Source organism: Kitasatospora sp. NPDC088548 (assembly GCF_044753005.1).
GTDB lineage: Bacteria > Actinomycetota > Actinomycetes > Streptomycetales > Streptomycetaceae > Kitasatospora.
On the sequence record NZ_JBIVMI010000011.1, the window covers coordinates 179,366 to 232,134 of the forward strand.

General features: G+C 73.6%; 52 protein-coding genes (1 of these 52 cut by a window edge). 38 read left to right on the forward strand and 14 right to left on the reverse strand.

What is annotated here, in order from left to right:
* The 8 genes from ACIP82_RS16825 to ACIP82_RS16860 form a co-directional block, all read left to right on the forward strand.
* On the forward strand, positions 1-658 hold the 3' portion of the coding sequence (locus ACIP82_RS16825) for a glycosyltransferase (RefSeq protein WP_400653991.1). Its footprint begins 449 nt before the window's first position; only the last 658 of its 1,107 coding nucleotides appear in the window; the start codon falls outside the window, past its left edge; its stop codon occupies positions 656-658.
* A 334-nt stretch (positions 659-992) separates the two neighbouring features.
* The gene (locus ACIP82_RS16830) at positions 993-2,516 is read left to right on the forward strand and encodes an exopolysaccharide biosynthesis polyprenyl glycosylphosphotransferase (RefSeq protein WP_400653993.1); all 1,524 of its coding nucleotides are present in this window, start codon (positions 993-995) and stop codon (positions 2,514-2,516) included.
* 5 nt (positions 2,517-2,521) lie between these two features.
* A complete protein-coding gene (locus ACIP82_RS16835; RefSeq protein WP_400653995.1) occupies positions 2,522-3,892 on the forward strand; it encodes an O-antigen ligase family protein in 1,371 nt (456 codons plus the stop codon).
* Positions 3,889-5,631, forward strand: a complete 1,743-nt coding sequence (locus ACIP82_RS16840) for a lipid II flippase MurJ (RefSeq protein ID WP_363607958.1) — start codon at positions 3,889-3,891, stop codon at positions 5,629-5,631. The genes ACIP82_RS16835 and ACIP82_RS16840 overlap by 4 nt, the downstream gene beginning before the upstream one ends.
* Positions 5,621-6,550 carry a polysaccharide deacetylase family protein gene (locus tag ACIP82_RS16845; protein WP_400653997.1) on the forward strand — a complete coding sequence of 310 codons (930 nt, stop codon included), beginning with the start codon at positions 5,621-5,623 and terminating at the stop codon, positions 6,548-6,550. The genes ACIP82_RS16840 and ACIP82_RS16845 overlap by 11 nt, the downstream gene beginning before the upstream one ends.
* Entirely contained in the window at positions 6,547-7,662 is a 1,116-nt protein-coding gene (locus ACIP82_RS16850) for a glycosyltransferase (RefSeq protein ID WP_400653999.1), read from the forward strand. The genes ACIP82_RS16845 and ACIP82_RS16850 overlap by 4 nt, the downstream gene beginning before the upstream one ends.
* A 53-nt stretch (positions 7,663-7,715) precedes the next feature.
* Positions 7,716-8,471 carry a hypothetical protein gene (locus ACIP82_RS16855; RefSeq protein ID WP_400654001.1) on the forward strand — a complete coding sequence of 252 codons (756 nt, stop codon included), beginning with the start codon at positions 7,716-7,718 and terminating at the stop codon, positions 8,469-8,471.
* Positions 8,468-9,631 carry a GNAT family N-acetyltransferase gene (locus ACIP82_RS16860; protein ID WP_400654003.1) on the forward strand — a complete coding sequence of 388 codons (1,164 nt, stop codon included), beginning with the start codon at positions 8,468-8,470 and terminating at the stop codon, positions 9,629-9,631. Before ACIP82_RS16855 ends, ACIP82_RS16860 begins: the two co-directional genes overlap by 4 nt.
* Before the next feature lie 41 nt (positions 9,632-9,672).
* Here the strand turns inward: ACIP82_RS16860 and ACIP82_RS16865 are convergent, their stop codons facing one another.
* Positions 9,673-10,758 (reverse strand): glycosyl hydrolase, encoded by a 1,086-nt coding sequence (locus tag ACIP82_RS16865; protein WP_363607954.1) that lies wholly within the window; start codon positions 10,756-10,758, stop codon positions 9,673-9,675.
* Between the two features lie 353 nt (positions 10,759-11,111).
* On the opposite strand from ACIP82_RS16865, the gene ACIP82_RS16870 reads away from it, so the two are divergent.
* The 9 genes from ACIP82_RS16870 (at position 11,112) to ACIP82_RS16910 (ending at position 18,082) form a co-directional block, all read left to right on the forward strand.
* Positions 11,112-12,041 carry a hypothetical protein gene (locus ACIP82_RS16870; protein ID WP_363607953.1) on the forward strand — a complete coding sequence of 310 codons (930 nt, stop codon included), beginning with the start codon at positions 11,112-11,114 and terminating at the stop codon, positions 12,039-12,041.
* A gap of 233 nt (positions 12,042-12,274) precedes the next feature.
* A complete protein-coding gene (locus tag ACIP82_RS16875; protein ID WP_363607952.1) occupies positions 12,275-13,873 on the forward strand; it encodes an ABC-F family ATP-binding cassette domain-containing protein in 1,599 nt (532 codons plus the stop codon).
* 327 nt (positions 13,874-14,200) lie between these two features.
* Entirely contained in the window at positions 14,201-14,434 is a 234-nt protein-coding gene (locus ACIP82_RS16880) for a helix-turn-helix domain-containing protein (RefSeq protein ID WP_030059940.1), read from the forward strand.
* A 220-nt stretch (positions 14,435-14,654) separates the two neighbouring features.
* The gene (locus ACIP82_RS16885; RefSeq protein ID WP_400654006.1) at positions 14,655-15,461 is read left to right on the forward strand and encodes an enoyl-CoA hydratase/isomerase family protein; all 807 of its coding nucleotides are present in this window, start codon (positions 14,655-14,657) and stop codon (positions 15,459-15,461) included.
* Positions 15,462-15,628: 167 nt separating this feature from the next.
* The gene (locus ACIP82_RS16890; RefSeq protein ID WP_363607950.1) at positions 15,629-16,150 is read left to right on the forward strand and encodes an Asp23/Gls24 family envelope stress response protein; all 522 of its coding nucleotides are present in this window, start codon (positions 15,629-15,631) and stop codon (positions 16,148-16,150) included.
* A gap of 46 nt (positions 16,151-16,196) precedes the next feature.
* Entirely contained in the window at positions 16,197-16,388 is a 192-nt protein-coding gene (locus tag ACIP82_RS16895; RefSeq protein ID WP_196951007.1) for a hypothetical protein, read from the forward strand.
* Positions 16,388-16,735 carry a hypothetical protein gene (locus tag ACIP82_RS16900; RefSeq protein ID WP_363607949.1) on the forward strand — a complete coding sequence of 116 codons (348 nt, stop codon included), beginning with the start codon at positions 16,388-16,390 and terminating at the stop codon, positions 16,733-16,735. The genes ACIP82_RS16895 and ACIP82_RS16900 overlap by 1 nt, the downstream gene beginning before the upstream one ends.
* The gene (locus ACIP82_RS16905; protein WP_400654009.1) at positions 16,732-17,412 is read left to right on the forward strand and encodes a DUF6286 domain-containing protein; all 681 of its coding nucleotides are present in this window, start codon (positions 16,732-16,734) and stop codon (positions 17,410-17,412) included. Before ACIP82_RS16900 ends, ACIP82_RS16905 begins: the two co-directional genes overlap by 4 nt.
* A gap of 31 nt (positions 17,413-17,443) precedes the next feature.
* Positions 17,444-18,082, forward strand: a complete 639-nt coding sequence (locus ACIP82_RS16910) for an alkaline shock response membrane anchor protein AmaP (protein ID WP_363607947.1) — start codon at positions 17,444-17,446, stop codon at positions 18,080-18,082.
* 39 nt (positions 18,083-18,121) lie between these two features.
* Here the strand turns inward: ACIP82_RS16910 and ACIP82_RS16915 are convergent, their stop codons facing one another.
* A complete protein-coding gene (locus tag ACIP82_RS16915; protein WP_363607946.1) occupies positions 18,122-18,892 on the reverse strand; it encodes an SDR family oxidoreductase in 771 nt (256 codons plus the stop codon).
* A 169-nt stretch (positions 18,893-19,061) separates the two neighbouring features.
* Here ACIP82_RS16915 and ACIP82_RS16920 point away from each other — a divergent pair, with 169 nt between their 5' ends.
* Both ACIP82_RS16920 and trxA read left to right on the forward strand, forming a co-directional pair.
* Positions 19,062-19,484, forward strand: a complete 423-nt coding sequence (locus tag ACIP82_RS16920) for a MerR family transcriptional regulator (protein ID WP_363607945.1) — start codon at positions 19,062-19,064, stop codon at positions 19,482-19,484.
* A 3-nt stretch (positions 19,485-19,487) separates the two neighbouring features.
* Complete coding sequence (gene trxA, locus ACIP82_RS16925) at positions 19,488-19,820, forward strand: thioredoxin (protein ID WP_363607944.1); 333 nt, start codon at positions 19,488-19,490, stop codon at positions 19,818-19,820.
* Positions 19,821-19,846: 26 nt separating this feature from the next.
* Here the strand turns inward: trxA and ACIP82_RS16930 are convergent, their stop codons facing one another.
* Together ACIP82_RS16930 and ACIP82_RS16935 are read right to left on the reverse strand one after the other, a co-directional pair.
* Positions 19,847-20,647: an SURF1 family protein gene (locus tag ACIP82_RS16930; RefSeq protein ID WP_400654012.1), complete on the reverse strand. Its 801-nt coding sequence runs from the start codon at positions 20,645-20,647 to the stop codon at positions 19,847-19,849.
* Positions 20,648-20,678: 31 nt separating this feature from the next.
* The gene (locus tag ACIP82_RS16935) at positions 20,679-21,674 is read right to left on the reverse strand and encodes a DEDDh family exonuclease (protein WP_363607942.1); all 996 of its coding nucleotides are present in this window, start codon (positions 21,672-21,674) and stop codon (positions 20,679-20,681) included.
* A 157-nt stretch (positions 21,675-21,831) separates the two neighbouring features.
* Here ACIP82_RS16935 and ACIP82_RS16940 point away from each other — a divergent pair, with 157 nt between their 5' ends.
* The 4 genes from ACIP82_RS16940 (at position 21,832) to moaA (ending at position 26,145) form a co-directional block, all read left to right on the forward strand.
* Entirely contained in the window at positions 21,832-22,875 is a 1,044-nt protein-coding gene (locus ACIP82_RS16940; RefSeq protein WP_363607941.1) for a zinc-dependent alcohol dehydrogenase family protein, read from the forward strand.
* A gap of 238 nt (positions 22,876-23,113) precedes the next feature.
* Complete coding sequence (locus tag ACIP82_RS16945; RefSeq protein WP_400654014.1) at positions 23,114-23,470, forward strand: DUF485 domain-containing protein; 357 nt, start codon at positions 23,114-23,116, stop codon at positions 23,468-23,470.
* Positions 23,467-25,077: a cation acetate symporter gene (locus tag ACIP82_RS16950; RefSeq protein WP_363607939.1), complete on the forward strand. Its 1,611-nt coding sequence runs from the start codon at positions 23,467-23,469 to the stop codon at positions 25,075-25,077. The genes ACIP82_RS16945 and ACIP82_RS16950 overlap by 4 nt, the downstream gene beginning before the upstream one ends.
* Before the next feature lie 78 nt (positions 25,078-25,155).
* Positions 25,156-26,145, forward strand: coding sequence for a GTP 3',8-cyclase MoaA (moaA, locus tag ACIP82_RS16955; protein ID WP_363607938.1), 990 nt, complete (start codon positions 25,156-25,158; stop codon positions 26,143-26,145).
* A 17-nt stretch (positions 26,146-26,162) separates the two neighbouring features.
* Here moaA and ACIP82_RS16960 read toward each other — a convergent pair whose 3' ends face one another.
* From ACIP82_RS16960 to ACIP82_RS16985, 6 genes are all read right to left on the reverse strand, one after another.
* Positions 26,163-26,423 carry a hypothetical protein gene (locus tag ACIP82_RS16960; protein ID WP_363607937.1) on the reverse strand — a complete coding sequence of 87 codons (261 nt, stop codon included), beginning with the start codon at positions 26,421-26,423 and terminating at the stop codon, positions 26,163-26,165.
* Positions 26,424-26,731: 308 nt separating this feature from the next.
* A complete protein-coding gene (locus tag ACIP82_RS16965; protein WP_363607936.1) occupies positions 26,732-27,115 on the reverse strand; it encodes a DUF3099 domain-containing protein in 384 nt (127 codons plus the stop codon).
* A 3-nt stretch (positions 27,116-27,118) separates the two neighbouring features.
* Positions 27,119-27,766 carry an RNA 2'-phosphotransferase gene (locus tag ACIP82_RS16970; protein ID WP_363607935.1) on the reverse strand — a complete coding sequence of 216 codons (648 nt, stop codon included), beginning with the start codon at positions 27,764-27,766 and terminating at the stop codon, positions 27,119-27,121.
* 31 nt (positions 27,767-27,797) lie between these two features.
* Complete coding sequence (locus tag ACIP82_RS16975; RefSeq protein WP_363607934.1) at positions 27,798-29,195, reverse strand: metallopeptidase TldD-related protein; 1,398 nt, start codon at positions 29,193-29,195, stop codon at positions 27,798-27,800.
* Entirely contained in the window at positions 29,195-30,757 is a 1,563-nt protein-coding gene (locus ACIP82_RS16980; protein ID WP_400654018.1) for a TldD/PmbA family protein, read from the reverse strand. The genes ACIP82_RS16975 and ACIP82_RS16980 overlap by 1 nt, the downstream gene beginning before the upstream one ends.
* Positions 30,758-30,908: 151 nt before the next feature.
* Complete coding sequence (locus ACIP82_RS16985) at positions 30,909-32,054, reverse strand: MBL fold metallo-hydrolase (protein WP_363607932.1); 1,146 nt, start codon at positions 32,052-32,054, stop codon at positions 30,909-30,911.
* Between the two features lie 383 nt (positions 32,055-32,437).
* Between ACIP82_RS16985 and fabG the strand changes: the two genes are divergently transcribed.
* Positions 32,438-33,157 (forward strand): 3-oxoacyl-[acyl-carrier-protein] reductase, encoded by a 720-nt coding sequence (gene fabG / locus ACIP82_RS16990; RefSeq protein WP_363607931.1) that lies wholly within the window; start codon positions 32,438-32,440, stop codon positions 33,155-33,157.
* A 2-nt stretch (positions 33,158-33,159) separates the two neighbouring features.
* A complete protein-coding gene (gene fabI, locus ACIP82_RS16995; RefSeq protein WP_363607930.1) occupies positions 33,160-33,927 on the forward strand; it encodes an enoyl-ACP reductase FabI in 768 nt (255 codons plus the stop codon).
* A 169-nt stretch (positions 33,928-34,096) separates the two neighbouring features.
* On the opposite strand, the gene ACIP82_RS17000 is transcribed toward fabI, so the two are convergent.
* Positions 34,097-34,771, reverse strand: coding sequence for a FadR/GntR family transcriptional regulator (locus ACIP82_RS17000; RefSeq protein WP_363607929.1), 675 nt, complete (start codon positions 34,769-34,771; stop codon positions 34,097-34,099).
* Between the two features lie 131 nt (positions 34,772-34,902).
* Between ACIP82_RS17000 and ACIP82_RS17005 the strand changes: the two genes are divergently transcribed.
* The 3 genes from ACIP82_RS17005 to ACIP82_RS17015 all read left to right on the forward strand — a co-directional run bounded on the left by ACIP82_RS17005 (position 34,903) and on the right by ACIP82_RS17015 (position 37,060).
* Complete coding sequence (locus ACIP82_RS17005; protein WP_400654021.1) at positions 34,903-36,189, forward strand: MFS transporter; 1,287 nt, start codon at positions 34,903-34,905, stop codon at positions 36,187-36,189.
* 55 nt (positions 36,190-36,244) lie between these two features.
* Positions 36,245-36,367 carry an SGM_5486 family transporter-associated protein gene (locus tag ACIP82_RS17010; RefSeq protein ID WP_363607927.1) on the forward strand — a complete coding sequence of 41 codons (123 nt, stop codon included), beginning with the start codon at positions 36,245-36,247 and terminating at the stop codon, positions 36,365-36,367.
* A gap of 165 nt (positions 36,368-36,532) precedes the next feature.
* Complete coding sequence (locus ACIP82_RS17015; RefSeq protein WP_363607926.1) at positions 36,533-37,060, forward strand: histidine phosphatase family protein; 528 nt, start codon at positions 36,533-36,535, stop codon at positions 37,058-37,060.
* A 77-nt stretch (positions 37,061-37,137) separates the two neighbouring features.
* Here ACIP82_RS17015 and serB read toward each other — a convergent pair whose 3' ends face one another.
* Positions 37,138-38,400: a phosphoserine phosphatase SerB gene (gene serB, locus ACIP82_RS17020; RefSeq protein ID WP_363607925.1), complete on the reverse strand. Its 1,263-nt coding sequence runs from the start codon at positions 38,398-38,400 to the stop codon at positions 37,138-37,140.
* 288 nt (positions 38,401-38,688) lie between these two features.
* On the opposite strand from serB, the gene ACIP82_RS17025 reads away from it, so the two are divergent.
* The 3 genes from ACIP82_RS17025 to ACIP82_RS17035 all read left to right on the forward strand — a co-directional run bounded on the left by ACIP82_RS17025 (position 38,689) and on the right by ACIP82_RS17035 (position 43,298).
* A complete protein-coding gene (locus ACIP82_RS17025) occupies positions 38,689-41,244 on the forward strand; it encodes an FHA domain-containing protein (RefSeq protein WP_400654028.1) in 2,556 nt (851 codons plus the stop codon).
* A 307-nt stretch (positions 41,245-41,551) separates the two neighbouring features.
* Positions 41,552-42,649 (forward strand): GAF domain-containing sensor histidine kinase, encoded by a 1,098-nt coding sequence (locus ACIP82_RS17030; protein WP_400654051.1) that lies wholly within the window; start codon positions 41,552-41,554, stop codon positions 42,647-42,649.
* Positions 42,642-43,298, forward strand: coding sequence for a response regulator (locus ACIP82_RS17035; RefSeq protein ID WP_400654030.1), 657 nt, complete (start codon positions 42,642-42,644; stop codon positions 43,296-43,298). The genes ACIP82_RS17030 and ACIP82_RS17035 overlap by 8 nt, the downstream gene beginning before the upstream one ends.
* Positions 43,299-43,313: 15 nt before the next feature.
* Here ACIP82_RS17035 and ACIP82_RS17040 read toward each other — a convergent pair whose 3' ends face one another.
* On the reverse strand, positions 43,314-44,117 hold the full coding sequence (locus tag ACIP82_RS17040) for a hypothetical protein (RefSeq protein ID WP_363607922.1): 804 nt from the start codon (positions 44,115-44,117) through the stop codon (positions 43,314-43,316).
* Positions 44,118-44,264: 147 nt separating this feature from the next.
* Here ACIP82_RS17040 and ACIP82_RS17045 point away from each other — a divergent pair, with 147 nt between their 5' ends.
* From ACIP82_RS17045 to ACIP82_RS17070, 6 genes are all read left to right on the forward strand, one after another.
* The gene (locus tag ACIP82_RS17045; protein WP_363607921.1) at positions 44,265-45,056 is read left to right on the forward strand and encodes an ABC transporter ATP-binding protein; all 792 of its coding nucleotides are present in this window, start codon (positions 44,265-44,267) and stop codon (positions 45,054-45,056) included.
* Positions 45,057-45,206: 150 nt separating this feature from the next.
* Positions 45,207-45,629 (forward strand): NfeD family protein, encoded by a 423-nt coding sequence (locus tag ACIP82_RS17050; protein ID WP_363607920.1) that lies wholly within the window; start codon positions 45,207-45,209, stop codon positions 45,627-45,629.
* A gap of 10 nt (positions 45,630-45,639) precedes the next feature.
* Complete coding sequence (locus tag ACIP82_RS17055; protein ID WP_363607919.1) at positions 45,640-46,683, forward strand: SPFH domain-containing protein; 1,044 nt, start codon at positions 45,640-45,642, stop codon at positions 46,681-46,683.
* 192 nt (positions 46,684-46,875) lie between these two features.
* Complete coding sequence (locus tag ACIP82_RS17060; RefSeq protein WP_363607918.1) at positions 46,876-47,634, forward strand: sulfite exporter TauE/SafE family protein; 759 nt, start codon at positions 46,876-46,878, stop codon at positions 47,632-47,634.
* A 229-nt stretch (positions 47,635-47,863) separates the two neighbouring features.
* Complete coding sequence (locus tag ACIP82_RS17065) at positions 47,864-48,166, forward strand: 4a-hydroxytetrahydrobiopterin dehydratase (RefSeq protein ID WP_363607917.1); 303 nt, start codon at positions 47,864-47,866, stop codon at positions 48,164-48,166.
* A 126-nt stretch (positions 48,167-48,292) separates the two neighbouring features.
* Positions 48,293-50,140, forward strand: coding sequence for a PQQ-binding-like beta-propeller repeat protein (locus tag ACIP82_RS17070; protein WP_400654034.1), 1,848 nt, complete (start codon positions 48,293-48,295; stop codon positions 50,138-50,140).
* A 22-nt stretch (positions 50,141-50,162) separates the two neighbouring features.
* Here ACIP82_RS17070 and ACIP82_RS17075 read toward each other — a convergent pair whose 3' ends face one another.
* Positions 50,163-50,705, reverse strand: a complete 543-nt coding sequence (locus ACIP82_RS17075) for an HNH endonuclease (protein ID WP_363607915.1) — start codon at positions 50,703-50,705, stop codon at positions 50,163-50,165.
* 314 nt (positions 50,706-51,019) lie between these two features.
* Between ACIP82_RS17075 and tyrS the strand changes: the two genes are divergently transcribed.
* The gene (gene tyrS / locus ACIP82_RS17080) at positions 51,020-52,288 is read left to right on the forward strand and encodes a tyrosine--tRNA ligase (RefSeq protein ID WP_363608011.1); all 1,269 of its coding nucleotides are present in this window, start codon (positions 51,020-51,022) and stop codon (positions 52,286-52,288) included.
* The last annotated feature ends 481 nt before the right edge of the window (positions 52,289-52,769 follow it).

Sequence of the window (52,769 nt, forward strand, 5' to 3'; positions counted from 1 at the left end):
GGTGGACGTCCGCCACTACGCGCCCGCCGAGCGCCGGGCCGCCCGGATCGCGCTCGGGCTGGAGCTGGACGCTCCGCTGGCCGTCTGCGTGGGGCGGCTCTGCCGGCAGAAGGGCCAGGACGTGCTGCTCGCCGCCTGGCCCGAGGTGCTGCGCCGGGTGCCGCGGGCCCGCCTGGCGCTGGTCGGCGGCGGGCCGGACGAGACCCGGCTGGCCGACGCCGTCCGGGAGTCCGCCGGGCCGTCCCGGGTCCGGCTGGCCGGGGACGTGCCGGACCCGCGGCCGTGGCTGGCGGCGGCCGATCTGGTGGTGCTGCCGTCCCGCTGGGAGGGGATGGCGCTGGCCCCGCTGGAGGCGATGGCGGCCGGCCGCCCGGTGCTGCTGACCGATGTGCCGGGGGCCCGTGAATGCCTGCCGCCGGCCGAGCGGGAGCAGGCGGTGGTGCCGCCCGAGGAAGTGACCCCGCTCGCCACCCGAATGGCCGAAGCATTGTCCGATCCGATCGAGTGCGAACGCCGCGGCGCGCGGTTGCGCGAGCACGCCGTCGCCCGTCATGACGTGCGCTCGGTGGTCGAACAGGTGGATGCGCTCTATCGGGACCTGCTGGGTGCCGGTCCGGCGGCGGGGCGCCGCCACCCCCGTGTCCCAGAGCGGATCTGATCGTTTCACATGCCGTGAATGCCCCGCCGTTCAGGCGCTGTCGTATTCGCACCCTCAGCCGGATAAGGGCGAGGCGTCAAGTCGGAAATACCTATTAATGGGCGGCTGGAATGAAACGGCAAGGTAACTTCCGGCATTCAAGCCGACGTTCGGTATTGTCGGATTTCGCCTGCTTCATTTCGATTTCACATCGGAAATTCGTGAGGGAACCGAAAGCCGCCAGCGGCAGCAGGTGTTGTCAGGACCGCGCCCACCGGGCCGGGACGGCCGCCCCGGGCCAACCGGTGCCGGGACGCCGTCACCCCGGGCACACAGCAGGGGAGTTCGTGCGCTGATGACCATTGACCACGACAGCGTGCCGCGGGCCGGCCGGTCCCTGGCCGGCCCGCGCCGCCCCGCCATCGGGCTGCTCGACCGCCCGCCCCGGTCAACCCACACCCGCAGCGCACCCCCGGCCCGCCGCCACCGCAGGCCGATCCGCTCCCGCCTCGCCCTGCCCGCCGCACTGGCCACCGTCGACGCGCTCGCCCTGTGCACCGCCACCGGCACCGCCAACCGCGTCCTCGACCCGGCCGTCCGGGTCGAGCCACTGCTCGGCGTCGCCGCCCTGCTGCCACTGCTGCTCACGCTCAACCTGGCCGGCGGCCTCTACCGCCTCCGGCTCACCCTCTCCGTCCTCGACGAACTCCCCGCGCTGACCGTCCGGGCCGTGGTCGCCACCGCCTTCTCCGTCACCCTGGCCGGCTGCCTCGACGGCCGCTGGCCCGACTGCGGCCCCGCCACCCCCGCCCGGCTGACCGTCCTGCTCGGCACCCAGCTGCTGCTCGCGGTCTGCTGCCGCGCCCTGCTCTACCACCTGGTCCGCCGGATCCGCCGCAGCCGCCCCAGCCCCGTCCTGGTGCTCGGCGCCGGCCGGCTCGGCCGCCGGGTCGCCGCCGCCCTCAGCGAGCGCCTGGAGTACGGGATGCGCCCGGTCGGCTTCCTCGACCCCGACCCGCCGGTGCTGGCCGGCGGCACCGACCTGCCCGTGCTCGGCGGCCGCGAGGTGCTGGAGCGCGAGGTCCGCCGCCACCGCGTGCACCACGTGGTCGCCACCGCCGGCGCCGCCGACGAGGCCGAGACCGCCGCCGCCCTGCGCGACGCCGCCCGGCTCGGCTGCCAGGTCTGGCTGGTGCCCGCGCTGCGCGAGTACGGCGCGCTGGAGACCGGCCGGCCGGCCGGCGGCGACCACCTCTGGGGCTTCCCCTGCCTGCGGGTCGGCCGCCCGGCGATGCGCCGCCCCGGCTGGGCCGCCAAGCGCGCCCTGGACGTCGTCGCCGCCGCCCTCGGCCTGCTCCTCCTCGCCCCCGTCCTCACCCTGTGCGCGCTCGCGGTCCGCTTCGACACCGGCTCCGGCGTGCTCTTCCGCCAGCAGCGCACCGGGCTCGACGGCCGGGTCTTCACCGTCCTCAAGTTCCGCACCCTGCGCCCCAGCAACGAACACGAGTCGGCCACCCGCTGGAACATCTCCCAGGACCACCGGATGGGCGCCGTCGGCAAGGTGATGCGGCGCAGCTCCCTGGACGAGCTGCCGCAGCTGTGGAACGTCCTGCGCGGCGACATGAGCCTGGTCGGCCCGCGCCCCGAACGCCCCTACTTCGTCATGCGGTTCGGCCAGGTCCACCCCGAGTACGCGGACCGCCACCGCGTCCCGGTCGGCCTGACCGGCCTCGCCCAGGTCAACGGTCTGCGCGGGGACACCTCCATCGAGGACCGGGTCCGCTTCGACAACCGCTACATCGAGAGCTGGAGCCTCTGGCAGGACGTCAAGATCCTCTGCCGCACGGCCGCCCTCATGCTCCACCCGGACGGGAGCTGACCACCGTGGCCCTCACCCTCTCCGCCGCCCCCGGGCCCGCCCGGCTCTTACGCCGGGCGGGCGCGGTGCTCGCGGCCCGGCCCAGCCTGCTCGCCGCCGCCACCGTGCTGCTGGTCTGCGTCCCCACCGGGGAGAAGGACGTCACCGCCGCCGTCCACATCACCGCGGCCGACCTCGCCTCGCTGGCCCTGGTCGCGGTCACCGCCGTCCACCTGCTGCGCGGCCGGGCGCCCGTGCTCGGCCCGGCCGCCTGCGCGCTGTTCGGCGGGATCGTGTTCGCCGCCGCCGTCGCCACCGTCGGCTCGATCGACCCGGCCACCAGCCTCACCGGATTCGTCCGGCTCACCCAGGTGTTCGTCCTGGTGCCCGTCGGCATGCTGTGCGCCCTGCGCGACCGCACCGACCAGCGGCTGGTCCTCGGCTCCTTCGTCGCCGCCGCGCTGATCCAGGGCGCCGTCGGCGCCCACCAGTACCTCACCGGCACCGGCGCCTCCTACACCGGCCGGCCGATCCGGGCCGTCGGCACCTTCGGCGCGCTCGACATCATGGCGATGTCCACCGTGGTCGGTTTCGGCCTGCTCGCGGCCCTCGCCCTGGCTCTCGGCGAACGCGGCCCCGGCGGCGACCGCCGACTGCGCCGGGCGATGTACGCGGCCGCCGCCTTCCTCGTCTTCCCGCTCGCCGTCTCGTTCAGCCGGGGCAGCTGGATCGCCACCGGCGCCGCCGCCGTCGTCCTGCTGCTGCGTGCCGATGCCCGGCTCGCCGTCCGCAGCGCCGTACTCGGCCTCGCCGCCGTCGTGGTCCTGGTCGGCGGCCTCGGTCTCGGCGCCTCCGGCGTCACCGACCGGCTCAGCAGCATCGGCTCCGTCTCGGCCGCCCCCGACCAGTCGGTCTCCGACCGCTACGACCTGTGGACCACCGCCACCCGGATCTGGCAGGACCACCCGGTCGGCGGCGCCGGGCCCAAGGCCTTCCAGCAGCTGCGCGACAGCCACGCCCCGCTGCGGCTCTCCTCCGGCAGCGACGCCGCCGACGCCACCATCGGCTTCCAGCGCGAACCGCTGCTCTCCCCGCACAACATGTACTTCCTGGTCCTCAGCGAGCAGGGCCTGATCGGCATCGTCGCCTACACCGCGCTCTTCCTCGGCCTCCTCATCGGCTGCCTGCGCCACCCGGGAGGGCCGGGCGGCGGGCCCGGGCTGGGCGCCCTCGCCCTGCTGGTCTGGGTGCTGGTCGACTACCTCTACTCCGACATCGGCGGCACCACCACCGTGCTGACCTCCGTCGTCCTCGGCCTCGCCGCCCGCACCGCCCGTGCCGGCACCGCCCGTGCCGGCACCGCCCGTGCCGGCACCCCCGGGGCGGTCGCCCGGTGACCACCGACCGCCCCGCGCTGACACCGGCGCTGCCCGCCCCCCGCACCGCCCCGGCCGGCGGGCCCGCCGCCCCGGCCGGGCCCGCCCGGCCCGGCGGCGCCGCGACCGCCCCCCGGCGCGGCTTCCTCGCCAAGGCCTTCGGCGTCACGGCCGTGCTCAGTGCCGCCGGCTCCGCCCTCGGACTCCTCCGCGACCTGCTGCTGGCCCGCTACTTCGGCGCCAACCAGGGCACCGACGCCTTCCTGGTCGCCTGGACCGTCCCGGAGACCGCCGCGCCGCTGCTGATCGAGGACGCCATGTCCTTCCTCATGGTGCCCGCCTTCGCCCTGGCCCTGGTGCTGCGCGAGGAGCACCCCGAAGGTCCCGACCCGGTACGGCAGTTGGTCCGCTCCACGCTGCCCTGGCTGCTGCTCGCGCTCAGCACCCTCTCGCTCGGCACCGCCCTCGGCGCCCCCCGGCTGGTCGAGTTCCTCGCCCCCGGCCTGGCCGACCCCGGGCTGGCCGTCAGCTGCACCCGGATCACCGCGCTCACCGTGCTGCCGTTCGGCGTGGCCGGCTACCTCGCCGCCGCGCTCCGCGCCCACCACCGTTTCACCGCCCCCGCCGGGATCTACGTCGCCTACAACGTCGGCATCCTCGGCGTCCTGCTGAGCTGTCAGGCGTTCTGGGGGGTGCGCTCCGCCGCGATCGGCGTCGCCGCCGGCAGTCTGCTGATGGCCGGGCTGCTGGTCGGCCCGTTCCTGCGCCGGCTGCGCGCCGGCCGCCCCGTCCGCGGCCGGCGCCCCGCCGACTCGCTGGTGCTGATCCCGCTCGCCCTGCTCCCGGTGGCCGCCTTCACCCTGACCCGCCAGGCCCAGGTCTTCATCGAGCGCTTCCTCGGCTCGGCCCTGCCGCCCGGCACCATCTCGCATCTCAACTACGCGGCCAAGGTCTCCCAGCTCGCCATGACGGCCGCCCTCCTGATCTGCACCGTCACCTTCCCGCTGGTCGCCCGCGCGCTCGCGGCCGGTGACCTCGCCGCCGCCCGCGACCGGGTCGAGAAGGACCTCGGCCAGGCCGCCGCGGTCGTGCTGCTCGGCACCGCCTTCCTGCTCGCCTGCGCGCCCTCGACGGTCGCCCTGCTCTTCGAACGCGGCGCCTTCGGCCCACGGGACACCGCCGCCACCGCCGCCGTGATCCGGGTCTACAGCTTCGGCCTGCCCGCCCAGGCACTGATCGGTGTGATGATCCGCCCGTACTTCTCGCTGCGTCCGGTGGTCCGCCGGGCCGGCGAGCCGGGCGCCGAGGACGGCGGACGCCGGCTGCTCGACTGGCTCCCGGCCGCCGCCATGGTGCTCGGCCTGGCTGTCACCGCCGTGGTCGGCCTGCTCACCACCCCCCGGTTCGGCGCCCTCGGACTCGCCGCCGGGAACGCCGCCGGCATCACCACCACCGCCGTGCTGCTGCTGCGCGGCCTCGTCCTGCGGGGCATCGCGCTGCGGCTGCGGCGGGTGCTCGGCGGCCATGCCCGGCTGCTGGCCGCCGCCGGTGGCGCCGCCGCGGCCGGCGCGGCCGTCGCCGGGCTCCCCGCCGACCCGCTGCTCTCGACCCTGCTCGGGGGCCTCACCGTGGCGCTGGCCTTCGCCGCCCTCGGCACCGGCCTCGGTGCCCGCGAGGTGCGCGGCCCGGTCCTCGCCGCCGTGCGGGCCCTGAACCCGTCACCTGTCGTCGACGAAGGGAAGCCCTCCCATGGACGTTGAACGGGGTTCCGCCCGTCCGGCCCGGCCGGGCGTACGCGGTTCCGTCCTGCCGGCGTCGGCGGGCCCGCGCACCGACCCGCCGCGCACCGACCCGCCGCGCACCGACGTCCTCCGCCCCTCGGCGAGGCTGCCGAGAAGCCGCCGCCCCGCCGCCGGACCGCCCGGCCCGGGCGCCCCCCACCCGTGGATCCTGATGTACCACTCGGTGGCCGTCGAGCAGGAGGACCCGTACCGGCTCACCGTCAGCCCCGAGCGGTTCGCCGACCAGATGGACTGGCTGCACCGGCGCGGCCGGCGCGGCGTCTCGGTCCGTGAACTCCTGCGGGCCCGGGCGGCCGGCCGGGGCGACCGGCTGGTCGGCCTCACCTTCGACGACGGCTACGCCGACTTCGCCCGGCACGCCGTGCCGATCCTCCAGGCGTACGGCTTCACCGCCACCGCGTACGTGGTCGCCGACCTGCTCGGCCGGGACAACGACTGGGACACCGAGGGCCCGCGCAAGAAGCTGCTCACCGGCCGGCAGGTCGCCGAACTCGCCGCCACCGGCTGGGAGATCGGCTCGCACGGCCTCGGCCACCAGGCCCTGCCCGGCCTGCCCGCCGAGGTGCTCGCCGCCCAGACCAGGGAGAGCCGCCGGGCCCTGGAAGAGGTCGTCGGCGGTCCCGTCACCGGCTTCTGCTACCCGTACGGCGCCGTCGACCTGCCCGCCACCCTCGCCGTCCGCGACGCCGGCTACGACCACGCCTGCGCCATCGCCCACTCCCCGCTGACCGGCCGCTACGCCCTGCCCCGCTGCTACGTCGGCGACCGCGACGGCGCCTGGCGGCTGCGCGCCAAACGCGGCCGGCACCGGCTGCGCGACACCGTCACCGAACTGCGCCGCAGCCGCGTCGCCACCCGCCGGGAGGCCGGCCGGTGAGGGTGCTGCACATCGTCACCGGCCTCGCCTCCGGCGGCGCCGAACGCCAACTCCAGCTGCTGCTGCGGCATCTGCCCGCGCACCAGCACTGCGAGGTGGCCGCGCTGACCAACCCCGGCACGGTCGCCGACGCGCTGCGCGCCGACGGGGTGACCGTCCACCACCTGGCGATGCGCGGCAACCGGGACGTCGGCGCGCTGCCCCGGCTGGTCCGGCTGATCCGCGCCGGCGGCTACGACCTGGTCCACACCCACCTCTACCGGGCCGGGCTCTACGGACGGCCGGCGGCCCGGCTCGCCGGGGTCCGGGCGGTGGTGGCCACCGAGCACTCGCTGCACGCCGGGGCGATCGAGGGCCGTCCGGTCACCCGTGGCGTCAAGGGCCTCTACCTGGCCGCCGAGCGGCTCGGCACCACCACCGTCGCGGTCTCCCGGCAGGTCGCCCAGACCCTGTACGCGTGGGGGGTGCCGCCGGCCCGGGTCGAGCTGATCCCGAACGGCATCGACGCCGCCCGCTACCGCAGGCCGGACGCCGAACGGGCCGCAGTGCGCCGCCGGGTACGGGCCGAACTCGGCCTGCCGCAGGGGAGCTGGGTGGTCGGCGGGGTCGGCCGGCTGGTGCCCGGCAAACGCTTCGACGTCCTGCTGGAGGCCCTGGCCGAGGTGGACTCCGGCACCCGGCTGGTGCTGATCGGCGAGGGCCCGGAGCGCGCCGCCCTGGAGCGCCGGGCCGCCCGGCTCGGCGTCCGGGACCGGCTGGTGCTCACCGGCGAACGCGACGACGTGCCCGAACTCCTCACCGCCCTGGACGTGCTGGCCGCGCCCTCGACCGAGGAGACCTTCGGCCTCGGCGTCCTGGAGGGCCTCGCGGCCGGTCTCCCGGTCCGCCACAGCGCCTGCCCGGCCCTGGACGAACTGCCGCCCGCCGCCGCCCCGCAGGCCCGCCGGATCCCCTCCGAGGCCGCCGCGTACACCGCCGCGCTGCGCGACCTGCGCCACCTCAACATCCACAGCACCGCCCCGCTGCCCCACCCCCCGGCGGTCGGCCACTACGACATCGTCCGGGTGGCCGCCGACCTGGGCGCCCTCTACGACCGCCTGGCACCCGCCTGACCGGCCGGCGGCCCGTGCAACCCCGGACCGCCCCACACCCTACGGAGCACCCCATGTCCGAATCGCGCCGAAGCGTCCGCACCCTGGCCCTTCGCTGGTGGCCAGTGGCCCTGGCGGTGCCGCTGGGCGCCGCCGCCGGCGCCGGGTACGCCGCCGTCGCGCACCCGTCGTACGCCGCCAACTCCTACGTGGTCGTGGTGCCGCAGAACCCCGGGGAGAACGCCGTCGCGGTCAACTTCGCCCAGGCGTACGGCCGGCTGGCCGGCCAGCCGCAGGTGCTCGGCACGGCCGCCGCCGAGACCGGCCACCGGCTCTCCGAGCTGGAGACCCTGGTGCACGGGACCACCTCCCCGGACGCCCCGGTGATCGAGATCACCGGGACGGGGGCCAGGCCGCGGGAGGCCGTCGAGACCGCCGACGCGGTGGCCCGCTCCCTGGTCGCCCTCGCCAACGCCAACAGCAAGGAGACCGGCGTCCGGCTGGTCCCGCTGGCCCCGGCCGCCGAGCCGGGCAAGCCGACCACACCCTCGGCCCGGCTGGACGTCGCGGTCGGCGGCGCGGCAGGCCTGCTGATCGGCGCACTGGTGCTGGCGACCCGCCGCCGCAGCCCCGGGGCCGAGCCCGGTCCCCGGCCCGCCGAGCCGGTGCCGGCCGCCCCGCCGGTGCCCGGGTCCGCGACCACCCCGCGCCCCCGGACCGGCGCCGCGCAGACCGCACCGCAGGCGTACCCGGACGGACCCGGCGAGCCTGGGGTCTACGCGCTCCAGGCCCCCGCCGAGCCGAAGACCGCCGCCGGGAGCCCCCGATGAGCACCGAGGCGGTGGCCGCCACCGGCCTGCCCGCCCAGACCGGCACCCCGCGCTGGACCAGCGAGCTGCGCCGCGAGGACGACGCCCTGGAGACCCTCGCCGAGGAGTGGGACGACCTGGCCGGCCGCTGCCGGACGGCCACCTTCTTCCAGGCCGCCGCCTGGCAGTGCTCCTGGTGGCGCCAGTACGGCCGCCCCGGCGAGCTGCTGGTCGTCCTGGTCCGCCAGGACGGCCGGCTGGTCGGCGCGGGCGCCTTCCGGCGGCGCGGCGGCCCGCTCGGCGGGCTGACCGGGCTCGGCGACGGCCTGATCGACTTCACCGACATCCTGCTCGACGACGCCTGCGCCGACCGCGCCGCCGCCGCGTTCGCCGAGGCCCTGCCGCTCACCCGCCCCTGGCACAGCCTGGAGCTGCGCGAGGTGCACCCGGAGGCGGCGGTGCAGCGGGTGTTCGAGCAGTGGCGGGGCAGCCGGCGCCGGTTCGCCGACTCGCTCTGCCAGTACCTGCCGGCCGTCCCGATGGACCAGCTGCTCAAGCGGGTGCCCGGCAAGACCGCCCAGCGCACCCGGGTGAAGCTGCGCAAGATCGCCGAGGCCGGGGTCGAGGTCCGCCCGACGCCGCCCGAGGACGTGCCCGACGCGCTGGACGCCCTGCTGCGGCTGCACTTCCTGCAGTGGCAGCAGCGCGGCGTCACCCCGGAGCACCGGACCGAGCGGTTCGCCCGCCACCTCACCGAGTCCACCACCGGCCTGGTCGCCACCGGCCGCGCCGCCGTCCACCAGTACTGGCTGGACGACGAGCTGGTCGCGGTGAACCTGCTGCTGCTCTGCCCGTCCTTCGGCGGCCTCTACCTGTACGGCGCGCACCCGCGGCTGCGCGAGCGGCTGGACATCGCCGGGCTGCTGTTCGGCGCGGCGCTGGAGGAGACGGTCGGCGCGGGCGTTCCGGTGCTCAGCCTGCTGCGCGGCCAGGAGCCGTACAAGCAGCGCTGGCGGCCGGACCAGCTGGCCAACCAGCGGCTGCTGTTCGGCCCGCGCGGTCCGGCCCCGGCGGCCGCCGTCAGGGCCGGTTCGGTCCGGGCCCGGCAGGCGGTGGTGCGGGTGCTGACCACCCGCCTGCCGAGGCTCAAGGAGGCGCTGGTGGCGCGCCGCCGGAGCTGAACCGGCCGCCGGCCCGGGCCGCCCCCGGTGCCGGGCCCCGCTCAGCGCGGGCCCGGCACCGGGGTGGTGCTCGGGGGCGCCGTGGCGGGCGCCCCCACGGAGCCCGACATCAGCTGCCGGAACCGGGCGGTGGACCGCGGGTTCCGGTCGCACTGCCAGAACCCGTGCGGACAGTAGTCGGTGACCGTCTGGTAGCTGGTGTCATGGGTGCGCATCCACTCCACCATCCGCTGCACGAACTCCGGGTTGTCCCCGTTGCGGAACAGCCCCCACTCCGGGTACGAGACGGGCTTGCCGCGCTTGGCGGCGAACTCCACCTGGTCCTGCAGCCCGTACGGCTCGCGGACGTAGTCGTCGAAGGTGGCGCCGGCCGGCTGGTCGTAGCTGTCCATGCCGATGATGTCCACGACGTCGTCGCCCGGGTAGCACCTGGTCCACGGGATGGCGTCCAGCCCCCGGTTGGGCGTGAAGTCGAAGCGGAACCGCTGCCCGGGCACCGAGCGCATCACCCCGACGATCCGCCGCCAGTACGCCTTCCAGGCGGTCGGGTCGGGCTTGCAGCGGTGGGTGTAGGTGACGCCGTTCATCTCCCAGCCGAGGGTGAGCACGGCGTCGGCGCCGCCCAGCGCGACCAGACGGCGGGCGAGCTTGAGGAAGTGGCCGTCGAAGTCACCCTGCACACCCTGGCCGAGCAGCCTGGCCACCTCGCCGTCCGGCACGTTCGCCTCGCTGGGCACCAGCATCGGCACGCCGAGCACGAGCATCCGGGCCGGGTCCGCCAGCCGCCACTGCGACCACATGCCGAGCACCATGGCCTCGCCCTCGACGTCCGCCCAGCTGTTTCCGGCCAGATAGGTGTGGCCGACCTGCAGATTGGCGTCATTCAGCCACTTCGCGAAGTGGTCGATCTGCGGGATGTAGGTGTCCCAGGAACCGACGAAGGCCCCGAACGGCGGCTCGTGCCCGGCCCGCTGGACGGCCGGGCGGGTGGCGGCGCCGCGCGGCTGGATGGCGTCCGAGGAGAGGGTGTGCCGTTCGGTCTGGCTGAGCGGGGTCCCGGCCGGGACACTGGCCGTGGTCAGCAGCAGCAGGGAGGCGGCGGCCAGCGCCAGGCGGCCGAATCGCATGGGTCTTCCTCCGGGCGTCGCGGAGCGGTGCGGGATGGACGGACCGTGGTCCCCCGCTCGCAGACAGTAGGCCCAACGGGCGTCGGAAAAGCCGAATGTCACCCTAAAGTGGGCGATATTCGAACGCCGTCTGCCGCAGTGGGCCGTGTATCACCTCTGTAACAGTCCGGGCGGCCCTGGGGGCCCTACCGGGGCGCCCCGCGGAGCCGGCGCCCCGACCGGACGGGGCCCGACGGCGCAGGTCGGGGGTGGGACCGGGCGAGGGGTGCGATCCGGCCATCGAGCGGTCCGCGGAACGGGCGCACGGCCACGCCCGGCTGACTCGCGCGGGGGGAGAAAGGTACGCTCCGCCCGTGTCCTGGAAGCCGCTGCGTGTACTCACCCCCCGATCGATCCTCCCTGCCCTGGCGGTGCTGCTGGTCCTTGTGGCGGGCGCTGCCGCGCATGCCAACAAGCCGGTGCCGTTCGGGGACCGGGTGGCCGAGCCCGGTGGTGCGAGCGTCAGCACGGTCAACGCGCAGTCGCCGGGCGCGGCCGACCTGGAGCTGCGGGTGGGCCCGGGCCTGGAGGCGTACAACCGCGCCACCGGGGAGCACGCCTGGTCCTACCGCCGGGAGGGCGCCACCGCGCTGTACCAGGCGATGGCGGGGGAGAACGCCGTGGTGCTCTGGGACGACGGCCTGATCACCTCGGTCCGGCCCGGTGACCACGAGGTGCGCTGGCACCGGGCCGTGCCCGGGCTGGCGGACTGGCTGCGCGGCGAGGGCGAGCCGGGCGCCGACAAGCGCACCGACGAGCAGCGCAAGCAGCTCGCGGTGGAGCGGGCCGCCACCGCGCTGTACACCGTCCAGGAGACCTCGCCGTGGGTGGCCGTGGTCACCCCCAACCTGACCATGGGCCTCCGCGACGCCGACGGTGACCTGCGCTACAACTCCAAGCCGCCCGGCAACTGCGTCTACGACCCGACGCGCACGGTGGGGACGGACTACGCGGTGCTGGTCCCGCGCAGCTGTACCAGCGGCGGCGGTCAGCCGGTCTCCGGCGGCGTCAGCGGCTACCGGCTGGACAGCACCGGCTGGCAGCTCAGCGCCGGCCCGGGGGTGTCGCTGAAGGCGCTGGACGGCCGCCGGGTGCTGATCTCGGACGGCCCGATCGTCGGCCCCAAGGTGTTCGACACCAAGGCGGCGGCCCCCGAGGCGGCCTGCGGCAGCCCGGCCGAGCCGTTCGCCGCCGTCCGCCCGGAGGGTTCCTGCGCGGCCCCGGCGGGTGATCCGCAGCCGTAGGGCGCGTCCGGCGACCCGGGTCCGGCCCCGGTCCCGGTACCCCGCCACGGTAATTCCCGGGGGCCGTGTCGCGCGGCCCGGTAGACTTGCCGTCATGGCTGTTCTCTCCGGGCACTAGCGGGCGAGCGGCGCCGCCCCCGTGCGGTCCGCCGATCACCGACGAAGCCCTTCCCGCTGCCCGGCCCCGGGCCATGCCCAGGCGCCCGCCCACGTCCCAGGAGTAGTCCCCAGCCATGATTTCCGTCAACGCCCTTGAGCTGCGCGCCGGTGCCCGGATCCTGATCGAGTCCGCCAGTTTCAAGGTCGCCCCGGGCGACCGGATCGGTCTGGTCGGGCGCAACGGCGCCGGCAAGACCACCCTCACCAAGGTGCTGGCCGGCGAGGGCATGCCGGCCGCGGGTACGGTCACCCGCTCCGGCGAGGTCGGCTACCTCCCGCAGGATCCCCGCACCGGCGACCTCGACGTCCTCGCCAAGGACCGCATCCTCTCCGCGCGCGGTCTGGACACCGTGCTGCGGAAGATGCGCGAGAACGAGGACCGGATGGCGAACGGCAAGGGCGCCACCCAGGAAAACGCGATGAAGAAGTACGCGCGCCTGGAGACCGAGTTCCTCACCAAGGGCGGGTACGCCGCCGAGGCCGAGGCCGCGACCATCGCCGCCGCCCTGGGCCTGCCGGACCGCATCCTCGGCCAGCAGCTGCACACCCTCTCCGGTGGCCAGCGCCGCCGCGTCGAGCTGGCCCGGATCCTCTTCTCGGACTCCGACGTGCTACTGCTCGACGAGCCCACCAACCACCTCGACGCCGACTCGATCGTCTGGCTGCGGGACTTCCTGAAGACCTACAAGGGCGGCTTCATCGTGATCTCGCACGATGTCGACCTGGTCGAGACGGTCGTCAACAAGGTGTTCTACCTGGACGCCAACCGCTCCGCGATCGACGTCTACAACATGGGCTGGAAGCAGTACCAGCAGCAGCGCGAGGACGACGAGAAGCGCCGCAAGCGCGAGCGGGCCAACGCCGAGAAGAAGGCCGCCACCCTCAACGCGCAGGCGGACAAGATGCGCGCCAAGGCGACCAAGACGGTGGCCGCGCAGAACATGGCCCGCCGCGCGGACAAGCTGCTCTCCGGGCTGGAGCAGGTCCGGATGAACGACAAGGTCGCCAAGCTGCGCTTCCCGGACCCGGCGCCCTGCGGCAAGACCCCGCTGACCGCCAGCGGCCTGTCCAAGTCGTACGGCTCGCTGGAGATCTTCACCGATGTCGACCTGGCGATCGACCGCGGTTCGCGGGTCGTCGTGCTGGGCTTCAACGGCGCCGGCAAGACCACCCTGCTGCGGATGCTGGCCGGGGTGGAGAAGCCGGACACCGGCGAGGTCGTCCCGGGCCACGGCCTGAAGATCGGCTACTACGCCCAGGAGCACGAGACCCTGGACCCGGACCGCACGGTACTGGAGAACATGCGCTCCTCGGCGCCGGACACGGACCTGGTGCAGATCCGCAAGATCCTCGGTTCGTTCCTGTTCTCCGGCGACGACGTCGACAAGCCCGCCGGGGTGCTCTCCGGCGGCGAGAAGACCCGGCTCGCGCTGGCCGCGCTGGTGGTCTCCAGCGCCAATGTGCTGCTGCTCGACGAGCCCACCAACAACCTCGACCCGGCCAGCCGCGAGGAGATCCTCGGCGCGCTGCGCGAGTTCAGCGGCGCGGTCGTGCTGGTCACCCACGACGAGGGCGCGGTCGACGCGCTCCAGCCGGAGCGGATCATCCTGCTGCCGGACGGTGTGGAGGACCTGTGGAGCCCGGCGTACGCCGATCTGGTCTCGCTCGCCTGACCGGCGGTAGACACCTCCTCCGCTTTTTGGACCAGAAAAACTAGTCCTTACGGCGTGTCCGGGAATGAAGAGGTCCGGCATTCCGTTTGAGTAGCTCCTGTCGGCCCGCCACTCGATCGTGGTCGGGCCGACGCTGCTGATCAGCCGTTTCGCTCCGGACGGCGGTATCGCCCCGGGGGCGTGCACTCTGCGTGAGCGCCCTTGTGCGCTCGGATCACCACCGACGGACCGCGCATTCCCGACATCGACCTTGTCGAATGGGTGGCCAGGACGCTGTGGATGGGTGATCATGGGAATCTGACCGAGCAACGCTACGAGGAGGCACGGGTGGCCGAGACTCTGAAAAAGGGCAGCCGGGTGACCGGTGCCGCGCGTGAGAAGCTCGCGGCCGATCTCAAGAAGAAGTACGACTCCGGGGCGAGCATTCGCGCTCTCGCGGAGGAGACCGGTCGTTCGTACGGCTTCGTGCACCGGATGCTGAGCGAGTCCGGAGTGATCCTCCGGGGCCGCGGTGGTGCCACGCGTGGCAAGAACAAAGCTACTGCCGGGGCTGGTTCCTGACGGTCCGTCAATTCTATGAGCGGATGACTCGGCGGCAGGGCGCCGACCGGGGAGGCGGCATCGATCGCCCGCCCCCGGCCACAGCGAACCGGCCGCCGATCGTCATGTCCGCGGTGGCGTCCGTCCCGGCGCCCCGATCTTTCCGCGCCGGCGTCTGCCGCTGCGCCGCCAGTTTTGTTACTCTCCGGTAGCCACGTCCCTCGCCACCGGAGGTCCCCGCATGACCGCCCCCGCCACCGACCCGCAGGCCCCGAGCTGGGAGCAGGACGGCGTCCGTCTGGAGATCGACGGCGCGCTCGCCACCGTCACCCTCTGTCAGCCCAAACGGCGTAACGCCCAGTCGCCCGCGATGTGGCGCGCCCTGGCGTCCGTGGGTCGGCAGCTGCCCGGCCAGGTCCGGGTGGTGCTGCTGCGCGCCGAGGGCCTCTCCTTCTCCGCCGGCCTGGACCGCGCGATGTTCACCCCCGAGGGCATCCCCGGCGAGCGCACCTTCCTCCAGCTGGCCGCCGCCGCGGACCGCGACCTCGACGACACCATCGCCTCCTACCAGGAGGCCTTCACCTGGTGGCGCCGCCCCGACCTGGTCTCGATCGCCGCCGTCCAGGGCCACGCCGTCGGTGCCGGCTTCCAGCTCGCCCTCGGCTGCGACCTGCGAGTGGTCGCCGACGACGTCCAGTTCGCCATGAAGGAGACCTCGCTCGGCCTCGTCCCCGACCTGGCCGGCACCAAGCCGCTCACCGAACTGGTCGGCTACGCCAGGGCGCTGGAGATCTGCGCCACCGGGCGCTGGGTCGGCGCCGAGGAGGCGACCGCCACCGGGCTGGCCAACCTGGCCGTCCCCGCCGCCGAGCTGGACGCCACCGCCCGTGATCTCGCCGCCGCGCTGCTGGCCGCGCCGCGGGACGCCGTCATCGAGACCAAGGCCCTGCTCCAGGGCGCGGGCGGGCGCTCGTACGACGAGCAGCGCTCGGCCGAACGGGTGGCGCAGGCCCGCCGCCTGCGCGATCTGGCCGGCCTCGGCGACTGACGCCCACCGAGCGGACAGGGCCCGGCTCCGGGGGCGATCCCGGGGGGCCGGGCCCTCGGCGTTCCCCGGGCCGGCCGGCCGCCGTTCCGGGGGCGGGAATCGTGGCGAAATGCCAGAGTTGGAGTGATTCGGGATATAGCTATGGCCGTACGACGGGAGAAGCGCTCATGCCTGACACTCCGACGCCCGCCACGCTGCACAAGAACCCCTCCGCCGCCGCCTCCTCGGCCTCGTCCTCCTCGTCCTCCTCGCTCGCCGAGGGGAAGAGGTCGGCGAGCGAGCGCGGACGCACCGCGCTGGCCGTCGGCGTGGTGGAGAAGATCGCCGGTATGGCCGCCCGCGAGGTCTCCGGCATCCACGCCCTCGGCTCGGGTCTCTCCCGCACCTTCGGTGCGATGCGCGACCGGGTGCCGGGCGGCAAGTCCAGCATCGGACGCGGCATCAAGGCCGAGGTCGGCGAGAAGCAGACCGCCATCGACATCGCCCTGGTCGTCGAGTACGGCGTGGTCATCCCCGAACTGGCCCGCCAGGTACGGGAGAACATCATCGACTCGGTCGAGCGGATGACCGGCCTCGAAGTCGTCGAGGTCAACATCGCCGTCAACGACGTCCATCTCCCCGACGAACCGGACGTCGAGGAGGAGGAAGAGGAGACCCTCTCCTCCGGCCAGCGGCCCAAGCTGAAGTAGCCCGACCGGCCGGACCCGGCCGGCGGCGGAGGACGAGGAGGAGCGGATGAACCTGGCCATCGTCGGCCTGGTGGTGGGTATGGCCCTGGGCTTCGCCGGATATTTCGGCGGGTTCGCGGCCTTCCTGCTGGTGGCCGCGCTCGGGCTGGTCGGCTTCGTGGTCGGGCGACTGCTGGAGGGCGACATAGAGCTCGGTGACCTGGGCGACCTGCTGCGCGGCCGCGACCGGCGCCGCTGATGGCGGCCCTCGCCACCACCTCCCCCCGTGACCCCGGCGCCCGGGGCCGGCTGCGGGTCGCCGACCGCGTCTACGCCCGGATCGCCGCCCGGGCCGCTCGCGAGGCGCTCACCGAGGCGTGGCACGGCCGGGCGGAGCGGGGCAGGCCGCCCAGGGTGTCCGTCTCCACGCCGGGCAGCACCGTCACCGTCCGGGTCGCCGTCGAACTGCCCTTCCCCGCCGACCTGGCGGCGCTCGCCCGGGCCGTGCGCGAGCGGATCGCCGCGCAGGTCGGCGGGCTGACCGGGACCAGGGTGGCCGGGGTGGTGGTGGTCGTCGAGCGGCTGGTGACCGGGGGCCGCGCATGACCGAGCAGACGCCCGGGACACCGTCGGAGGGGGCGGCCGAGCCGGGCCCGCCCACCGAGCCGCCCACCGAGCCGCCCACCGAGCCGCCCACCGAGCCGCCCACCGGGGCGCCGAGCGAGCCACGGACCGTCGCGGCCCGGGTGCCCCGGCCGCGGTCCGCGCGGACGGCCGCCGCCGTGCTGGTCGCCACCGGTGTCCTGGTGATCGCCGGGGCGCTGCTCTACGACGTGGTCGCCGTCCGCACCGGGCACCCCGTCCTCCGGTGGCGCGCCGAGACCGCCGACGAGCTGGCCACCCGGCACCTGGACGACCTCTGGGTGCTGATCGGTGCCGGAGCCGCCGCCCTGCTCGGCGGTCGGCTGCTCTGGCTCGCCTTCGCGCCCGGCCTGCGCCGCTGGCTCGCACTGCGGCCGCACGGTGAGACCGCCGCCGCCATCGACCGCGCCGGGGTGGGCCATCTGCTGGCCGACCGCGCCGCCGGGCTGCCGGGCGTCGAGCACATCGTGATCCGGATCAACCGCCGCCGGGTCCGGGTCACCCTGGTGGGTCCCGCCGATCCGGCCTTCGTCCAGGCCCGGCTGCGGGAGGAGCTGGCGCGGGTGACCCTGGCCCGGCCGCTGCGGCTCGACGTCCGGGCGGACCGTCCGGGGTCCGGAACGCGCGGAGCGGGCGGATGAGCGGCGTACGGGCGGAGAGAGGAGCCGACGGATGAGCCGGTCCACCGTGAACCGGGTGCTGCTGGGAGTGGCCGGGGTGGTGCTGCTGGCGGTCGGGGTGCTGGTGCTGGCCGGCGGGCTCGACCTGTACGGGCGGCTCGGGGTGGATCCGCCGTCGTGGTGGCCGCTCACCTCGCCGGACCAGCCGGTGGTCAGCGTCCGCACCCGGACCCGCTGGGTGGACGCCTCCTGGTGGTGGCCCGCCGTGATCGGCGGACTGACCGTCCTGGTGGCCGGCATGATCTGGTGGCTCTTCGCCCAGCTGCGGCGCAGCGGCCCGGCGAGCATCGACGTCCCCACGCCCGGCGCGCCCGGGCTGCGGCTGCGGCTGCGGACCCACGCGCTGGAGGACGCGCTGGAGACGGGCACGGTGGTGCTCCCCGAGGTCGAGCGGGCAGGCGTCCGGCTGGTGCGTGCGCCGGGTGGGCCGCGGCTGCGCGGCGCCGTCCGGCTGACCCCGGGCGGGGACCCGGCGGCGCTGGTCGAGCACTTCGACACCGGTCCGCGCGCCGACGCCGCGGCCAGCCTCGGGCTGACCGCGCTGCGGGCCGACCTCCGTGTCCGGGTGCTGCGGGCGAAGCACACCGAGCCGCGCCGCCGAGGCCGGCGCAGACAGCCGCGGGTCCGGTGACCGGAGGGGGTGGCGTGGGCCGCCCCCCTTTCGGTCACGTCAGAGGCCGCGCAGGGCGCCGCCGTCGACCGGGACCATGACGCCGGTCAGGTAGGACGCGGCGGGGGAGAGCAGGAAGGCGGCGACCTTGCCGAACTCCTCCGGGGTGCCGTACCGGCCGAGCGGGATGGCGGCGCTGTGGTGGGTGCGGGCGGCCTCGGGGTCGCCGCCGAGGGCGTCGAGTTCGCGGACCCGGTCGGTGTCGATCCGGGCCGGGAGCAGGCCGACCACCCGGATGCCGCGCGGCCCCAGCTCGTCGGCGAGCGACTTGGCGGCCATCGCCAGGCCGGGGCGCAGGCCGTTGGAGATGCCGAGGCCGGGGATGGGCTGGCGGACCGAGCTGGAGAGCACGAAGCCGATCACACCGCCCGCGCCGAGTGCGTCGGCCGCCGCCCGGGCGATCCGCAGGGCGCCGAGGAAGAGCGACTCGAAGGCGTCGCGCCAGGCCTCCTCGGCGGCGGTGGAGACCGGGCCGGCCTGCGGGCCGCCGACGCTGATCAGTACGCCGTCCAGCCGGCCGAAGTGCTCGGCGGCCTCCGTCACCAGCCGGGCGGCGGTGGCCGGGTCGGCGTTGTCGGCCACCAGGCCGTGTGCGGCCCCCCGGCCGCCGAGCGCGTCCAGTTCGGCGACTGCCGCCGCCACCGACTCCTTGCCCCGGCCGCTGACCAGCACCCGGGCACCGTCGGCGGCCAGCTCCCGGGCGGCCGCGAGGCCGAGGCCCCGGGTGGCGCCGGTGACCACGTACACCCTGTCCTTCAGTCCAAGATCCATGCCCCCATCCTGCCGGGTGGCGGCAGCGGGCGGGTAGGGGCCCGCCGGGCCGGGGTTCCGGGGGAGTGCCCCGGGGGCTGGCCTTGACGTCGGCGTCAAGGTCTACCGTCGTTCACGGCGGCGTCCGGACGGCGGCGTTCGGACGGCGGCCGGAAGGAGCGGTGCGGTCATGCGGATCGGCGAGCTGGCGAGGCGGGCGGGGACGACCACCCGGGCCCTGCGGTACTACGAGCAGCTCGGGCTGTTGCCCGCCCGGCGGGCCGGCAACGGCTACCGCGCCTACGGCGAGGACGATCTGCGGCTGCTCCGGCAGATCCGCACCCTCCAGGACTTCGGCTTCGGGCTGGAGGAGACCCGGCCGTTCGTGGAGTGCCTGCAGGCCGGTCACCCGGAGGGGGACTCCTGCCCGGCCTCGCTGGAGGTCTACCGGCGCAAGCTGGCCGAGCTGGACGAGTGCATCGCCCGGCTCCAGGAGGTCCGTGCGCAGGTGGCCGAGCAGTTCTCCCGGGCGGAGCTCGCCCGGGACGAGCTGGCGGCCGGGGCCGGGCAGGCGCCGCTCTGCGAGTTGGCGACCGATTGGAAGGAGACGTAGACGATGGTGCAGATCACAGGGGTGCCGGCGGTCACGGACGAGACGTTCGCGGCCGAGGTGCTGGCGGCCGAGGGGCCGGTGCTGGTGGACTTCACGGCGGACTGGTGCCCGCCGTGCCGGATGATGGCGCCGGTGCTGGCCGACCTGGCCCGCGAGGAGGGGCACCGGATGACCGTGGTCCAGCTGGACGTGGACAGCAATCCGCAGACGCAGGCGGCGTACGGGGTGCTGTCGATGCCGACGCTGATGGTGTTCCGGGACGGGCAGCCGGTGAAGTCCGTGGTCGGTGCCCGGGCCAAGACCCGGCTGCTGCGGGAGCTGGACGACGTGCTCTGAGCGGGCTCCGGCGGGGCCGCCGGAGGTCAGGCCGGTACGGCCACCGGCGGCACCTCGGCCTCGGCGGCCTCCTTGGCGCGATCCCTGGCCTCGCGGCGGACGATCACCCAGAGGCCGACCGGGATCATCGCGGTGAACAGCCACCACTGGATCGCGTACGCCATGTGCGGGCCGATGTCGGAGTGGTTGGGCTCGGGCAGCAGCTGGGGCTGGTCGCCGGGGGCCGGGGCGGTGTCGGTGAGCTCCAGGTAACCGCCGAGGAGGGTGGCACCGGTCTCCTTGGCCTGCTGCTCGGTGCTGATCAGGTTGAACTGCCGGTCGGGCAGGCCGGCCCGGTCGCGGATACCGCTGCCGGCCGCGGTCTCGTCGGCACGCAGCCGGCCGGTGAGGGCGACCTCGCCGGCCGGCGCGGCCGGCACCGGCGGGTAGGCGGTGGCGGAGTCGCCGGACGGCACCCAGCCGCGGTTGACCAGGACGGTGCCCTTGCCGTCGGCGAGCGCCAGCGGGGTGATCACGAAGTAACCGATCTTGTCCCCGCTGGAGTCGGTCCGCTTGCGGACCACGAACTCGTGCGCCGGGTCGTACTGCCCGGTGGCCGTCACCGCGCGCCACGTCAGGTCCTTGGGCACCGTGAAACCGGGCGTCGCCGACAGGGTGTCGAACGGGACCGGCCGGTCGGTGAGGGCCTGGGTGATCAGCTCGTTGCGGTCCACCCGCGCCTCGTGGCGGTGCAGCTGCCAGAACCCCAGCCTGATCGTGGTGGGGATCAGGAGCAGGGCGATCAGCAAGGTGATCAGCCAGCGCCGGGAGAGCAGAAAACGGTACACACGGGCACGGTACGCCCACCTCACGGCGCGATCACGCACCGGGGTGCGGAGCGACCTCGCGCAGCAACTGGAGGAAGGCGTCCTCGGTGACCACCGGGGTGCCGACCTCGCGGGCCCTGCGGGCCTTGCCGCTCCAGCTGCCGGGCTCGTTGGTGACCAGCAGGCTGGTGAGCCGGCTCACCGAGGTGGCGATGTGCAGGCCGGCCTCCACCGCGCGGTCCTCCAGCAGCTCGCGGTCGGTGGCGGTGTCGCCGGTGATCGCCACCCGCATGCCCTGCACCAGCGGCTTGCCGTCCTCCCAGCGCCCCGGGTTGGGGTACGGGCACGGCGGGCGCTTCCTGGCCTGGCGGTACGAGGAGCCGGTCCAGGAGGCGCGGCCGGGCGCCGCGGGCTCGTCCTCGCCGAGGTCGGTGACGGCCACGCAGGCCTGCAGCGGCAGCGGGACGCCCCCCTGGCGGGCCAGGTGCAGGCTGGGGCGGAAGGCCTCGGCGAGCACCCGGGCGTCGTCCAGGGCGTTGTGCGCCTGGCGCTGCTGGACACCGAAGTAGGCGGCGAGCGAGGACAGTTTGCCGTTGGGCAGCGGGAGCCGCAGGTCGCGGGAGAGGACCATGGTGCAGAGCCGCTGGTCCACCGGGGCGTGCAGGCCGGCCCGGGAGAACTCGCGGGAGATCATGTTCCAGTCGAAGAGCGCGTTGTGGGCGACCAGCACCCGGCCGCGCAGCCGCTCGGCGAGTGCCCCGGCGATCTGCGGGAAGGTCGGGGCGTCCGCGAGCAGCTCGTCGGTCAGGCCGTGGATCCAGACCGGTCCCGGGTCCCGCTCGGGGTTGACCAGGGTGTACCAGTGGTCGGTGACCTCGCCGTCGGGGTCCAGCTGGTAGACGCCCGCCGAGATGACACGGTCCGAGCGGCCGAGGCCGGTGGTCTCGACGTCGACCACCGCGAAGCCCTCGGTGGGGGCGGCGGAGCGCTGGGCGGGGACGGGGACGGTCCGCGGCGCGCCGTACGTCTCGGGCTGGATCGCATGCATGGTCAAACAGAATAAGCGCCGTCCGGGCCGGGGCCGGTCGAAATGAGGTGGCGGACGGGCCGGAATAGAGTGGTCGACGTATTCGTCGTACATCCGGTCGAATATCTCCCGGTCGTTCGCCACCCCCGGCGACGGCCTCTGCGAAGGACGAACCCTCATGCGCGCCACCGTGATCCACGGCCCCAACGACATCCGGATCGAGGACGTACCGGACCCGGTGATCCAGCAGCCCACCGATGTCGTCCTCCGGGTGGTGAACGCCTGCATCTGCGGCAGCGACCTGTGGGCGTACCGGGGTGTGGCCGCGCGGACGGCCGGGCAGCGGATCGGGCACGAGTTCCTCGGCGTGGTCGAGGACGCCGGGTCCGAGGTGCGCGGCTTCAGGCCGGGCGACCTCGTGGTGGCCCCGTTCGTCTGGTCGGACGGCACCTGCGAGTTCTGCCGCGAGGGTCTGCAGACCTCCTGTCCGCACGGCGGCTTCTGGGGCCAGGTCGGCTCGGACGGCGGTCAGGGCGAGGCGGTGCGCGTCCCGTACGCCGACGGCACGCTGGTGGGGCTGCCCAGGGAGGCGGCGGCGGACGAGAAGCTGCTGCCCAACCTGCTCGCCCTCTCCGACGTGATGGCCACCGGGCACCACGCGGCGGTCTCGGCCAGGGTGCGGCCGGGGTCCACCGTCGCGGTGGTCGGCGACGGTGCGGTGGGCCTGTGCGGCGTGCTGGCCGCGCGCCGGCTCGGTGCGGGCCGGATCATCGCGCTCGGCCGGCACACCGCCCGGACCGACCTGGCCCGCCGTTTCGGCGCGACCGATGTGGTGGCCGAGCGCGGCGAGGCGGGGATCGAGGCGGTCAAGGAGCTGACCGGCGGCCAGGGCGCGCACGCCGTGCTGGAGGCCGTCGGCACCGAGGAGTCGATGCGCACCGCGGTCTCGATCGCCCGGGACGGCGGCGCGGTCGGCTACGTCGGTGTGCCGCACGGCGGCAGCGCGGGCGTGGACATCGGTCAGATGTTCGGCCGAAACGTTTCGCTCAACGGCGGTGTCGCCCCCGCCCGCGCCTACATCCCCGAGCTGCTGCCCGACGTTCTCTCCGGCGCCATCGAGCCAGGGCTGGTCTTCGACCGCACGGTGGACCTGGACGGCGTCCCGGACGGCTACCGGGCGATGGACGACCGCTCCGCCCTCAAGGTGCGGATCGCCTTCTGATCCGGCGTCACCAGGGGCGGCACCGCAGGCCGGTGCCGCCCTTTCGCATGCCCGGAAGTGATGGTTTTCGGCCAATTGGGCAGCACGAGGGGGTGAATGGTCGGCTGAACACGGTCAAACCCTTCCGGGGCGGGTGCGACCCTCCTAGCATTGCGCGGCGCGCAGCCGGACTGTGACTCCGCTCACGTCCGCTCGTTCCACCTGTGCGACCGCCACGCCGAAGGAGTGAGGAGTCAGAGTGGAATCGCCGTCGATCACCACTGTCCCTACGGAAGTCCAACTCATCGATGAGAGCAGGGAGTTCCGTGCCCTGCGGCACTCGTTCCGGAGCTTCGCGTTCCCCGTCACCATCGGATTCGTCCTCTGGTACCTGCTCTACATCCTGCTCTCCAGCTACGCGCCCGGCCTGATGGGCACCAGGGTCGTCGGGCACATCAACGTCGCCCTGGTGCTGGGGCTGCTGCAGTTCGTCACCACCTTCGCCATCGCGGCCTGGTACGCGCGCTACGCGGACCGGCGGCTCGACCCGCCCGCCGCCGCGATCCGCGAAGCCCAGGGCGCCGTGGTCCACGCCCCCCGGGAGGCCGCCGAATGACCCTGCTCGCCAGCTCCGCCACCGAGCACCGCGGCCTGACGATGACCCTCTTCGGGTTCTTCGTGCTGGCCACCCTCGGCATCACCGTCTGGGCCGGGCGGCAGACCAAGGACGCCGCCGACTTCTACGCCGGCGGCCGCGGCTTCACCGGCTTCCAGAACGGCTTGGCCATCTCCGGCGACTACATGTCCGCCGCGTCCTTCCTCGGCATCGCCGGCGCCATCGCGCTCTCCGGTTACGACGGCTTCCTCTACTCGATCGGCTTCCTGGTCGCCTGGCTGGTCGCCCTGCTGCTGGTCGCCGAACCGCTGCGCAACTCCGGCCGCTTCACCATGGCCGACGTACTCGCCTTCCGGATGCGGCAGCGGCCGGTCCGCACCGCCGCCGGGGTCTCCACCATCGTGGTGTCGATCTTCTACCTGCTGGCCCAGATGGTCGGCGCGGGGACGCTGGTGGCGCTGCTGCTCGGCGTCAGCGGGGACGGCGCCAAGCGCCTGACCGTCGTCGCCGTCGGCGCACTGATGGTGATCTACGTGGTGATAGGGGGGATGAAGGGCACCACCTGGGTGCAGATCGTCAAGGCCGTGCTGCTGATCGCGGGCACCGCGCTGATGACCGTGCTGGTCCTCGCCAAGTACCACTTCAACCCCTCCGCGCTGCTGGGCGCCGCCGCCGACGCCAGCGGCAAGGGCGCCGCCTTCCTCGAACCGGGGCTGAAGTACGGCGCCACCGGTACCAGCAAGCTCGACTTCATCAGCCTGGGGATCGCCCTGGTGCTCGGTACCGCCGGACTCCCGCACATCCTGGTCCGCTTCTACACGGTGCCCACCGCCAAGGCGGCCCGGAAGTCGGTGCTCTGGGCGATCGGCATCATCGGCGCCTTCTACCTGATGACCCTGGCGCTCGGCTTCGGCGCGGCCGCGCTGGTCGGCCACAAGGCGATCGAGGACACCAAGTCCTCCGGCAACACCGCCGCCCCGCTGCTCGCCGAGCAACTCGGCGGCGGTGCGGGCTCCACCGGCGGGGCGATCCTGCTGGCGGTGATCTCCGCCGTCGCGTTCGCCACCATCCTCGCGGTGGTCGCCGGACTCACCCTGGCCTCCTCGGCTTCCTTCGCGCACGACCTGTACGCCAACGTCATCCGGCGCGGCCGGGCCAGCGAGAAGGAGGAGGTGCGCTCGGCCAAATGGGCCGCCGTCGCGATCGGCGCGGTCGCGATCGTGCTCAGTCTCTTCGCGGGCAAGCTCAACACCGCCGCGCTGGTCGCCCTGGCGTTCGCGGTGGCCGCCTCGGCCAACCTGCCCACCCTGCTCTACTCGCTGTTCTGGAAGCGGTTCACCACCACCGGCGCGGTCAGCTCGGTCTACGCCGGGCTGGTCACCTCGGTGGTGCTGGTGCTCTTCTCGCCGGTCGTCTCCGGCGCCAAGACCTCGCTCTTCCCGAACCACGACTTCCACTGGTTCCCGCTGGAGAACCCCGGCCTGGTCTCCATCCCGGTCGGCTTCCTGGCGGGCTGGGTCGCCACCCTCCTCTCGAAGGAACGCGCCGATCCGGCGAAGTACGCTGAACTGGAGGTTCGGTCGCTGACCGGACTGGGCGCCCACTGACAGCCGGGCGATGACTAGGCTGGCCCGGCCCCGCCGTGACGGTGGCCGGGCCGGCCGCATTCTCCGGAAGGGACCGCCGTGCTGCTCGACACCTTCGGCCGCCGCGCCGTCGACCTGAGGGTCTCCCTCACCGACCGGTGCAATCTGCGCTGCACCTACTGCATGCCCGAGGAGGGCCTGCAGTGGCTGGCCAAGCCCGACCTGCTCACCGACGAGGAGATCGTCCGGCTGATCGCCCTCGCCGTCCGTGACCTCGGCGTCCGGGAGGTCCGCTTCACCGGTGGCGAGCCGCTGCTGCGGCCCGGACTGGTCGCCGTCGTGGCCGCCTGCGCCGAGCTCGAACCGCGCCCCGAACTCTCCCTCACCACCAACGGGATAGGCCTCGCCCGGACCGCCGAGGCGCTGCGCACCGCCGGGCTGGACCGGGTCAACGTCTCGCTCGACACCCTCGACCCGGACACCTTCCACACCCTCACCCGCCGCCACCGGCACCAGGACGTCCTGGACGGGCTGGCCGCCGCCGAGACCGCCGGGCTGGCGCCGGTCAAGCTGAACGCCGTCCTGATGCGCGGGGTCAACGACCACGAGGCGCCGGAGCTGCTCGCCTGGTGCCTGGAGCGCGGGTACGAGCTGCGGTTCATCGAGCAGATGCCGCTGGACGCGCAGCACGGCTGGGACCGCACGTCGATGGTCACCGCCGAGGAGATCCTGGAGCGGCTCGCCGCCCGCTTCGCGCTCACCCCCGAGCCCTCGGTCCGGCGGGGCGCGGCACCCGCCGAGCGCTGGCTGGTGGACGGCGGCCCCGGCCGGGTGGGCGTGATCGCCTCCGTCACCCGCCCGTTCTGCCGCGCCTGCGACCGGACCAGGCTGACCGCCGACGGACAGGTGCGCAACTGCCTGTTCGCGACCGGGGAGACGGATCTGCGGACCGCCCTGCGCTCGGGCGCCGACGACGCCGAGATCGGGGCGCTGTGGCGCGCGGCGATGTGGGGCAAGAAGGCCGGTGCCGGGATCGACAACCCCGAGTTCCTCCAGCCCGATCGGCCGATGTCGGCGATCGGCGGGTAGGGCGTGGCCCAGGGCGCCTACGGAAGGGGCCGGGCCTGCTCGTCCCCGGTGTTCCCGGTGCTCTCGGGGGTCCAGTCGGCGAAGGCGACGACCTCCTTGAGGAAGCCGCGCACACCGAGGAACTGGGACAGGTGCTCGCGGTGCTCCTCGCAGGCCAGCCAGGTCTTGCGGCGGTCCGGGGTGTGCAGCTTGGGGTTGTTCCAGACCAGCACCCAGCGGGCGTCCGCCCGGCAGCCCTTGGCGGAGCAGACCGGCGTCTGCGTCTGCGGGGAGTCCATCGGGGCCGTCCTCAGCGGTAGGCGGGTCGTCTGTACCGCCAGTCTGTCACGCGCCCGGCACGCCCCCGTTCGCGGCCCGAGGCCGCCCGTACGCCACGCGGGGCGCCACCCGGATCCGGGCATGGCGACGCCGGGCAGCCACGGGGGGAGCCGCCCGGCGTCGGTCCGTCGCTCCGACGGGGGATGCGGAGCGCGTACGCAGTATGTCACGGTAGGGGTGGCTTAAGGGGAGGTCTTGCATGATTAATCTGAGCTTCTTTTGAGCTTTCCTCTAAGGCAATTGCTGGATACCAGAGCAAAACGGGCAGTCAGCTCAAGTCCTGTGAAGAATCGGTGGGATCGCCCTTCGCACCGGGCGTACCATGCGTCGCACCCGCCCCACCCTGACCGCCGGGACCGAGCATCAGCGGGGTGCCGGCCGGCACGTCGAAGGTGCTCGGCAGTCCAGGCGCCTTCTCCCGGCCCGCGTTGGCGATCAGCACCGCGAAGTACGGCAGCAGGACCGCGCCGGCCAGCGCGACGAACGCCAGCACCCGCTGGACGTCCCACAGGACCACCGCCAGCAGCACGCAGACGGTGCGCAGCAGCATCGAGGCCACATAGCGCCGCTGCCGCCCGCGGACGTCCTCGGTGAGGCTGCTGCGCGCACCCGTGATCCGGTAGACCTCTCCATCGCCGGCGCTCTTGCCCATGTCCTACCGTCCTCGTCCAGGCACCCGCGCGTCTCGCCGCGCGGCCTCCTCACGGTACGCCGCGCCGGGGCCGCCGACGAGGCCGGGGCGGAGGGGCGCGTCCTGGCGGAGCCGGCCGAGGTACTCGGGCGGTACCGCGGCGGTGAGCCAGACGCCGTTGGCGCTGACCCGGAACTCGTGGCCGGCCGCCGCCATCGCCGCCGCGTCCACGGTCAGGACCACCGGGCGGCCGTGCCGGGCGCCGACCCTGGTGGCCGTTTCGGTGTCCGCCGAGAGGTGGACGTCCTGCCGGGCCATCGGGCGCAGGCCCTCGTGGAATATCGGGTCGAGGCTCCGGGTGGCGGTGCCGTGGTACAGCACCGCCGGCGGCTCGGTGGCGGTCAGACCGAGGTCGACCGCCACCGTGTGCCCCTGACTGGCGCGGATCGAGAGACCGTCCTCGGAGTAGGCGAACCGGCGCTTGTTGTTGGTCTCCACCACGTGGTCCAGCTCGGCCCTGGTCAGCCGGTTCCCCTTCGCCGCCAGCGCGGCGAGCAGGACGTCCACCCGGACCCAGCCGGCCGCGTCCAGGGTGATCCCGACCCGGCCGGGGTCGTGCCGCAGGATCCGCGACAGCATCTTGCTGGTCCTGACCGTGCGCTTCTCGTCCACTCTCTCGATCCTTCCCCCGTGGTCAGGCGCCCTAGGACGCCTGGCTGACCGAACTCATGTTGAAATCCGGGACCCGCACCGGCGGCATCGCGGCCCGGGTGAACCAGTCGCTCCACTCCCGCGGCAGGCAGCGCTCGGTGCGGCCCACCTCGGTGATCCGGCCGAGCAGGTCGACCGGCGACTCGTTGAACCGGAAGTTGTTCACCGCGCCGACGACCTCGCCGTTCTCCACCAGGTACACGCCGTCCCGGGTGAGGCCGGTGAGCAGCAGCGTCGCCGGATCCACCTCGCGGATGTACCAGAGACAGGTGAGCAGCAGGCCGCGCTCGGTGCGGGCGATCATCTCGTCCAGGGTCGGCGCGGACGCCTGGTCGGCGGTCTCCAGGACGAGGTTGTCCCCGGCCGGCCGCAGCGCCAGGCCGGTCAGCGCGGCGGAGTGCCGGGTGGTGACCAGATCGGTCAGCACGCCCTCGCGGATCCACTCGGTGGCGGTGAGCTCCAGGCCGTTGTCGAAGACCGAGGAGTCCCCGCCGCTGGAGTGCGCCAGCACGAACGGCGCCGTCTCCAGGCCCGGTTCGGCCGGGTCGGAGCGCAGCGTCAGCGGCAGGCCGGCGAGCTTGTCGCCGATCCGGGTGCCCCCGCCGGGCCGGGAGAAGACCGTCCGGCCCTCGGCCGCGTCCCGGCCGCCGGAGGACCAGCTCATGTACACCAGCAGGTCGGCCACCGCCGAGGGCGGCAGCAGGGTCTCGTACCGGCCGGCCGGCAGGTCGATCCTCCGGGCTCCCCAGGCGAGCCGCCTGGTCAGCTGGGCGTGCAGTTCGGTGACGTCGACGTCGGTGAAGTCCCGGGTGCCGGCGCCCGCCCAGGCCGAGCCGGAGAGGTCGGCGGTCTTGGCGTTCAGCTCGACCATGCCGGTGGGCTGGTCGTGGCGCAGCCGCAGGCCGGTGGAGGTGCCCAGGTAGCTGGAGACCATCTCGTGCCGGGCGAAGCCGTACAGCAGCTCGCCCTGGGCGGCGGCCCGGGCGAAGGCCTCGCCGAGGGCGGGCGCGAAGGCCGCGAACACCTCGATCGAGGTCTCGGCGGGCGGTTCGGTGAAGCCGGGCGAGGACGGCCGGTCGGCCACCAGGGGCTGGGCGTCCTCGGCCGGGCCGGCCGCGCGGGCGGCCTCCTCGGCGGCCCGGACCAGGCTCTCCACCTCGTCCGGCGCGACGGCCTCGCGGGAGACCACGCCGGAGGCGGTGCCCTCGGCGCCGGCCACCGTGGCGATCACGGTGAGCCGGCGGCCCCGGGTGACGCCGTTGGTGGTCAGCGCGTTGCCGGCCCAGCGGAGGTTGGCGGTGGACTCCTCGTCGGCGATCACCACGCAGCCGTCGGCGAGGGAGAGGCCGAGCGCCAGCTCGACGAGTTCGTGGGGTTGCGTCGCGGTCATCAGTGACCCGCCTCCTGCTGGGTGTTGAGCACGTTGACGTTGCGGAACAGCGCCGAGGGGCAGCCGTGGCTGACCGCCGCGATCTGGCCGGGCTGCGCCTTGCCGCAGTTGAAGGCGCCGCCGAGCACGTAAGTCTGCGGGCCGCCGACGGCCGCCATCGAGCCCCAGAAGTCGGTGGTGGTGGCCTGGTAGGCGAAGTCCTTGACCTGGCCGGCGAGTTCGCCGTCCCTGATGGCGTACGCGCGCTGGCCGGTGAACTGGAAGTTGTACCTCTGCATGTCGATCGACCAGGAACGGTCGCCGACGATGTACAGGCCGTTCTCCACGCCCGCGAACAGCCCCTGGGTGTCGGGGCCGTCGGCGGCCGGCTGGAGCGAGACGTTGGCCATCCGCTGGACCGGCACATGGGCGGGGGAGTCGGCGAAGGCGCAGCCGTTGGAGCGCTCGAAGCCCTTCAGTCTGGCCATGCTCCGGTCGAGCTGGTAGCCGACCAGGATGCCGTCCCGGACCAGGTCCCAGGACTGGGTGGCGACGCCCTCGTCGTCGTAGCCGATGGTGGAGAGGCCGTGTTCGGCGGTCCGGTCGCCGGTGACGTGCATCAGTTCGGAGCCGTACCGGAGCGACCCCAGCCGGTCGAAGGTGGCGAAGGAGGTGCCGGCGTAGGCGGCCTCGTAGCCCAGCGCGCGGTCCAGTTCGGTGGCGTGGCCGATCGACTCGTGGATGGTCAGCCAGAGGTTGGACGGGTCGACGACCAGGTCGTAGCGGCCGGCTTCGACGCTCGGCGCCTTCATCTTCTCGGCCAGCAGGACGGGCAGTTCGGCCAGCTCGGCGTTCCAGTCCCAGCCGGTGCCCGTCAGGTACTCCCAGCCGCGCCCGGCCGGCGGGGCCAGGGTGCGCATCGAGTCGAAGGCCCCGGTGCGCTCGTCGACCGAGGTGGCCTGGACCGTGGGGTGCAACCGGATCCGCTGCTGGGTGGTGACGGTGCCGGCGGTGTCCGCGTAGAACTTGTTCTCCTGGACCGTCAGCAGCGTGGCCTGGACGTGCGAGACGCCCTCGGCGGCGAGCAGCCGGGAGCTCCAGTCGGCGAGCAGGGCCGTCTTCTCGGCGTCCGGCACCTCGAAGGGGTTCACCTCGTAGGAGGAGACCCAGGTGACGTCCGGGTGGACCGGTTCGTCCGCCAGCTCGACGAGCTCCTTCGAGCCTGCCGCGCGGCCGATCCCGCCGGAGAGCCGGGCCACCGCGACGGCCTGCTCGGCGACCCCGGCCGCCGCGGCGGGGGTGAGGTCCACCCCGGCGGCGAAGCCCCAGGCGCCGTCCAGAAGCACCCGGACGGCGAAGCCCAGCTGGACGCTGTCGGAGGTGCCGGCCGGGCGGGCGTCGCGCAGCCGCCAGGAGGCGCTGCGGACCCGCTCCAGACGGAAGTCGGCGTGGGCGGCGCCGAGTTCACGGGCCCGGGTGAGCGCCGCGTCGGCGAGGGTGCGCAGCGGGTAGGCGAGGAACAGCGCGTCGACGGCGCGCCCGTGCGGGGCGCCGGCGCTGCTGGTCGGGGGCTTCGGAGTCAATCGGGCTCCCTGGTCGGGGGGATGGCGGTGCGGGCACCCCGCACAGGGATGCCCGCACCGAATCATTTCCCGTCCATGGGGTTTCGGCCAGCTCATTTTCCCGGTGACACGCGCCGGTCGCGGGCGCCGCGGGGACCTTCCGGGCCGTGCGTCAGGAGACGCTCTCCCACCAGCCGTCCAGCTCCGGCGGGCAGTCGACATCCACCCGCTCGCCGGGGCGCGGCACCGCCAGCGGGACGGCCTGCGCCTTGGCCTCGACGAGCAGCCGCTCGACCGGCTCGGCCCACGGGTGCAGGCCCAGGTTGAAGGTGCACCAGTGGACCGGCACCAGCAGGCCCGCGTCGAGGTCGCGGTGGGCACGGACGGCGTCCTCGGGCGTCATGTGGATGTCGGCCCAGGCCGCGTCGTACGCGCCGATCTGCACCAGGGCGGCGTCGAACGGGCCGTGCTGGTCGCCGATTTTCGCGTAGCCCTCGAAGTAGCCGGAGTCCCCGGTGTAGAAGACCTTGCGGGTGGGCCCGGCGATCACCCAGGAACCCCAGAGGGTGGTGTTGCGGGTGAGGCCGCGGCCGGAGAAGTGGTGGGCGGAGGTCAGGGTGAGCACCAGTTCGCCGAGGGTGCAGGTCTCGTCCCAGTCCAGTTCGATGATCCGGTGCTCCGGGACGCCCCAGCGGCGCAGGTGGCCGCCGATGCCCAGCGGGACCGCGAACGGCGCGGACTGGCTGCGGACGAGACGCTTGACCGTCGCCATGTCCAGGTGGTCGTAGTGGTCGTGGGAGATCAGCACCGCGTCGACCCGCGGCAGTTCCTCCAGCTCCACCGGCACCGGGTGCAGCCGCTTGGGGCCGATGTGCGCGGCGGGGGAGCAGCGGTCGCTCCAGACCGGGTCGAGCAGGACCCGGGAGCCCTCGATCTCCACCAGGGCGGAGGCGTGTCCGTACCAGGTGATCTCCACGCCCTCGGCGGCCGGGCGCGACCCGTCGGCCGGGCGGACGGTCGGGACCGGGTTGGCGGGTACCCGGCCCTCGCGCTGGAACAGCATCCGGCGCGCGGTGTCCCGGTCGAAGTCGGGGGCGGACCCGGCCCGGGCCAGCGTGGAGGGCGCGTTGTGGAAGACCCCGTCGCGGTACTGCGGCGAGTCGCGCACCCGCTCCTCGCGGTCGCCGTCCGGTCGCCGCCCGAACGCCGCCGGCAGGTCGCGCAGCGACCAGGCGGCCGCTCCCGCGCCGGCCGCCAGGACGGCCAGTGCCAGCAGTCGTCCGCGCCGGCGGGTGGTACCGGGCTGTGCCTCGCTCATCCGTGCTCTGCCTTCGTTCGTCGCCGGGGCGCCGGGCCCCGCACGGCGGGGCCCGTCCAGAAGTCGGTACGGCCGGCCCCGGGTTGTCCCGCACCACCGGGGCAACGGGCGTGCCCGCCCGTGTTGTTCCCGGCCGTCCCTGTTGTTCCCGTTCCGCGGATCAGGACAGCGGATACGACAGCGGACACGACAACGGCGGGACCACGGCAGCACAACGACCTGGAGGCGGCCGGCCGCCGCCTCGGACGCGGATTGTCGGATTGCGACAGTTCCGCCGGTAAGGCGCTGTGGGAGACCGATTCGTCGCCGCCCCGGGCCGACCGATACCGTCACACTGCGTGCGCGTTTCGCCGTACGCGGATCCAACGGAGAGAGGTGGATCGTTGAGCCGCTCGGTTCTCGTCACCGGAGGAAACCGGGGCATCGGCCTCGCGATCGCCCTGGCCTTCGCCGAGGCGGGCGACAAGGTCGCCATCACCAGCCGCTCGGGTGAGGTACCCGAGGCGCTGGAGAAGTACGAGGTCCTCGCGGTGCGCTGCGACATCACCGACGCCGCGCAGGTCGATGCGGCGTTCACCGAGGTCGAGGCCAAGCACGGCGCGGTCGAGGTGCTGGTCGCGAACGCGGGCATCACCCACGACACCCTGCTGCTGCGCATGTCCGAGGAGGACTTCACCTCCGTCCTGGACACCAACCTGACCGGCACGTTCCGGGTGGTCAAGCGCGCCTCCAAGCTGATGATGCGGGCGCGCAAGGGCCGTGTTGTCCTGATCTCCTCGGTGGTCGGCCTCTCCGGCTCGCCGGGTCAGGCCAACTACGCCGCCTCCAAGGCCGGCCTGGTCGGGTTCGCCCGGTCGCTGGCGCGCGAGCTCGGCCCGCGCAACATCACCGTCAACGTGGTCGCCCCCGGCTTCGTGGACACCGACATGACCGCGGTGCTCAGCGACGAGCGCCGTGCGGAGATCGTCTCGGGCGTGCCGCTGGGCCGCTACGCGGCGCCCGCCGAGGTCGCCTCCACCGTGCGGTTCCTCGGTTCGGACGAGGCCGCGTACATCACCGGAGCCGTCATTCCCGTCGACGGCGGATTGGGCATGGGTCACTGATCATGAGTGGAATCCTTGAGGGCAAGCGGATCCTGATCACCGGTGTGCTGATGGAGTCCTCCATCGCCTTCCACACCGCGAAGCTCGCCCAGGAGCAGGGCGCCGAGATCATCCTCACCGCGTTCCCGCGGCCGAGCCTGACCGAGCGCATCGCCAAGAAGCTGCCGAAGCCGGTCAAGGTGCTGGAGCTGGACGTCTCCAGCGAGGAGCAGCTGGCGGGCATCGCCGACCAGGTCCGCGAGCACCTGCCGAGCCTGGACGGCATCGTCCACTCGATCGGCTTCGCCCCGCAGGACGCCCTGGGCGGCAACTTCCTGAACACCCCGTGGGAGTCCGTGGCGACCGCCATGCACGTCTCGGCGTTCTCGCTGAAGTCGCTCACCACGGCGCTGCTGCCGCTGATGCAGGACGGCGGCTCGGTGGTCGGCCTGACCTTCGACGCCCAGTTCGCCTGGCCGAAGTACGACTGGATGGGCCCGGCCAAGGCCGCGCTGGAGGCCACCTCCCGCTACATGGCCCGTGACCTCGGCTCCCGCAACATCCGGGTGAACCTGGTCTCGGCCGGCCCGATCGGCTCGATGGCCGCCAAGTCCATCCCGGGCTTCGGCGACCTGGCCGCCACCTGGGACAGCCGTTCCCCGCTGAAGTGGGACCTGACCGACCCGGAGCCGGCCGGCCGCGGCGTCGTGGCCCTGCTCTCCGACTGGTTCCCCAAGACCACCGGCGAGATCGTCCACGTGGACGGCGGCCTGCACGCGATCGGCGCCTGACGGCGGCGGCGCACCCGGTCCCACACCCGACCCGCCCGGTATCCCTCGCAAGGGGTACCGGGCGGGTCGCGTTCTTCGCCGCTTCGGGCGGCAGGGCCGGGGCCCGCTCTCACCAGGGGCTGTCCGGCCCGGGGTTGCCGGGCGCGGGAACCCGGGAGCCGGGACCGGGTCAGGCCTCGGCCGGGGTGCAGGCGCCGATGGCGCGGCCGGCCTCGTCCGAGGCGCGGTGGGGGTCGCCGGCCCGGATGGCGTCCACGATCCGGTCGTGGCCGAGGTAGCGCTCGGCGATCAGCTCGGGGCCGACGTCGTGGCGCAGATGGGCCCGGGTGACCTCGCCGAGGTCGGCGTAGACGGCGGCGAGCACGTCGTTGTGGGCGGCGGCGACGACGGCCTGGTGGAAGGCGGCGTCGGCCTGGACGAAGTCCTCGGCGTCGCCGGAGCGCCAGGCGTCCTCACGGCGGGCCAGGGTGGCCTCCAGCAGGCCGAGGTCGCGCTCGGTGCGGCGGGTGGCGGCCAGCCCGGCCGCCGAGGCCTCCAGGGTGACCCGCAGCTCGGCGACCTGGGCCAGGTCGGCGTCGGCGAAGCGGCGGTGCATCACGCCGGCCAGCTCGCTGGTGGCCAGGACGTAGGTGCCGGAGCCCTGGCGGATGTCCAGCAGGCCGTTGTGGGCGAGGGCGCGGACGGCCTCGCGGACGGTGTTGCGGGCCACTCCGAGCTGCTCGACCAGCGCGGCCTCGGTCGGGATGCGCGAGCCGACGGGCCATTCGCCCGAGGTGATCTGGGCGCGCAGCTGCGAGATCACCTGATCGGACAGCGGGGTGCGTCTCGGCGAGGACAGCGCCACGGGGGACTCCTTGCGGATTCGGGATCGGCGGGGGCCGGCGGCAGACGGGTGGGCCGGACCGACGGGTGGGTCGGGACATCATGCCAATTCGAGGATGCGCTAATTCATCCCATCATTCTATGATGGCTCCCATGCCTCCCGCAGCAGACACCACCGCCTCCTCCCGAACCGAGGCCCGGCCGCAGACCGAGCGGCCCCCCGCCACCCGTGGCACGCGCGTCGGCTGGTTGTTCGCCGTCGCGATCGCCGTCGCCGCCTTCAACCTCCGCCCCGTGGTCACCAGCCTCGGGCCGCTGCTCGACCAGGTCCGTGCCGACCTCGGGATGAACCCGACGCTGGCCGGCCTGCTCACCGCCGTCCCCTCGCTCTGCTTCGCCCTGTTCGGCTTCGCCGCGCCGGGCATGGCCCGCAAGGCCGGGCCGATCGCGGTGATCACCGCCGGCATGGGCGCGATCACCGCGGGCGTGCTGGCCCGCTCGTTCGCCGGCGGCACGGCGGTCTTCCTGCTGCTGACCGCGCTGGCGCTGGCCGGTGTGGCGGTCTCCAACGTGCTGATCCCCGTGGTGATCAAGCGGTACTTCCCGGAGAAGGTCGGCCCGATGATCGGCCTCTACTCCATGTCGCTGTCGGCCGGCACCGCGCTGGCCGCCGCCGTCACCGTGCCGCTGACCAGCTCGCTCGGCGGCGACTGGCGGGTGGGCCTGGGCGTCTGGGCCGCGCTCGGCGCGCTCGCCCTGCTGCTCTGGCTGCCCGTCATGCTGTCCCGGCGCGAGCGCGGCGACAGGGCCGGCGGCACGACCACCGTCCGGCTGCCGATCACCCGCAGCCGGACCGCCTGGGCGATGGCCTGCTTCTTCGGCCTCCAGGCCACCGGCGCCTACGTGGTGATGGGCTGGCTCCCGAAGATCTTCCAGGACTCCGGCGTCTCCGAGAGCGCCTCCGGGGTGCTGCTGGCGATCACCATGGCGATCGGCGTGCCGGTCTCCTTCGTGCTGCCCAACCTCGCCGCCCGCCGGGGCGACCAGCGGCTGTTCGTCGTGGTGCTCGCCGCCTGCGGCATCGCCGGGTACACCGGCCTGGCGCTGGCCCCCGCCTCCGCCTCCTGGGCCTGGGCGGTCCTGGTCGGCCTCTCCAACTGCGCGTTCCCGCTGGTGCTGACCATGATCGGGCTGCGCGCCCGGACGGCCGGCGGGGTGGCCCAGCTCTCCGCCTTCGCCCAGGGCGTCGGCTACCTGATCTCCATCCCCGGCCCGATCCTGATCGGCCGGCTCTACCAGGCCACCGGCGAGTGGTACCTGCCGCTGGGCTTCCTGGCCCTGCTGCTGGTGCCGCAGATGCTGTTCGGCCTGCGGGCCGCGATGGCCCGGCACATCGAGGACGAGGCGGTCCACCCGGCCGCGGTCCCGGTCAAGAACTGACCAACACCGATGGGTCGGTGACCGACGGGCATGACCGGGGTGGGAGAATCCGGTCATGCCCGTACTTGATCCCAACCCCACCGACGGCCACAAGAAGCTCGGCCAGATCGCCGCGGCGATCGTCGGCATCGTGGTCCTGCTGGTGATCGTCGCCAGCGTCGCCCAGAGCCTGGGCTGACCGGGCGCGCCGTACCCGGGACGCCCCTCGGCGCCCCGGCCGTCCGGCGCCCGTCCGGCGGACGAACCCCGGCGAACGGCGCATCATGACACCCTGCACCCCTCAGGGTGGCGCCATCGGGCAGCACCGCGCCCCGCAGCGGCTTTTCTGCCAAGCTTGCTGGGTATGAGCGCCGACACGCCCCGCAGGATCATCGTTCTCCGCCATGCCAAGGCCGACTGGCCCAACGGCGTCGACGACCACGAGCGGCCGCTGGCCGACCGGGGCCGCCACCAGGCCCCGGATTCCGGCCGCTGGCTCGCCGACTCCGGCATCAACCCCGACTACGTGCTCTGCTCCACCGCTCTGCGCGCCCGCGAGACCTGGAAGCTCGCCGCGCACGAACTGCCCAAGCGGTCGCGCAAGACGGTGTACGAGGAGCGGGTGTACGAGGCCAGCCCCGGCGAGATCATCACCGTCATCCAGGAGACCCCGGAGGAGTACGCCGACCTGGTCCTGGTCGGCCACAACCCCGGAGTGCTCGGGCTGACCCAGGTGCTGGCCGGGGACGAGGGCGACCGGGAGGCGCTGGAACGGCTGCGGCTCGGCGGCTTCCCGACCGCCGCCATCGCGGTGCTCAGCTTCAGCGGTTCGTGGAAGGGCGTCGAGCCGGGCGTGGCCGCGCTGGTCTCCTACTTCACGCCGCAGGACTGACCTCGGGGGAGAGGGGCCCGAGGAGTGCTCCTCGGGCCCCTCTCGTCCGTCCCGGGGCCCGCCCGGCCGGCCGCGCGCTACTCGGTCGGCGTACCGTCCAGCGCGTCGGCCGCCTCGACCTCCTCGCGGGTGATGCCCAGCAGGTACAGCACGGTGTCCAGGAACGGCACGTTCACCGCGGTGTCCGCGGCCTCGCGCACCACCGGCTTGGCGTTGAACGCCACCCCGAGCCCGGCCGCGTTCAGCATGTCCAGGTCGTTGGCGCCGTCGCCGATCGCCACCGTCTGCTCCAGCGGCACCTTCGCCTGCTCGGCGAAGCGGGCCAGCCAGCGGGCCTTGCCGGCCCGGTCCACGATCTCGCCGACCACCCGGCCGGTGAACCTGCCGTCCACCACCTCCAGGGTGTTGGCCGCCGCGAAGTCCAGCCCCAGCTGCTCCACCAGGTGGTCGGTGACCTGGGTGAACCCGCCGGAGACCACCGCGACCTGGAAACCGAGCCGCTGCAGTGTGCGGATCAGGGTGCGCGCGCCCGGCGTGAACCGGACCTCCGCGCGCACCTTCTCGGTCACGCCGGCGTCCAGCCCGGCCAGCAGCGCCACCCGGGCGCGCAGCGACTCGGCGAAGTCCAGCTCGCCGCGCATCGCCGCCGCCGTCACCTCGGCGACCTTCTCCTCGCAGCCCGCGTGGGCCGCGAACAGCTCGATCACCTCGTCCTGGATCAGCGTGGAGTCGACGTCCATCACCACCAGCCGCTTGGCCCGGCGCTCCAGGCCGGCCCTGACCACCGCGATGTCCACCCGCTGGGTGGCCGCCTCCTGGGCCAGCTCGGCGCGCAGTTCGTCGGTGGCGACACCGGAGACGGCCAGCTCGACGGCGGTCACCGGGTACTTGGCGAGCCGGAAGACACGGTCGATGTTGCCGCCGGAGGCGGTGATCCGGGAGGTCAGCGCGGAGACCGCGGCGGCGGTCAGCGGGTGGCCCAGCACGGTCACGTGCGAACGGCCCTCACGGCGCGGCCGGTTGTCGCCGATGCCGGAGATGATCTCGGCCTGGAGCTTCTGCTCCTCCGCCCAGCGGTGCACGGTGGCCCGCAGGCTGCCCTCGGCGCCGGGCGCGCCGCCGGCCGGGGGGGTCACCAGGGCACAGAGCGTTATCCGGCCCCGGGTCACCACCTGCTCGATGTCGATCACCTCGACGCCGAACCCGGCGAGGGTGGTGAAGAGGCCGGCGGTGATGCCGGGACGGTCCTTGCCGAACACCTTGACGAGCAGGGTGCGCTCGTCCTCGGTCCGGGGCTGCGGGGCGGGAAGCGGCTCAGCGGCCAAGGGCGATGCGTTCATGGTGCCCCCCACGCTACCCGCCGCCCGCCGCCGCCACGGCACCCGTCCACCTCGCGGACGGACGTATCGGAGGTGTGCGTACGACCCGGGTGACGGATGGGTGACGGAGAGGTGACGCGGGGGTGTGGTACGGGTCCGTCGGCGAATCGTTTCCGCCTGGTCACAGTCGTCAGGGGCGACTTTCGTCCCCGGGCGAGGGGCTGGAATGATTCCCCCGTCAGATTCACGATCATCGCGGCCCCGGCCGGGGTCACAATCGGGGGACCGAGAGAGCGGGGCAGGCGAGCAGTGCCGCAACTCGTCATTGAGATCAACGGACAGCAGCGGACTCTGGAGCCGGGGCGGTCCTACAGCATCGGGCGCAACCCGCAGTCGGACTTCCCGTTCGAGGATGCCAGGGTCTCCTGGCAGCACGCCACCATCTCCTTCAACGGAACCGGCTGGCAGCTGGACGACCACGGGAGCACCAACGGCACCTACACCGGCGGCGCCCGCACCCTGCAGGCCCAGCTGTTCCCCGGCGCCGCGGTCAACCTCGGCAACGCCGAGAACGGCCCCCGGCTGAACTTCTCCGCGCCCGCCCAGGCCGCCGCGCCGGCCCCCGCCTGGCACGAGGCCGTCACCAGCCGCGCCGCCGCCCCGGCGCCGCAGCCCCCGGTGCAGCAGCAGTGGGCCCAGCAGCCGCCCGTCCAGCAGCCCCCGGCGCAGCAGCCGCCGCAGTGGGGCGGGCAGCAGCCGTTCCCGCCGCGGCAGGACTTCGCCCCGCCGGCGCCCCCGCACGGCGGCTTCCCGCAGCAGCAGGCGCCGCAGCACGACGGCGGCCCGCAGCCGACGGTCATCCGCAACCTGACGGCCGCCATGCGCACCGTCCGGATCGGCCGCGCGCTCGACAACGACGTCGTGGTCTCCGACCTCCAGGTCTCCCGCCACCACGCCGAGCTGCGCCAACTGCCCGACGGCCGCTACGAGATCATCGACCTCGGCAGCCACAACGGCATCTTCCTCAACGGCCAGCCCGTCCAGCGCCAGCTGATGGGCCCGCAGGACCGGCTGACCGTCGGCCACTCCAGCTTCGTCCTGGTCGGCGACCAGCTGCAGGAGTTCGTCGACACCGGCGCCGTCTCCTTCTCCGCCCGCCACCTGACCGTCGAGGTCGAGCACAAGGGCGCCAAGAAGATCCTGCTCAACGACGTCAGCTTCGGCGTGCCGGAGAAGTCGCTGGTCGCCGTCATCGGCCCGTCCGGCTCCGGCAAGTCGACCCTGCTGCGCGCCCTCACCGGCTACCGCCCGGCCGACCGCGGCGACGTCCTCTACGACGGCCGCAACCTCTACAAGCAGTTCGCCGAGCTGCGCTCGCGCATCGGCCTGGTGCCGCAGTCGGAGATCCTGCACAAGGAACTGACCGTCCGCACCGGCCTCAAGTACGCGGCCCGGCTGCGCTTCCCCGGCGACACCGAGGCGCGCGAGCGCGAGGCCCGGATCGACGAGGTGCTGTACGAGCTGCGCCTGGACAAGCGCGCCGACAACCGGATCACCGCGCTCTCCGGCGGCCAGCAGAAGCGTGTCTCGGTCGCGCTGGAACTGCTCACCAAGCCCTCGCTGATCTTCCTGGACGAGCCCACCTCGGGCCTCGACCCGGGCATGGACCGCGAGGTCATGCAGATGCTGCGCGGCCTCGCCGACGACGGCCGCACCATCCTCGTCGTCACCCACTCGGTGGCCGAACTCGCGCTCTGCGACCGGCTGCTGGTGATGGCTCCGGGCGGTTCGGTGGCCTACTTCGGCCCGCCGGACGAGGCGCTGCACTTCTTCGGGTACGAGACCTGGGCCGATGTCTTCCAGGCCTTCGAGAACTACCCGGACCACGACTGGGCCGGCCGCTACCGCGGTTCGGTGCACTACCAGCAGTACTCCGCGGACGTGGACTCCGCGGCCGCGCAGTCCGCCCAGATCGTGCGGGAGGCGGTCCGCCCGCCGAAGCCGCAGAGCTGGGGCTCGCAGCTGTGGACGCTGATCCGCCGCTACGCCTCGGTGCTCGCCTCGGACCGGGGCTTCCTGGCGCTCTCCGTCCTGCTGCCGGCGGTGGTCGGGCTGGTCAGCGTGCTGATCCCGAACGAGGCGGGCCTGGCGAGGAACCCGAAGTCGCAGCTCGGGATCAACAGCGGGGCCGCCACGATCATGCTGATCCTGGCGATCGGCGCCTGTTTCTCCGGGGCGGCCAACTCGGTCCGCGAGCTGATCAAGGAACGGGCGATCTACGAACGGGAACGGGCCACCGGGCTCTCCCGCTCGGCGTACATGATGTCCAAGATCATCGTGCTGGGCTTCTTCAGCGTGATCCAGGGCGCGGTCATCTCCGCCGTCGGCTTCCTGCCGCGCAAGCTGCCCTCCGAGGGGCTGATCGTCAAGAGCCTGCCGATCATCGAGATGAGCACCGGCCTGATCCTGCTGAGCTTCGCCTCGATGATGTTCGGCCTGATGATCTCCGCGCTGGTGAAGACCTCCGAGAAGACCATGCCGCTGCTGGTCATGTTCGCGATCATCCAGGTCGTCTTCACCGGCTGCCTCTTCCAGATCTTCAGCAAGCCGGGCCTGGAGCAGTTCGCCTGGCTGATGCCGGCCCGCTGGGGCGTCGGCGTGGTCGCCACCACGCTGGACCTGTCCAAGCTGATGGGCCCCTGGAACAAGGACCTCCAGAACCCCGAGTACGACGCGGTCTGGGGCCACAACGTCGGCCAGCTGCTCCTCGACGCCGGTGTGCTGATCGCGATGTCGGTCGTCATCGGCGTCATCGTGACCCGCCTCCAGCGCCGCCACGAGCCCGAGGTCATGCAGAAGGGCTGACCCCCTTCGCCCGCTCCACCGGGGCGGCCCTCCCCGATCCGGGAGGGCCGCCCCCCGGCGTTCCGGTGGCGCTCCGGCCCGGGGCGTAGGTCCTCGGACCTGCGCCCCGCGCGCCCTCGGACCGACGCGGGCGGCGGCCGCGCGGCGGTAGTTTGGCGGTATGCCCCCCGCGTCCAGCGACCGCCGGCCCCCGGCCGGACCGCTCCCCGTCGGCCGGATACCGGTCGGCCCGCCGCCCACCGGTCCACTGCCCGCCTGCGAGCCCTGCCTGGCCGGTATCGAGGCCGTCAGCCAGGCCCTGCTCGGGATGAGCCGCCACCTGGAGGTGCGCGAGGTCCTGCGCCGGATCACCGCCTCCGCCCGCGACCTGCTCGGCGCCGAGTACGCGGCCCTCGGCGTACCGGACGACCACGGCGGCTTCGCCCAGTTCGTCGTCGACGGCATCACCGACGAGCAGTGGAAGGCCATCGGCCCGCTGCCCCGCCAGCACGGCGTCCTCGCCAAGATGCTCCACGAGACCGGGCCCACCCGGCTCGCCGACGTCCGCCGGGCCCCCGCCTTCGGCGGCTGGCCGGCCGCCCACCCGGACATGGACGCCTTCCTCGGCATGCCGATCCTCGACACCGACGCCGTCGAGGACGAGCCGCAGGTCATGGGCGTCATCTTCCTCGCCAACAAGCGGCTCGGCGGCGGCTTCACCGACCACGACGAGAAACTGCTCCGGATACTCGCCGCGCACGCCGCCCTCGCCCTCTCCAACGCCCGCCTCTACGAGCGCAGCCGCGAACTCACCCTGGCCGGCGAACGCGCCCGGATCGCCCACGACCTGCACGACGCCGTCTCGCAGAAGCTCTTCTCGCTGCGCCTCACCGCCAAGGCCGCCGCCACCCTGGTCGAGCGCGACCCGGCCCGCGCCCGCGCCGAACTCGCCGAGGTCGCCCGCCTCGCCGCCGAGGCCGCCGACGAACTGCGCGCCGTCGTCGTCGAACTGCGCCCCGCCGCCCTGGAGGAGGACGGCCTCAGCGCCACCCTCGCCTCCCAGGTGCAGGTCCTCGACCGGGCCCACAGCGCCGACCTCGTCTTCGCCGCCGACGGAGTCCGCGCCCTGCCGCCGGCCCAGGAGGCCGCCCTGCTGCGGGTCGCCCAGGAGGCCCTGCACAACGCGCTGCGCCACTCCGGGGCCGGGCGGGTCACCGTCACCCTGGCCGGCACGTCCGCCCGCGGCGCCGTCCTGCGGGTCCGCGACGACGGCCGGGGCTTCGACCCGGAGTCCGTCCGCCGGGCCGGCCGCCACCTCGGCCTGGCCTCGATGCGCGACCGCGCCGCGGCCGTCGGCGGCACGCTCACCCTGGAATCGGCCCCCGGGAAGGGAACGGTCGTCGAGATGGAGGTCCCCGGTGCCTGACACCACGCCAGCGATCCGCGTCCTGCTGGTCGACGACCACCAGGTGGTCCGCCGCGGCCTGCGCACCTTCCTGGAGGTGCAGGACGACATCGAGGTGGTCGGCGAGGCCGCCGACGGCGCCGAGGGCGTGGACCGCGCCCGGGAGCTCGACCCCGACGTCGTCCTGATGGACCTCAAGATGCCGGGCGTGGACGGCATCGAGGCGCTGCGCACCCTCAAGGGCGAGGGCAGCCGGGCCCGCATCCTGATCGTCACCAGCTTCACCGAGCACCGCACGATGGTCCCCGCGCTGCGGGCCGGCGCCGCCGGGTACGTCTACAAGGACGTCGACCCGGAGGCGCTGGCCGGCGCGATCCGCTCGGTCCACGCCGGCCACGTCCTGCTCCAGCCCGAACTCGCCGAGGCGCTGCTCGCCGACGACGGCCCCCGTGCTCCGCAGGGCCGCGGCGGCACCCTCACCGAACGCGAGCGCGAGGTGCTCGGCCACATCGCCGACGGGCGCTCCAACCGGGAGATCGCCCGGAGCCTGCACCTCTCCGAGAAGACGGTGAAGACCCACGTCTCCAACATCCTGATGAAGCTGGACCTCGCCGACCGCACCCAGGCCGCGCTCTGGGCCGTCCGCAACGGGGCGGCCAGGGAGGCCTGAGCGGGGCCCGCGGGCTCAGCGGTCCCCGCGCTCGTCCACCAGGGCGTTGTACGCCGCCACCTGGGCCCGCCGGGCGGTCCGCCGCAGGGGCGCCAGGGCGCCCTGGCGGGCGGCCATCTCGGAGGCGCTGACCGCCGCCCCGTGGCCGCCCGAGGCGATCGAGAGCAGCGCGGACACCTGGCGGGCGGACTCCAGCACCCGGACCGCCCGCGGCGGGTAGCCGGGCGCGAGCAGCTCGACGTGGCCGCGCCGGCGGTAGGCGTCCAGGGCCCGCAGCGCCTCGGGGCCGGCCCCGGCGACATCCAGCCGGGCCAGCAGGACGGTCGCCTCGCGCAGCCCGTCCACCAGCTCGCGCTCGGCCTCGTGCAGCGACGGCACATCGGCGGGCGGGGCGTCGTCCACCTCCGAGCAGCGCCACAGGACCGTCGCCGAGCGGTCCCCGGCCGGGCCGAACACCTCGATCTCCGGCACCAGCCCGAGCGGCACCCCCACCGCCAGCACGGCCTCGCCCGCGTCCAGCGCGCGCTGGTTGAACGACGCGGGGCCGGTCAGCCCCAGCGGGTGCCCGGCGCTCGGCAGCGCCAGCCGCAGGCCCTTCACCCCCAGCACCCGGAGCCGCCCCAGCGCCCAGGTGAGCCCGTGCAGCTCCCCGGGCCCGTCCCCGGGCAGCCCGGTCACCCGGTGGCTCTCGTCGGCGCCGAGCACCGCGGCGGCGGCGTTGTCGGGCGGCACCAGGCCGTTCAGCAGAGCGTTGCCCCAGGCGGTCAACCGCCCCGAACGGGGCTCTTCGTACGGATTGTCGGCAGGAGTCACGAGCATCCGGCCAGCCTACGGAATCGGCGGTCATCCGCGTGGCGTAGGTTTGCCCATGCGCGTGCGGCGCACCCACTCCGTGCCCACCGGCCGCCGGAGTGGCTGCCCGCCCGCACCCGACGGCCGTATTTCTGTATTGGGGAAGGCGTAGGCATGAGCGACGTGCTGGAGCTGGTGGACGTATCCGTGGTCCGGGAGGGGCGCGCGCTGGTCGACCAGGTCTCGTGGTCCATCTCCGAGGGAGAGCGCTGGGTCATCCTCGGCCCCAACGGCGCCGGGAAGACCACCCTGCTGCAGATCGCCTCCACGTACCTCTTCCCGACCGCCGGCAAGGTGTCCGTCCTCGGCGAGAAGCTCGGCGAGGTCGACGTCTTCGAGCTGCGCTCGCGGATCGGCCTGGCCGGCGCGGCCATGTTCGACAAGCTGCCCGCCGAGCAGACCGTGCTGCAGACGGTGCTCACCGCCGCGTACGGCATGACGGTCAGCTGGCAGGAGAAGTACGAGCAGACCGACGAGTCCCGCGCGCTCGCGCTCCTCGACCGGCTCGGCATGGTCAACCTCACCGCCCGCAAGTTCGGCACCCTCTCCGAGGGCGAGCGCAAGCGCACCCTGATCGCCCGCGCGCTGATGACCGACCCCGAGCTGCTGCTGCTGGACGAGCCCGCCGCCGGCCTCGACCTCGGCGGCCGTGAGGACCTGGTCCGCCGCCTCGGCGCGCTCGCGCAGGACGAGTTCGCGCCGGCGATGGCCATGGTCACCCACCACGTCGAGGAGATCGCCCCCGGTTTCACCCACGTCCTGATGATCCGTCAGGGCAAGGTGCTCACCGCCGGCCCGATCGACACCGAGCTGACCGCGCGCAACCTGTCGCTCTGCTTCGGCCTGCCGCTGACCCTGGAGCGGCACGGCGACCGCTGGTCCGCCCAGGGCCTGCCGCTCGGCTGAGGCCGCTGACGCCTCATGAGGTCTCCGGTGAGCCCGCTGACGGCCACTGAAGTCCGCTGAACCGGGGCCGGTCGCACGTGCGACCGGTTTCCGCCCCTCCACCTGCGGGAACTTTCCGCCCTAAGGCCCTTCGCTCCCTAGGATGGACACGTGGACAGCTGGATCTGGTGGCTCCTCGCCGCCGTCGGCCTCGGCATACCGCTGGTGATCACCGCGATGCCGGAGTTCGCCATGTTCGCGGTCGGCGCGCTGGCGGCGGCCGGAGTGGCCGGGCTGGGCGCCGGAGCGGTCTGGCAGGTACTGACCTTCGTCGCGGTCTCGGTCGCGCTGCTGGTCGTGGTCCGCCCGATCGCGTACCGGGAGCTCAAGAAGGGCCCGAACATCAAAATGGGCATCGAGGCGCTCCAGGGCGCCACCGCGGTCGTCGCGGAAACGGTCGACGGGGAGGGCGGGCGGATCAAGCTGAACGGCGAGATCTGGTCGGCCCGTGCGCTCAACCCCGGCAGCGTGTACCAACCGGGGCAGCAGGTCGATGTCGTCGAAATCCAGGGCGCGACCGCCCTGGTCGTCTAGGGGAGAGTCCGTGGAACCCGTCCTTATCGTTTTGGTCGTCCTGGTCGTGGTGGCATTCATCGCGCTGATCAAGACGATTCAGGTCATCCCGCAGGCCAGCGCCGCGATCGTGGAGCGCTTCGGCCGCTACACCCGGACGCTCAACGCAGGGCTGAACATCGTCGTCCCGTTCATCGACCGGGTCCGCAACCGGATCGACCTGCGTGAGCAGGTCGTGCCGTTCCCGCCGCAGCCGGTGATCACCCAGGACAACCTGGTGGTCAACATCGACACGGTGATCTACTACCAGGTCACCGACGCCCGGGCGGCCACCTACGAGGTCGCCAGCTACATCCAGGCGATCGAGCAGCTCACCGTCACCACGCTGCGCAACATCATCGGCTCGATGGACCTCGAGTCCACCCTGACCTCGCGCGAGGTCATCAACGCCGGCCTGCGCGGGGTGCTCGACGAGGCCACCGGCAAGTGGGGCATCCGGGTCAACCGCGTCGAGCTCAAGGCGATCGAGCCGCCGACCTCCATCCAGGACTCGATGGAGAAGCAGATGCGCGCCGACCGTGACAAGCGCGCCGCGATCCTCACCGCCGAGGGCGCCCGGCAGGCCCAGATCCTGCGCGCCGAGGGTGAGAAGCAGGCCGAGGTGCTCAAGGCCGAGGGTGAGGCCCAGGCCGCGGTGCTGCGCGCCGACGGTGAGGCGGCCGCGATCCGGACGGTCTTCGAGGCCATCCACGACGGCGACGCCGACCAGAAGCTGCTCGCCTACCAGTACCTGCAGACGCTGCCCGAGCTGGCCAAGGGCGACTCCAACAAGCTCTGGATCATCCCGAGCGAGGTGGGCGACGCGCTCAAGGGCCTCGGCGGCGCGTTCAACGGCCTGACCGGCGGGGCGAACGGCGGCGCGGTCGCGGCGCCGAGCGTCCCGGCGGCGCCGGCCGCCACCCAGGTCCCGCTCGACCCGGCGGCCGGGCCGCGCCCGCTGGACACCGACACCAAGGGCGCCGCCCGCCCCCGGGTGGACCCGGCCCGCGAGTACCGCAAGATCGACCCGGAGTGATCCGGAGCGTCTCCGGACGCGCCTGATGCGATGAGGGCCCGCCTCCCGTGCGGTACGGGAGGCGGGCCCTCGGCCGTTCCCGAGGGTGCGGCGCGGGCCGGGTCCCACGTCCCGGAACGCGGTGGGGTCTGGTGGGCCCGGTACCCGGTCCGGCATGATCGCCTCGGACAGGACCGAGACGAGAGGTGACCCATGACGCTCTGGGAGGCGATCGCCGTCCTGGTGGCGGGTGTCGGGGCCGGGATGATCAATGTGATCGTCGGCTCCGGAACCCTGATCACCTTCCCCGTCCTGCTCGCCGTCGGCATCCCGCCGGTCACCGCCAACGTCTCCAACACCTTCGGCCTGGTGCCCGGTTCGCTGAGCGGCGTGATCGGCTACCGCAGGGAGCTGGCCGGCCAGGGCCGACGACTGCTCCGGCTGGGCACCGCCTCGCTGCTCGGCGGACTGGTCGGCGCCGTCCTGCTGATCAGACTGCCCAGCGGCGCCTTCGACGCGATCGTCCCGGCGCTGATCCTGCTGGCCCTCGTCCTGGTGGTGATCCAGCCCCGGGTGGCCAGGGCGGTCGCGGCCCGCCGCCGGCCCGGGGGAGACCCCGACGGAAGCGCGGTGCTGCTCGGCGGCGTCTTCCTCACCGGTATCTACGGCGGCTACTTCGGCGCGGCCCAGGGCGTCCTGCTGATGGCGCTGATGGGCATGCTGCTCCAGGAGGACCTCCAGCGGATCAACGGCGTGAAGAACGCGCTGGCGATGATCGTCAACGCGGTCGCCGCCGTGTTCTTCCTCTTCACCTCGACCGTCGACTGGACGGCCGCCGGGCTGATCGCCGTCGGCTCGCTCTGCGGCGGGCTGATCGGCGCCAAGGTGGGCCGCAAGCTGCCGCCGCCCGCGCTGCGCGGGGTCATCGTGGTGGTCGGGCTGGTCGCCGTCACCAAGCTGCTGATCGGCTGATCCGCCGTCGCGCCCGGTGCCCGCGGACGGCCCGGAGGGCCCCGGAGCGGGGGAGACGCGTGACACCGGCGGGCGCCGCGAGGTGTCGTCGACCGCGCGGGAGCCCGCCTCCCTATGCTCCTACGTGCGCCTTCCCGTCCGGACCGCACCGGGGCCCTGGCCGCCGCCACCCGGTCCGTTTCGCGGCGGAAGGCCCGACCCTTCACCCCCGACCCACGGGAGCGGTTCGATGAGCAGCAGAGCACGCCTGACCGAGGACGAGATCACCGCCGCGCTGGCCGGACGGCCGGAGTGGTCCAGGGACGGTGACAGCATCGTCCGGACCGCCGACGCCCCGGACTTCCCGGCGGCGATCCGGGTGGTCGTCGCCGTCGCCGAGGCCGCGGAGGCGATGGACCACCACCCCGACATCGACATCCGCTGGCGCACCCTGCACTTCGCGCTCTCCACCCACAGCGCGGGCGGTCTCACCGCGCTGGACTTCGCGCTCGCCGGCCGCATCGACGAGGCCTTCCGCGCCGAGGCGGGGTAGCCGGCCCGCCCGCACCGCGCCTCGCCCGCCGCCCTCCGGAGGCCTCTCCGGAGGGCGGAACGGGCCGCTCCGCCCGGCGTGAGATGCTGGCTGCCGCACTTCAGGCGGTCGGGAGGGACGGAACGGATGGCGCAGGATCCCCTCGGAGACGCCCAGCAGCAGCCCTGGTACCCCCAGCCGCAGCCCGAGTGGCAGGGCGGGTACCCGGAGCAGCAGCAGTGGCAGGGGACCGCCGAGTACGCCACCGACGCCGGGTACGGCACCGCCCCTGGCTACGGCACCGACGCCGGGTACGGGGGGAACGGGTACGGCCAGGGTGGGTACGGCCACGGTGGCCACCCGGACGGCCCGTACCAGCCGTACGCCCCGTACCCAGGTCACGAGCAGCAGCAGTACGCCCCGTACGCCGTCCCGCAGCCGCCGGCCGGGGACGAGCTCTACGCCCCGGCCGGAGCCGAGTACTCCGCCGACGGCTATGTGCACATCGAGCCGGAACCCGACCCGGAGCCGGCGCCCCAGCCGGGGCCCGCGGCGCCGTCGGAGGCCGCCGTACCCGGCGCGTCCGCCAGGCCGGGGTCGCGGTCGGCGGGCCGGCGGGCCGGCGGCTCCGCAGGCCGTTCCTCCTTCACGGCCAAGGCCCGGGCCGCCGCCGACGCCGTGGTCTCGGCCGAACACGCGCCCGGCCGGCGGGCCCTGATGGTGCGGACCGGCGCCGGTGTCGCCGCGCTCGGCGTGCTGGTCGCCGCCGGTCTGGCGGTCGCCGCCGAGGGCAGCGAGAACGCCTCCGCCGACGGTGATCCCGGCTTCGCCGTCTCCCACGCCAAGGCCTGGTCCGCCCAGCCGGCCGGCGCCGTGCAGCCGGGCGCCGACGACACGCTGGTGGGCAGCTGGCTGCTGGCCGACGCGGTGGTCCGGGCCGACTCCAGCGGTGTCCACGCCTATGACCTGGCGGCCGGCCGGCCCACCTGGTCGGTCGAGCCGCCGGCCGCCGGGGCGGTGCCCTGCGGGCTGTCGCCGAGCGTGAACGGGGCCGGTCTGGGCGCGGTGCTGTTCCGCCCGAAGGCCGATCCGAAGAGCCCTTGCACGCTGGTCGCCGCCGTCGACGCGAAGACCGGCAAGACCGCTTGGACCAAGAGCGTCTCGGACGCCAAGGGCGGTTACGCGGCCCGGATCGGCGTCACCGAGGACAAGGTGATCGCCGTCGGCGACGACCGGGTGATCGCCTGGGAGTCCGCCGACGGCAAGGACGTCTGGCAGTACACCGGCCAGGGCAAGTTCTGCACCCTCTCCGGCGGTGTCACCGGCCGGACCGTCATGGTCGCCAGCTCCTGCGCCGACTCCACCCCCGTCGACCAGGCGGTCTCGCTGAACACCGCCGACGGCAAGGTGAACTGGTGGCGGGGGCTGAACAGCCAGCCGAAGACGGTGACCGTGCTCTCCGCCGAACCGTCCGTCGTCCTGGCCACCGGCGGGAAACCCGACGACGACAAGGTGCTCGCCTGGGGCCCGACGGGCGACCCGGCCGCCGAGATCCCGGTCGCCACCGGGGAGGGCCGGCTCGATGTCGCCCAGGGCACGTTTTCGGCCACACCCCGGGTGTTCTTCCAGGACCGGACGATGGTGACCACGGTCGTCCCGGCGAACGGCGGCGGACCGGTCTCGGTCGTCGGCTACGACCTGGACAGCGGCAAGCCGCGCTGGAAGACGGCGGCGCTGGAGAAGGGCGTCCTGCGGGCGGTCGCCATCGACGACCGGGCGCTGGTGCTGGCCGCCGACGAACGCCGCGAACGGCCCGCCCACCTGAGCCGCTTCACGCTGGACGGCGGCGGCGAGGCGATGGGCGGCAGCTTCCCGCAGGGCACCGGCTCACTGCTGGTCTCCGGCCGGGTGCTGATCGGCGGCGGCAAGGTCGTCGCGGTACCCGAACACTCGGCCAACTTCGGCATAGCGTCCGGGTACCAGGCGACCGGCTGACCCGCTCCCCGCCCGGACGGCCTCAGGCCGCGGACGGCACTGCGGGCCCGGCCGGGACGGTTCCGGCCGGCAGCCAGGCGGCGAGGTCCCGGGCCTCCGGGCCGCGCAGGCCCAGTGCCGTCATCAGCGTGGCCTGCGGGGTCGGTACGAACGGCTTGCGCAGCAGCCGCATGCCGGCCTGCTCCGGTGTCCGGTCGGCCTTGCGCTGGTTGTCCTCGGCGCAGGCGGCCACGGTGTTCAGCCAGCTGTCGGCCCCGCCCCGCGACCTGGGCTGGAGGTGGTCCACGGTGGTGGCCCGGCGCCCGCAGTAGGCGCACAGGTGCTGGTCCCGGCCCAGCACACCGCGGCGTGACCACGGGGCCTGTTGTCGGAACGGCACGCGTACGTACCGTTGCAGTCTGATCACCCGGGGCACCGGGACGGTGACGCCGGTACCGCGCATGGTCCGCAGCGGGTGCGCCTGTTCCACCACCGCCTTGTCCTGGAGCACCAGCACCACGGCGCGCTGGAGCGACACCGTCGTCAGGGGTTCGTAGCTCGCGTTCAGAACCAGCGTGTTGCGCACCTCGGCCCACCCTTTCCACCGGCGTGCCACGGCGGCACGACCGTCTCCACACACGTCACTGCCGCCGCGCGGCGTTGGCACCACTCTGAAGGGGCCCCGGGCCGACGAACAACGGAATTTCCGGTGTCGGGGCGGGGCGTGGCCGGCGGTGGACGGGGCGGGCCCGCGCCGACCCGGTGCCGGGCCGGACGCCTCGACGGAAAAGCCCTGGCCCGGACCGCGTAGGCTTTGTGACGCTGGAGTCGCTCCGTACCGGGGCCCGGACGAACCGGGTCCGCACCGGGCGGACGCCCGATCGAAGGAGAATCGTGACCGTGACGGACATCGTCGACGAGCTGCAGTGGCGTGGTCTGATCGCCCTGTCCACCGACGAGGACGCACTGCGCAAGGCATTCGCGGACGGCCCGGTCACGTTCTATTGCGGGTTCGACCCGACGGCCCCCAGCCTGCACCTCGGCAACCTGGTACAGATCCTCACCATGCGCCGCATCCAGCAGGCGGGGAACCTCCCGCTCGGTCTGGTCGGCGGCGCCACCGGCCTGATCGGGGACCCGAAGCCCACCGCCGAGCGGGTCCTCAACGACCCCGAGACGGTGGCCGGCTGGGTCGAGCGGCTGCGCGGCCAGATCTCGCGCTTCCTCGACTTCGAGGGCCCGTACGCGGCGCGCATGGTCAACAACCTGGACTGGACCTCCGGGATGTCGGCCATCAGCCTGCTGCGTGACGTGGGCAAGTACTTCCGCGTCAACAACATGATCGCCAAGGAGGCCGTCGCGCGGCGGCTCAACTCCGACGCGGGCATCAGCTACACCGAGTTCAGCTACCAGATCCTCCAGGGCATGGACTACCTGGAGCTGAACCGCCGCTACGGCTGCAGCCTGCAGACCGGCGGCAGCGACCAGTGGGGCAACCTCACCGCCGGCACCGACCTGATCCGCAAGGCCGACGCCAAGTCGGTGCACGCGCTGGCCACGCCGCTGATCGTGAAGGCCGACGGCACCAAGTTCGGCAAGACGGAGTCCGGCACGGTCTGGCTCGACCCCGAGCTGACCACCCCGTACGCCTTCTACCAGTTCTGGCTGAACGCCGACGACCGGGACGTCCCCACCTTCCTGCGGATCTTCAGCTTCCGCACGAAGGAGGAGGTCGAGGAGCTGGAGCGCGAGACCGCCGAGCGGCCCGCCGCCCGGCTCGCGCAGCGGGCACTCGCCGAGGAGCTGACCACCCTGGTCCACGGCGCCGAGCAGTACCAGCGCGCGGTGGCCGCTTCCAAGGCACTGTTCGGCCAGGGGGACCTCGCCGACCTGGAGGCCCCGACCCTGGCCGCCGCGCTGGCCGAGGTCCCGAAGGCCAAGGTCACCGAGCTGCAGTCGATCGTCGACCTGCTGGTCGCCGTCGGTCTGTCGCCGAGCCGGTCGGCCGCCCGCCGGACGATCAAGGAAGGCGGCGCCTACCTCAACAACGTCAAGGTGACGGACGAGGAGGCGGTGCCGGCCGAGTCGGACCTGCTGCACGGCCGTTGGCTGGTCCTGCGCCGTGGCAAGCGCAACCTGGCGGCGGTGGAGCTCACCGCGGCCGGCTGAGCCTGGCCGAAACCACACCGCTGCTGAACTGCGGTTTTCAACCCTGAGGGCCGGATCTGGTCAGATCCGGCCCTCAGGGTTTGACGAGGTCGTCCGACTGGCCTAATGTTGGACGAGTCGCTTGAAGCGGGCAGGTGCACGAGAGGCCGAGAGGCCACCGCGGACCAGCCGGAGCGGCCATCACACTCAGCAAGCCCAACTCTCACTCGATGCCCATTCATTTGGGTTGTTCGGCGTTTTTGTCGACGGGTGGGAGCGGGAATTTCGGGTTAATCCTGAAATGCGCTAATGTGGGGGTCGCCGCAGAAAAGCGGACCTGGCCGGCCAGGATCGGATGAATGAAACTCCGGAAAACGGAGCGGAAAACATCTGGTAAGCTGGAAATGCGAAAGAACGAAGCGCCCGGAGGGCCCGCTGGAAGGCGGCCTGAAGGAAGTGTCCGTTCCTTGAGAACTCAACAGCGTGCCAAAAGTCAACGCCA

Excerpts from the sequence above, each read along its gene's own strand:
- ACIP82_RS16830 (WP_400653993.1), top strand. The coding sequence starts at position 993 with ATGACCATTGACCACGACAGCGTGCCGCGGGCCGGCCGGTCCCTGGCC.
- ACIP82_RS16845 (WP_400653997.1), top strand. The coding sequence starts at position 5,621 with ATGGACGTTGAACGGGGTTCCGCCCGTCCGGCCCGGCCGGGCGTACGC.
- ACIP82_RS16855 (WP_400654001.1), top strand. The coding sequence starts at position 7,716 with ATGTCCGAATCGCGCCGAAGCGTCCGCACCCTGGCCCTTCGCTGGTGG.
- ACIP82_RS16860 (WP_400654003.1), top strand. The coding sequence starts at position 8,468 with ATGAGCACCGAGGCGGTGGCCGCCACCGGCCTGCCCGCCCAGACCGGC.
- ACIP82_RS16865 (WP_363607954.1), bottom strand. The coding sequence starts at position 10,758 with ATGCGATTCGGCCGCCTGGCGCTGGCCGCCGCCTCCCTGCTGCTGCTG.
- ACIP82_RS16875 (WP_363607952.1), top strand. The coding sequence starts at position 12,275 with ATGATTTCCGTCAACGCCCTTGAGCTGCGCGCCGGTGCCCGGATCCTG.
- ACIP82_RS16885 (WP_400654006.1), top strand. The coding sequence starts at position 14,655 with ATGACCGCCCCCGCCACCGACCCGCAGGCCCCGAGCTGGGAGCAGGAC.
- ACIP82_RS16890 (WP_363607950.1), top strand. The coding sequence starts at position 15,629 with ATGCCTGACACTCCGACGCCCGCCACGCTGCACAAGAACCCCTCCGCC.
- ACIP82_RS16895 (WP_196951007.1), top strand. The coding sequence starts at position 16,197 with ATGAACCTGGCCATCGTCGGCCTGGTGGTGGGTATGGCCCTGGGCTTC.
- ACIP82_RS16900 (WP_363607949.1), top strand. The coding sequence starts at position 16,388 with ATGGCGGCCCTCGCCACCACCTCCCCCCGTGACCCCGGCGCCCGGGGC.
- ACIP82_RS16905 (WP_400654009.1), top strand. The coding sequence starts at position 16,732 with ATGACCGAGCAGACGCCCGGGACACCGTCGGAGGGGGCGGCCGAGCCG.
- ACIP82_RS16910 (WP_363607947.1), top strand. The coding sequence starts at position 17,444 with ATGAGCCGGTCCACCGTGAACCGGGTGCTGCTGGGAGTGGCCGGGGTG.
- ACIP82_RS16915 (WP_363607946.1), bottom strand. The coding sequence starts at position 18,892 with ATGGATCTTGGACTGAAGGACAGGGTGTACGTGGTCACCGGCGCCACC.
- ACIP82_RS16920 (WP_363607945.1), top strand. The coding sequence starts at position 19,062 with ATGCGGATCGGCGAGCTGGCGAGGCGGGCGGGGACGACCACCCGGGCC.
- trxA (WP_363607944.1), top strand. The coding sequence starts at position 19,488 with ATGGTGCAGATCACAGGGGTGCCGGCGGTCACGGACGAGACGTTCGCG.
- ACIP82_RS16935 (WP_363607942.1), bottom strand. The coding sequence starts at position 21,674 with ATGCATGCGATCCAGCCCGAGACGTACGGCGCGCCGCGGACCGTCCCC.
- ACIP82_RS16940 (WP_363607941.1), top strand. The coding sequence starts at position 21,832 with ATGCGCGCCACCGTGATCCACGGCCCCAACGACATCCGGATCGAGGAC.
- ACIP82_RS16950 (WP_363607939.1), top strand. The coding sequence starts at position 23,467 with ATGACCCTGCTCGCCAGCTCCGCCACCGAGCACCGCGGCCTGACGATG.
- ACIP82_RS16960 (WP_363607937.1), bottom strand. The coding sequence starts at position 26,423 with ATGGACTCCCCGCAGACGCAGACGCCGGTCTGCTCCGCCAAGGGCTGC.
- ACIP82_RS16965 (WP_363607936.1), bottom strand. The coding sequence starts at position 27,115 with ATGGGCAAGAGCGCCGGCGATGGAGAGGTCTACCGGATCACGGGTGCG.
- ACIP82_RS16975 (WP_363607934.1), bottom strand. The coding sequence starts at position 29,195 with ATGACCGCGACGCAACCCCACGAACTCGTCGAGCTGGCGCTCGGCCTC.
- ACIP82_RS16985 (WP_363607932.1), bottom strand. The coding sequence starts at position 32,054 with ATGAGCGAGGCACAGCCCGGTACCACCCGCCGGCGCGGACGACTGCTG.
- fabI (WP_363607930.1), top strand. The coding sequence starts at position 33,160 with ATGAGTGGAATCCTTGAGGGCAAGCGGATCCTGATCACCGGTGTGCTG.
- ACIP82_RS17005 (WP_400654021.1), top strand. The coding sequence starts at position 34,903 with ATGCCTCCCGCAGCAGACACCACCGCCTCCTCCCGAACCGAGGCCCGG.
- ACIP82_RS17010 (WP_363607927.1), top strand. The coding sequence starts at position 36,245 with ATGCCCGTACTTGATCCCAACCCCACCGACGGCCACAAGAAGCTCGGC.
- ACIP82_RS17015 (WP_363607926.1), top strand. The coding sequence starts at position 36,533 with ATGAGCGCCGACACGCCCCGCAGGATCATCGTTCTCCGCCATGCCAAG.
- serB (WP_363607925.1), bottom strand. The coding sequence starts at position 38,400 with ATGAACGCATCGCCCTTGGCCGCTGAGCCGCTTCCCGCCCCGCAGCCC.
- ACIP82_RS17030 (WP_400654051.1), top strand. The coding sequence starts at position 41,552 with ATGAGCCGCCACCTGGAGGTGCGCGAGGTCCTGCGCCGGATCACCGCC.
- ACIP82_RS17040 (WP_363607922.1), bottom strand. The coding sequence starts at position 44,117 with ATGCTCGTGACTCCTGCCGACAATCCGTACGAAGAGCCCCGTTCGGGG.
- ACIP82_RS17045 (WP_363607921.1), top strand. The coding sequence starts at position 44,265 with ATGAGCGACGTGCTGGAGCTGGTGGACGTATCCGTGGTCCGGGAGGGG.
- ACIP82_RS17060 (WP_363607918.1), top strand. The coding sequence starts at position 46,876 with ATGACGCTCTGGGAGGCGATCGCCGTCCTGGTGGCGGGTGTCGGGGCC.
- ACIP82_RS17065 (WP_363607917.1), top strand. The coding sequence starts at position 47,864 with ATGAGCAGCAGAGCACGCCTGACCGAGGACGAGATCACCGCCGCGCTG.
- ACIP82_RS17070 (WP_400654034.1), top strand. The coding sequence starts at position 48,293 with ATGGCGCAGGATCCCCTCGGAGACGCCCAGCAGCAGCCCTGGTACCCC.